Source organism: Streptomyces sp. NPDC127068 (assembly GCF_042724695.1).
Taxonomy (GTDB): Bacteria; Actinomycetota; Actinomycetes; order Streptomycetales; family Streptomycetaceae; genus Streptomyces.
Window position 1 is genome coordinate 1 of record NZ_JBHXEN010000045.1, and the last position, 49,824, is coordinate 49,824.

Here is a 49,824-nt window from a genome sequence, read left to right on the forward strand (position 1 = left end):
CAAACGGTGTCCGGTGCGGGCCGACGGCGTCGAAGCGGGGCCGGTGGCTCAGACCTGCCAGCTGTGCGGCGCGCGGAACCCGTACTGGCGCTCCAGCCGACGCCAGCCGGGCTTGGCCACGGGCGTGGCGGGGGCGGGCTCCGCGGTCCCGGCAGCGGCGCGCGCCAGCAGGATCGCGGTGAGGGCGGCCACCTCCTCGGGTTCGGCGTGGCCCTTCTCGACGCGCAGCAGACCGGGCTCGGTCGCGGAGGCGATGGTCGTCATGGGTGCTACTCCGTGTGGGTGAGGGTGTGGGGTAGGGGGGCGCGGCGGCGCCGCCCCCTACTGCGGAGGGTTGCCGTGCTTGCGCGAGGGCAGGTCCGCGTGCTTGGAGCTCAGCATCGCGAGCGAGCGGATCAGCACCTCACGGGTCTCGGCGGGGTCGATAACGTCGTCCACGAGCCCGCGCTCGGCGGCGTAGTACGGGTGCATCAACTCGGACTTGTACTCCTTGACCATGCGGGTGCGCATGGCGTCCGGGTCGGGGGCACCGGCGATCTGGCGGCGGAAGATGACGTTGGCGGCCCCGTCGGCGCCCATGACCGCGATCTCGTTGGTGGGCCAGGCGAAGGTGAGGTCCGCGCCGATGGACTGCGAGTCCATGACGATGTACGCACCTCCGTACGCCTTGCGCAGGATCAGCGAGATCCTCGGCACGGTGGCGTTGCAGTACGCGTACAGCAGTTTGGCGCCGTGCCGGATGATCCCGCCGTGTTCCTGGTCGACCCCCGGGAGGAATCCCGGAACGTCCAGCAGGGTCACGATCGGAATATTGAAAGCGTCACACATCTGGACGAAGCGCGCAGCTTTTTCGGACGCTTCGATGTCCAGGACCCCGGCGAGGGTCTGCGGCTGGTTGGCGACGATCCCGACGACCTGGCCGTCCAGTCGGGCCAGGGCGCAGATGATGTTGCGCGCCCAGCGCTCGTGGACCTCCAGGTAGTCGCCGTCGTCGACCAGCTCCTCGATGACCTTGGCCATGTCGTAGGGGCGGTTGCCGTCGGCGGGCACCAGGTCGAGCAGGACGTCGGAGCGGCGCTCGGCGGGGTCTTCGGCGACCGTCCGCGGCGGGTTCTCGCGGTTGTTCTGCGGGAGCAGCGACAGCAGGTAGCGGACCTCGGCGATGCAGGTCTCCTCGTCGTCGTACGCGAAGTGCGCGACGCCCGAGGTCTCGGCGTGGACGTCGGCGCCGCCGAGTCCGTTCTGGGTGATCTCCTCACCGGTGACGGCCTTGACGACGTCGGGGCCGGTGATGAACATCTGGGAGGTCTCGCGGACCATGAAGACGAAGTCGGTGAGGGCGGGGCTGTAGGCCGCGCCGCCGGCGCAGGGGCCGAGCATCACGCTGATCTGGGGGATGACTCCGGAGGCGCGGGTGTTGCGCTGGAAGATGCCGCCGTACCCGGCGAGGGCGGAGACGCCCTCCTGGATGCGGGCGCCCGCGCCGTCGTTCAGGGACACCAGGGGCGCGCCGGCCGCGATGGCCATGTCCATGATCTTGTGGATCTTGGTGGCGTGGGCCTCGCCCAGCGCACCGCCGAAGATCCGGAAGTCGTGGGCGTAGACGAAGACCGTGCGGCCCTCCACCGTCCCCCAGCCGGTGACCACGCCGTCCGTGTAGGGCCGCTTGGCCTCCAGGCCGAAGCCGGTGGCCCGGTGCCGACGGAGTTGCTCGACCTCCTGGAACGACCCGGCGTCGAGCAGCAGCTCGATGCGCTCGCGGGACGTCAGCTTGCCCTTGGCGTGCTGGGCCTCGGTCGCCTTCTCGCTGGGCCCCCGCAGCGCCAGCTCCCGGATCGCGTGGAGCTCGGCCACCCGGCCGCGCGCGTCGGTGGGCTCGTCCCCCGTGGGTCCCGAGGCGTCCGATGGGCCGGGGGAGCCAGTCTCGTCCAAAACGGTCATGTAGCGACCATACGAAGTCGACCGAGCAAAACGGCCCGTCGACTCCGTACAGTCTCCGGCCCGTTTTCCTGGTACCCCCGAACAGATCGGTGCGGACACCGTCGCGAACCTCCTGCCAGGGGGGTCGGGGGGTTGTGGGATCTCCACAAACCGCTCAGGGGAGGGTCACCTCACACCGATGGGTCGCGCAGACCGTGCCGGGGGTGATCCGCAACCGTAGTCGACGTCCGGTGGCCAGGACCTCGACGCCCGGGTCGTGGGCGACCGTGCGGCCCGCCGGACGGTCCCAGACGAGGTCCAGGGGGCACCCGGTGCGCGGTGGTTCGCTGACACACAGCGTGGCGGTGCGCGCACGCTGCCGCACCAGGACGCTGGCCGGCGCCGAGACCGTGAGGTCGCCCGCCGTGCCGGCCCGCCAGAAGTTCGCCGCGAGGACCCCGAGCGGGTGCACCGCGACGGCCTGGCGGTCGGCGTCGTTGGCGGGGACCGACAGCCAGCCGGGGTCGGCGGCCCGTGCGACGACGGCCGGGAGCGGGGCCCCGGGCAGCACGGCGTAGGCGTACCGGGCTGCGGTGGGGTCGGTGCCGTGGTCCAGCCACAGGGTCTGCCAGTGCCGGGTGCGGCGCTCGGGTGCCCCGCCGGTGTTGATGTCGGACCAGCTCCCGGTGCGTTCCTCGCGCAGGGTCCGCAGGGCCGGGCCACCGGCCAGCACCCAGCCGCCGTGCCCTTCCAGGTGGGCCCAGCGGGGGCGGGGCCCGGGCCCGGTGCGCAGGCGCGCGGTGCCCGTCGCGCCGAGGTTGCGCTGGTCGACGACCGTCTCCACCGGCACGCCGTCGGTGGCGGTGATCCCGGCGCCCAGGCACACCACGGTGTCGGCGAGGAAGAACCACGACTTCTTGGCCCGCAGGGTCGAGCCGAGGCCGTGCAGGTCCTGTCCGACGGCCGCGTAGGTCCCGTCCGTGGTGCCGCCCACCCAGCGGGCGGGCGGTCGGGGGGCGCCCCATTCGCCGCCGGCCCGGTCGGGGAGGCGGCGGGTGGAGACCGTGGTGCCGGGCAGTCGGTACCAGTCGACGGTGGGCCAGTACCAGTCGCCGTACTGGTCCGTGGGGCGGCCGGCGGGCCACCACTGGAGCAGGCCGGCGGCGGTGTGCCAGCCGCGCGGGTTCTCACCGGCCCCGCACTCGTAGTGGGAGGTGCGGCTCGACGCCATGGCGAGGGCCGCGGTGAACGCGGGTCGGCGGTGGACCGCGCGGTCCATCGCCGGGAACAGGGTGTGGCCGACGGGTTCGGGGGCCGGGCGCACCGGGCGGGCGGCGACGGAGTGCAGCCGGGCCAGGTCGGCCGGGTCGAACTGCGGGGAGGTGAGCAGCGGCAGGACGGTGTCGCGGGCGATCCAGCCCTTGATCCGGGCGTGCCAGTCGTCCCGTCGGGCGGGGGTGATCCCGTGGGCGGCCCCGCCCGGGGACTGCGCGAGCAGGGCGATCGCGGCGATGACGGCGTGCCCGTGGTAGTGGTCGCCGCGCGGGACGCCGTCGTCGGAGCGGAGCAGCCCGCGGCTGATGGCCCGGCCGTTGACGACGTCCATCATCAGTCCGTCGAGGAGCAGCGGGGCGAACGCCCGCTCCACGCTGTCGGCGACGTTGCGCCGGGCCGGGTCGGTCACCTCCCAGGGCGACCCGTCGAGCAGGGCGAGGAGTCGGGCGAGCCCGTCCAGCATCACCTGGCCGTAGGTGCCGGTGTACGGGACGGAGGCGTGTTGGAGGAACGAGCCGTCGGCGTGCATACCGTCGCCCTCGGTGACGTGCGGGAACACCGGGGAGAGCGCGTCGCGGGCGAGGGCCAGGCGGTCGCCGTCGCGACCGAGGACGCCGCGCAGGGCGACCGAGCGGCACAGGTCGACGCGGTTGGCCCCGGTGGAGGTGCCGGTGTACGCGCCGAGGGCGGTGTCGGGCACGAAGTGGTCCACTGCCGCGCAGGCCGCGGTGCGCTGCTGGGCGGTGAGGCGGTCGCCGAGGGCGAGGGCGGTGTCCATCAGCGGGCGGGGGCAGCCGATCTGCCACTCCCACCAGTTGCCGTGGGGTTCGGTGCCCGGGTGGTAGACGGTGGCGGCGAGGTGGTCGAGGCCGCGGAGCACGGCGGCCAGCAGGGTCGGGTCGTCGGTGCGGCCGGTGCCGGCTTGGACGTGCGCCCGGGTCATCGTCCACAGCCGGGTGTAGCTGCGGGTGATGCCGGCGGGGCGGGCGAAGGGCTGGTCGGGCCAGAGCGCGGTGCGGGTCGGGGCCATCGTCGCGCGCCAGTGCTCCGCCCGGTCGGCGAGCGCGCGCAGCCGGCCGGCGTAGGGCTCGGCCGCCGGGTCGTAGCCGGTGCCCAGCGCGAGGTCCAGCCAGCGGCGGCGCAGCGCGGTGAACGGTTCGCCGGCGGCTCGGGGGGCGGGGGTGCTCGGACGGTACGGGAGGGTGCTCGCGGCTCCGGCGAGCAGCACGGTCCTTCGGGTGGGGGTCATACCGCCCTGGTACCCGGGCCGGTCCGGGTCGGCTCGGAATCCACCCGTGGTGACGGGCGCACGGGCGGACCCCGCCGGGAGCGGTGGCTCCCGACGGGGTCCGGGGGGCGGCCGGCGCGGGGTGGGCGCCGGCCGGGGGTGCGCTGGTTCAGCCGGTGCAGCGGAAGCGGGCGTCGCCCCAGTCGGCGTGGTCGTTGCCGACCCCGTCGCCGCCGTCGCCGACCACCAGGTCGACGTACCGGGCGCCGGTCACGTCCGCGGTGAGGGACCAGGCCGGGTCGCTGGCCTTCACGACCGGCGACTTCACCTTCTCCACGCCGTCCGCGAGCACGCTGAACTGGACGCTGCCGCGGCTGGTCTGCACGTCGTCGACGCCGACCTCGGCCGTGAAGGCGGTGCACTTGCCGCCGAGGAAGTAGCGGACCTTGGACGCGGCGTGGGTGCCGAGCCCCTTGGCGTAGCCGACGCCGCCGATCTTCAGCGGGGAGCCGTCACCGGTGCCCGTCTCGCCGTTGGAGAGGTCCCGTTCCACCGGTCCCCACCCGTTGCTGCTGTCGGTCCAGTCCAGGTCGCTGGCCCAGGCGTCGGCGGTCGGGGGCGGCGGCAGGGTGCGCACCGTCGTCTCGGCGTCGAGGGTCCGCCGCTCGCCGTCGAGCACGTACGCGGCCTTGGCGGCGAGTCGGTACGCGCGGTAGGGGGCGTCGATCGGCGGGGTCACCCGCCAGGTGGTGGTGGCCTTGGTGCCGGGGGCGACCGGGGTGGTGGTGGTCGGCCCGACCGGCTCGGCGCGCCAGCCCTCGGGCAGTTCCAGGGCGACGCTCAGCTCACGGGCGTCGGTCCGCTCGAAGCTGGTGAAGGTGGCGGTGACCTCGTTCGCTGCGCCGGGTTCCAGGGTCGGAGACTCGCCCGCGAGCTTCAGTTGCGCGCAGGCGGGCCGCTCGGTGGTGGGGCCGAGGTCGGTGACGCGGAAGTCGTCCAGCACGAAGTCCGCGTGGTCGTCGGCGTCCTGACGCATCCGCAGCCCCACCCAGGTGTCACCGCAGCCGGCGACCACGTGCTCGGTGAAGCGGCCGGTGGTGCGCTGCTCGGGCACGGCGGTGCTGCGGGTCTCGACGCTCTGGGCGGCGCCGCCGGCGATCTGGTCGTAGCCGGTCACCCACGCGAAGGAGTCGGCGTGGCTCGACTGGTAGGCGAAGTCGACCCGGTAGGCCCGGCCGGGCTCCAGGGGAACGGTCGCCGGGGTGGTGCGGTAGACGATGCCGCCCTTGTTGCCCTCGTGGGTCTTCAGCGACTCCTCGCCGTCGAGGACGTCGTCGATCAGCTTGCCGTTCCAACCGGACTGGGTGTACGGGGCGTTCTTCTGGGCGAGGTGGGTGCGCGGGTCGGTGACCCCGCCCGCGGCGCCCTTGGCGAAGGGCCCCCAGCCCTGGTCGACGTTCTCGAAGTCCTCCTGGACGACCGTGCTGGCCGGGACCGCGGGGGCCTTGCCGGTGGCCGCGACCAGGCGCACGTCATCGACGCGGACCGTGGCGTCGGAGCCCGCCGCCGCCTCGACGCGCAGGGTGGCCCGGCCGGTGCGGGGCGCGGTGAAGGTGACCTTGGCGCGCTGCATGTGGGTGCTGTGCCAGTCGCTCGCGGCGACGGTGTTGCGCAGCGTGGAGCGGTCGACGGACACGGACGCGCCCCCGGCGCTCAGCGTGGTGCGGCGCTCCTGGCCCGGTGCGACCTCCAGCCAGGCGGAGGCGGTGTACCGCTGGCCCGGGGTGAGCCCGGTGAGCCGCTGTTCGACGGCGGCCCGGCCCTCACCGGTGAGGGCGGCGCTGTTGCGGCCGTTGGCGTCGGTGTCCCGGGCGACCTGGCCGGTGGTGCGCCAGTCGTCGAGTCGGGCGTCGTTGAAGCCGGGGTCCCGGACCGGGCCGCCCTCGCCCCAGCCGGGGTCGGCGGCCTTCGGGGCGCGCCCCTGCGCGTACAGCACGTAGGGCCGTCCGGCCTCCGCGGTCAGGGTGATCTTCCCGTTCCGGGCGCGGACGGTGCCGGTCTTGACCCGGCCGTTGTCGGTCAGTTCGTGGACGGTGTACGAGGAGCCGGGGACCTCCCAGGTCGTCGTGCCGCCCGCCTTGTTGAAGTGGTAGAGCTTGCGGCTTTCGCCCTTGGCCCCCTTGCCGGCCTTGCCGGCCCTGCCGGGTGCGGCGCCCTCCCACGGCAGCAGGTAGGTGTCGCCGGACAGCACCTTGCGGCCCTGGTCGTAGTAGGTGCGAGTGCCGTCCTCGACGGTGCCGCGGACCCCGCCCGTGAAGGTGATGTCATTGCCGTTCCAGCGTTGGATCTGCTCCTGCTGGAGGTACTTGGCGGGCAGGTCCCGCTCCCAGATCGCGGCGTAGAAGTCGTCCCAGTCGTTCTCGCCGGTCCAGCCCTCGAAGTCCTCCAGGATGGTCTGGCCGAGGACGGGGTCGTCGTTCCAGACGTCCTTCTCGCTGTTGCGGATGAAGCGGATGATCTTCGAGTTGAGGCCCTTGTTGGTGACGCCGCCGTAGTTGAGGTCATTGGCCCAGTGCGACCACAGGGATTGCCGTTCGAACTTGTCGGCCCACTCGGTGGACAGGTGCCAGCCCTGGTCGCGGATGGCCCGGGCGGTCTGCTCGGCGATCCAGCCGTGCGAGTAGTAGACGTCCACGTACAGCTGCGACAGGTTGGGGTGGGTCTCGTCGCGCAGCTCCTTGAACCGGCGGGCGAGGTCGCCGCTGTTCACATCGCGGCGCTGGTCGATGTAGTAGCTCTGGTTGAGCCAGTTCCAACCGGGCCGCTTCTTGTCGACCAGCGTCTCGTTGAAGTTCTTCGCCTCGGGGTACGCCTCGGTCGCGTTGACGTGGACGCCGAAGGTGGCGCCCCACCGCTCGCCCTTCGCCAGCAGCTCGTTGAGGTCGGTGAGGCCGCCGGCGCGCTTGTTGACGTCCCCGCCGTAGTCGGGGTGCGCGGAGTCGTGGCCCTCGGACGCGTAACCCTTCAGCATCGCGAGCTGGCCGAGGCCGTCGGTGGCCAGCGAGATCCGCTTGACGTCGTCCAGGGTGCGCAGGAAGGGGTGCGTGGCCTGGCTGGCGAAGTTGAAGGGGATGTGGGTGACGACCCGGTCGGGCGTCTGCTCGGCGCCGGGCGCCTTGACGCCGATGGACCGGAAGGCGACGGCGGCGTCCTGCCAGTCGACCGCGCGGTCCCCGTTGGCGTCGGGCGTGACGACGACCTTGGCCCAGGGCAGCTCGTCGCCCCGGGCGGCCTTCGGCGCGCCCTCGCCGCGGTGGGTCCACTGGCCGGACCAGACGCCGACCCGGGTGGAGCCGTCGGCGGCCTTGCGCGCCTGGTGCCAGAAGCGGGCGTCGTCCCCGGCGGTGGCACCGGAGGGCTTGTCGTACGTGGAGTTGGACTCGACGGCGGCGGCGAGGCGGCCCGTGTTGACGAGGGCGTAGGCGGCGCCGCGCGGGCTCGCGTCGGCCGGGGTGTCGGCGGTGACCTCGGCGAAGACGTCGGCGGTGCGGGTGGAGTCCGGGTCGAGGCGGGTGAAGGCGGTCCGGGCGCCGCCGTCGCCGCTGCCCACGGAGACCAGGTCGTGGCCGGGGATGTCGAGGGTGCCGACGCGGAACGCCTCGGTGTCGCGGACGGCGGTCACCTTGAAGGTGACGGTGCGACCGGTCACCGTGAGCGAGGCGTCGATCTCGACGCCCGGCGTCTGCGGGAAGGTGAGGGTGTACGCGGCCCTGCTGCGGCTGAGGTCCGGTGCGGACTTGAGCCGTACGGGCTGCGCCTTGCCGTTGAGGGTGACCTCGGTGATCTCGGCCGTGGAGCCGAGCAGTCGGGCTCCGGTGGCCCGGTCGGTGTACGCGAGGACCCGCGGGAAGTCCTCGGCCACGGTGACGGTGAGCTGCGCGGAGCGGAGGGTCGGACCGCTGACCGGGTCAGCGGCGGTGACGGCCGTCGCCGCCTCCGGCTGGGCGGCGGCGACGGGGCCGGCCAGGGCGAAGACGGCGGATGAGGCGGCGACCAGCGCACACGCCGTACGGATTCTTCGGGACATGGGGACTGGGTAGCGGGGGCGCCGGCACCGGGTCAACGGGCGGCGCCCACCGGGGCGGCGGCAGTCCAAGAACCGCCTTCCTTTAGTCCAAGTCGGCCCCGGTCGCGGTCGCTCGGGCGCGTCCGGGCCGTCCCGAGGACGGGGGCGGGCGGGGGTCGACGACCCCGGGCTCCGTCACTGAAGGTGAACGGACGAACCCGGAACGCATGCAGTTGAAATTTGAACGGAATACCTCTAGAGTCATTCTCGTTGAAGGTTCAACCAAAGGGCGACCGAGAGGCGGTCCCCTCCCCACCCCCCAGGAGCACACCATGGGTCTCTTCGGCCGCAAGAACGAGTCCGCCGCCCCCACCGCCGTCGCCACCGCGCCCCACCTGGCCCCGCTGACCGGCACCTACACCCTCGACCCCGCCCACACCACCATCGGCTTCGTGGCCCGCCACGCCATGGTCACCAACGTCAAGGGCGGCTTCCAGGACGTCAGCGGCACGCTGGACCTGGACGGCCACAACCCCGGCAACTCGTCCGCCGCCCTGGACATCCAGATGGCCAGCATCGACACCGGCAACGCCGACCGCGACGGCCACCTCAAGAGCGCCGACTTCTTCCGGATCGACGAGTTCCCCACGATGACCTTCCGGTCCACCAGCACCGAGCACCTCGGCGGCGAGGACTTCCGCATCACCGGTGACCTCTCGCTGCTGGGCACCACCCGGCCGATCACCATCGACCTGGAGTTCAACGGCGCCGCGACCGACCCGTTCGGCAACGAGCGCGTCGGCTTCGAGGGCCGCGCCGAGCTGCTGCGCTCCGAGTGGGGCCTCACCTGGAACGCCGCGCTGGAGACCGGTGGCGTCCTCGTCTCCGACAAGGTCAAGCTGAACTTCGACATCTCCGCCATCAAGAACGCCGGCTGAGCCCGCCGGAGCACCGCCTCCGGCCCCGGGCCCCGGTGCCCGCGGACCCTTCGGGTCCCTTCGAGCGCGCCCGCCTTCCGCTTCCCCCGAGCGAGAGGGCGGGCGCTCGTTCGTCCCCGGCGCGGGACGTGCGGGGTCAGAACCCGCCGCCGAAGTCCCCTCCCCCGCCGAAGTCGCCGCCACCGAAGCCGCCGCCGTCACCGCCGAAGTCCCCGGGGTCGAACTCCGCCCCGGACACGTCCCCGCCGTCGTACCCGGCACCGGCGCCGAAGTCCCCGTAGCCGGAACCGTAGTCCGCGGCGTACGCCGGGCTGGCCATCATGCTGCCGAGCATCGTGCCCACCAGCAGACCGGGCAGCAGACCGCCGCCGAAGTAGCCACCCGCCCAGGGCCCGTACGCGGGTCCCGCCTCGTAGTAGGGGCGGCGGCCACCCTCCGTGTCGACCTCGCGGACCAGCGGATCGACGCCGTCCCGCAGCCGGGCCTGGTCCGCCGCGCACACCGGCACCTCGCGCTCGGCGCCCGACGGGGGCGACCAGCGGGCGTCCGCCACGGACGGCCCGTGCCGGGGGTCGAAGAAGCAGGGGGCGCGCCGCTCGGGGAGCGGTTCACCGGCCCGGCGCGCGGCGAGCAGGGCCAGCGCGAAACGTCCGTCCGCGAGCGCCTCGGTGACCGGCCGCACCTCCTCGGGTCGGCGGGCCGCGACCATCAGCGACTTCGCCCGCTCGTAGGAGTCCAGTGCCTGCTCGTAGTCCCCGCGCATCGCGTCGTCGGCGCCCGCCTCGGCGGGGTGGAAGTCGAGCCGTTCGAGTTCCTCGCCGAAGGCGGTGATGTCCTCGTCCACCACGACCCGCAGCTTGTCGAGGGCGGCCCGCTGTGCCTCCTCGTGGTGGCGCTTCCTGCGACGGGACACCGCGTACGCGCCCGCCCCGCCGAGGGCCACGACCGTCCCCGCCACCACCAGCGCGGCCACCGGGAAGGACGTCCCGCGGCCGGTTCCGTCGGCGTTCCAGGAGGCGGGTGCGGAGCCCCGGGCGGTGGGGAGCGCCCGGTCCACGAAGTCGTTGAGCTGGGCCGCCGCCGCGCCGTCGCCCTCCACGCTGCGGACCAGGTTGCCCACCGCGGCCGGCGACATCACGGAGCTGTCGGCCCGGGCGTCGAACCGGTCACCGAGCCGGACCGCGTACACCCCGGTGATCCCGGTCGCGGTCCGCAGATCGGTGAACAGGTCCTTCGTCGGGTAGCCGGCGGGGAGCACCGCGACGAACAGCGGCTTGTCGGCATCCGTGATCTTCTTCGCGAGGGCGTCCGCGTCCGCGCCGGAGAGCAGTGCGGAGGCCGCCGGATCGACGTAGACGGGACCGTCCCGGAGGGCGGCGGCGACGGTGTCGGCGTCGGCGGATCGGGTGGTGCCGGAGTCGACGGCGGCGGCTACGGAAGGGGCCGGGGCGGCGGGCGGGGCCGCCCGTGCGACGGCCGGGGCCAGGACCGTGAGCAGCACGGCCACCACGGCGGTGATCAGGGCGAGGGTCGGACCCCGGAGCGCCGGGAGTCCTCGGGACGGTACGGCGTTCATGCCTTCGACGCTACCCGATCCGGCGCCGATGCCCCCGTCGGCGGCGGGCGCGACCGGTCGGCCGCGCCCCGCCCGACGACTACTCGGTCGGCTCCACGCCCATCCGCAGCAACCCGTACGTGTAGGCGTCCTCCAGTGCCTGCCAGGAGGCGGCGATCACGTTGTCGGCGACCCCGACCGTCGACCACTCGGTGGCGCCGTCGCTGGTGGAGATCAGGACCCGGGTCGTGGACTGGGTCCCGTGGCGGCCCTCCAGGATGCGGACCTTGTAGTCGACCAGCTCGAAGGTGGCGAGCTCGGGGTGCAGTCGCTCCAGCGCCACCCGCAACGCCCGGTCGAGGGCGTTGACCGGGCCGTTGCCCTCCGCCGTGGCGACGATCCGCTCGCCCTTGGCCCACAGCTTCACGGTGGCCTCGTTGGCGTGGCTGCCGTCCGGACGGTCCTCGGTGATCGCCCGCCAGGACTCGGTGCGGAAGTAGCGGGGGGCCCGGCCCTCGGCCTCCTCGCGCAGCAGCAGTTCGAAGGAGGCGTCGGCCGCCTCGTAGGTGTAGCCCCGCAGCTCGCGTTCCTTGACCCGCTCGACGACCCGGCCGATCAGCTCGCGGTCACCGCCGAGGTCGACGCCGAGCTCCTTGCCCTTCAGCTCGATCGAGGCGCGACCCGCCATGTCGGAGACCAGCATCCGGATGCGGTTGCCGACCTGCTCGGGGTCGATGTGCTGGTAGAGGTCGGGGTCCACCTTGATCGCCGAGGCGTGGAGTCCGGCCTTGTGCGCGAACGCGGAGACTCCCACGTACGGCTGATGCGTGGAGGGCGTGAGGTTGACGACCTCGGCGATGGCGTGCGAGACGCGCGTCATCTCGCGCAGCTTGCCCTCGGGCAGCACCCGGCGGTCGTACTTCAGTTCCAGGGCCGCCACCACGGGGAACAGGTTGGCGTTGCCGACGCGCTCGCCGTAACCGTTGGCGGTGCACTGGACGTGGGTGGCGCCCGCGTCCACGGCGGCCAGCGTGTTGGCGACCGCGCAGCCCGTGTCGTCCTGCGCGTGGATGCCCAATCGGGCCCCGGTGTCGGCGAGGACCGTGGCGGTCACCGCGTGGATCTGGGCGGGGAGCATGCCCCCGTTGGTGTCGCACAGGACGACCACGTCGGCCCCGGCCTCGCTCGCCGTGCGGACGACCGCCTTGGCGTAGTCGGGATTGGCCCGGTAGCCGTCGAAGAAGTGCTCACAGTCGACGAACACCCGGCGGCCCTGCGCGCACAGGTGGGAGACGGTGTCCCGGATCATCTCCAGGTTCTCGTCGAGGGTGGTGCGCAGGGCCAGTTCCACATGGCGGTCATGGGCCTTCGCGACCAGGGTGATCACCGGGGCGCCGGACTCCAGCAGGGCCCGGACCTGCGGGTCCTCGGAGGCCTTGCCGCCGGCGCGGCGGGTGGCGCCGAAGGCGACGAGTCGGGCGTTGCGGAAGTCGATCTCCTGCTGGGCCCGGGCGAAGAACTCGGTGTCCCGGGGGTTGGCGCCCGGCCAGCCCCCCTCGATGAAGCCCACGCCGAAGTCGTCCAGGTGCCGGGCGATGGTCAGCTTGTCCGCGACCGTGAGATTGATGCCCTCGCGCTGTGCGCCGTCGCGCAGCGTGGTGTCGAAGACGTGGAAACTGTCGTCTTTGGCCTGACTGCTCATGGTGGGATGACTCCTGTCGGGTGCGTGGCTCCGGAATTGCTGGCTCCACTTGCCCCCATCTTCGCGTGCTGTTCGTGTCCGGTCGGGTTGGGGTCCGGGAAACGAAAAGACCCCTCGCGGGTGCGAGAGGTCTGCGCGCGGGTCTGGGGCACGGGGCCGCTGATCACCTGGTGGTGGGGGGTCAGCGGTCCTGCGGACCGGCGCGCCTGTTGCCGATAATCATGGCCAACGAAAGCACGGGTGGCAGTGTGCCACAGTTCTCCGAACGGTGCGGTTCGGTCTCACCGGGTGGACGGTTCCCCTGCGGGTTGCTGGGGGTGCCCCTGTGGTCGGCGGTCCGTTGTGCGGTGCGGTGGTGATCGGTTGCCCGCGCCGTTCCCCGCGCCCCTGGCGGGGCCGGAGGCTGCGGCTCCGATGCTCGGTGCGGGTCTGCGGGGGCCGATGCTGCGGCCGTGGGGTTGCTCGCGCCCCTAGCGGGGCGCCTCCTTCGGTGTGGGGATGTCGAGGAGGGTGAGGAAGGCGGTTGCTGCGGGGGTGCGGCTGGCGCGGCCACAGATGACGTACTCGACGCGGGCCGGCGCGTCCGTGACCTCGATGGTGGCAACGCCGCTGAGCTGGGACGCGTACGCGGAGGGGAGCATCGCGATGCCCAGCCCCTGCCCGACCAGTCGAGCCAGGAAGTCCGCGTTGGTCACTTCGAAGGCGACGTCGCGGTTGAGACCGGCGCCCGAGAACGCCTGGTCGGACTGGACACGTCCGGCGGTGTTCGCCGGTAGGTCCACGAACGCCTCGGAAGAGAGTCTGCGAAGGTCGACGGTCGGTTCCTGGGCGAGGGGATGGTCCGGCGCGACCACGGCGACGAGCAGGTCACGGGCGAGTTCACGCGCTGCTACGCCCTCGGGTCGCGCGGTGGTCGGCAGCCCGAGGAAGGCGACGTCGAGGGCCCCGTCCTTGACCTGCTCGACGAGTTCCTCGCTCGCGCCCACGCGCAGGCTGATGCGCACGTCCGGGTACTGCCGGTGGAAGTCGCGCAGGGCGCTCGGGATGTCGACCGCGGCGACGCTGGGGATCAGGCCCACGGCGAGCCGTCCGCGTACCTCGCCGACGGCCGCGGCGACCTCGACGACCGCGCGCTCGGCGGCGTCCAGGCACTGACGGGCGGCGGGAAGGAACGCCGCACCGGCCGGTGTCAGCCGCACCCGGCGGCTGGTGCGCTCGAAGAGCCTCGCACCCAGTTCCTTCTCCAGGCGGGCGATCTGGTGGCTGAGGGCGGACTGGACGACCAGGCACCGCTCGGCGGCCCGGGTGAAGCTGTTCGTTTCGGCGACGGCGACGACGTAGCGCATCTGTTGGAGCTCCATCGATCCATCTTCCATCGCGATCGATGAGATGAAAAGCATGTGTTGGACTCATTGATCGCCACCGGATGAGACTGCGGGCATGACCAGTCCAGCAACACGGAGAGTGCCCGCCGGGGCCGTCAGCGGCGTTCCTGGTGGGCATCTTTCGCGTGCCGTCCTGACAGCGCTCACTCCGGTGGCGTGGGGCACGACCTATGTCGTCACCACGGAGCTCCTCCCCCCGGGGCACCCCCTGTTCGCGGGGCTGCTGCGGGCGCTGCCGGGTGGTCTGATGGCCCTGGCGCTCACCCGGACGCTGCCGCGCGGGAGGTGGTGGGGGCAGGCCGCGGCGCTCGGCGTGCTGAACATCGGCCTCCCGTTCCCGTTGCTGTTCCTCGCGGCCGAACGCCTGCCGGGAGGCGTGGCCGCCACCCTGGCAGCGGCCCAGCCGCTCCTCATCGCCCTCCTGGCGGTGGCAGTCCTGCGCGAGGCGCTGTCCGCCTGGCGCCTCGCCTGGGGACTGATCGGCATGGTCGGCGTCGGCCTGGTGGTGATCGGTCCGAGCGCGGCGTTCGACGACGTCGGAGTCCTGGCGGCCCTCGGCAGCGCGGCGTCCATGGCGCTCGGATTGACCCTCACCAAACGCTGGGGGCGCCCGCCCGAGGTCGGTCCCACCGCTTTCGCCGGCTGGCAGCTCACCGCGGGAGGGCTGTTCCTGTTGCCCCTCACGTTCCTGGCAGAGGGGGCGCCTCCCGCCATCGACCTGCCCGCCGCCCTCGGCTACCTCTGGATGGGCCTGGTCGGCGGCCTGATCGCCTATGTCCTGTGGTTCCGCGGCGTCACCACGCTGCCCGTCACCTCGGTCGCCGTTCTCGTCCTGCTCTCCCCGCTGGTCGCCGCGGTGCTGGGTGCCGTCGTGCTCGGCCAGACCTTCGGTCCGGTCCAACTCCTGGGCTTCGGGCTCGCGCTCGCCGCGATCGTCGCGGGACAGCTGCCCGCCCCCACCCGCGCACGCAGCTGATCTCCCACGGAAGGACCTCGTCATGTTCTACGACAAGACCGTTCTGGTCACGGGCGCGACCGGCGGTCAGGGCGGCGCCGTTGCCCGCCGACTGCTCGACGAGGGCTGGCGGGTGCGCGCCCTCGTCCGTGACCCGGACCGGCCGGAGGCCGAGCAACTCAAGGCGCTCGGTGCGGAACTGGCCACCGGCGACCTCGACGACGCGCGGTCGCTGCGCACGGCGGCGCAGGGCGTGCACGGCGTCTTCAGCGTGCAGCCGGACGACATGGCCGACCCGCACCCCGAGATCGAGGTGCGCCAGGGCAAGAACGTCGCCGACGCGGCCGCAGCCGCAGGTGTCGCGCACCTGGTCTACAGCTCCGTGGGCGCCGTCGCGCACGAGTCCGGCGTCGCACACTTCGCGAGCAAGGCGGAGATCGAGGCGTACATCGACGCCATCGGCGTGCCCACGACGGTGCTACGGCCGGTGTTCTTCATGGAGAACTGGCCCTCCATGGTGCCGGAGGCGAGGAACGGCGAGCGGGTCGGTTCCCTCGCGCTGGACGCGGACACCCCGCTCCAGATGATCGCGCTGGTCGACATCGGACGGATCGCCGCAGACGTGTTCGCCAAGCCGTCCGAGTCCATCGGCAAGAAGATCGAGATCGCCGGCGACGAGCTGACCCTGCGGCAGGTGGCCGAGGCGTTCAGCAGGGTCGACGGCGTTCCGACCCGCTTCGCGCGGCAGCCGATCGAAGAGCTGCGGGCCGAGGCCGAGGAGATGGCGAAGATGTTCGACTGGTTCGAGGAGAAGGGATACCAGGCCGACATCGCCGCGCTCCGCGAGCGGTACCCGGAGCTGCTGACCCTCGAAGGATGGCTGCGCACCCATCGGTAGCGGAACGGGAACCAGGGGGGACTCGGCCAACTTCGGGGGCGCGGGGAACTGCGCGAGCAAGGTCCGCCGCACCCGCAGCCGGGGAACAACAGGCACCGCCCCGGGCCCCGGCTCAGGGCACCGCATGCGCGGACGCGAGGAACACGGGAACCGCCACGAACGCCCGCCCGGCGCCCGCCCGGCCCCGCTGCCCGGCGACCCACGCAGCACCTTCCTCCGCGGCGACCGCCCCCGCCGCAACCACGCGGCGAACCGCACCGGTCACCACCGCGAGCGCAGCCTCACCCGTGAGCACGGTGGTGTGCACCTCCACCCGCACGTCCCGGAACCCCGCCGCCAGCAACAGCGCGCGGAAGCCCCGGGCGGCCCGGGGGCTGGCCACCAGGTCGGCGCGGGCGTGCACGATCCGCCGGGTCAGCCCGGCGTCATCGGAGTCGATCACGAACGCGTCCCAGTCGTGGCCGACCAGGGCGATCCGTCCGCCGGGCGCCAGGACCCGCCGCGCCTCGGTCACGGCGTCCGCGGGCTCGGTCAGTTCATGGAGCACCCGCTCCGCGCGATAGGCGTCCACGGAGGCGTCGGGGAACGGCAGGGCGCGGGCGTCGGCCACCAGGAAGCGGCCCCGCGGCCAGCGTGCGCGGGCCGCCCCGACGGCTCCCCGGTCGGGGTCGACCCCCGTGGACCGGGCACCCAGCCGCATCGTCTCGGCCACCGCGCGGCCCCCGCCGCAGCCCACGTCGAGGAGCCGGGTGCCGGCCCGTACGTCGAGCAGTTCGTAGGAGCGGGCCCGCAGGGCGAGGGCTTCCGGGGTGGTGTCGACCCGGTCCAGCAGGGCGAGGAGGGGGTTCTCGGCGACGGCGGGGGTCGCGGGCGGCTTGTCCATGCGGTCCAGGCTGCGACTTAATGCCGACATGAAGTCAAGCGCAGGACGTACGACGATGACGGTCGGGCAACTCGCGGGGCGCTTCGGTCTGGGGACGCACGTGTTGCGGCACTGGGAGAGCGTGGGGTTGCTCCGCCCCGAGCGGGACGGCGCGGGCCGGCGGCGCTACGACGAGGAGGACGCGGTACGGGTGGCGGCGGTGCTGCGCGCCAAGGCGGCCGGGCTGTCGCTCGGTGCGATCCGCCGCACGCTGGACTGCGGTTCGCCCGCCGAGCGACGGGACCGGCTGGAGCGGCACCGGGACCTGCTCCGGGACCGGATCGCCCGCCTCCAGGCGTCGCTGACCCTGACCGAACACGCCCTGGACTGCCCGGTCGCCCTCTCCCCCGGTCGCGTCCCGGGCTGAGCGTGCGCCCGCCGATGTCCGGCGGGCGCACCGCACGGGGCTCAGCCGAGGTCGTGCATCCACCCGTACGGGTCGTCCGCGGCGCCGGACTGGAGGGCGAGCAGCGCCCCGCGCAGGCGCATGGTGACCGCGCCGGGCTCCCCGCCGCCCTGGGTCCACTCCGCGCGCCGGGACTTGACGGTCCCGACCGGGGTGATCACGGCGGCGGTCCCGCAGGCGAACACCTCGGTCAGCGCACCGCTGGCGGCGTCCCGCTCCCAGTCCTCCGTGGAGATCCGTCCCTCCTCGGCGGTGTACCCGAGGTCCCGGGCGATGGTGAGGAGCGAGTCCCGGGTGATGCCGGGCAGCAGCGAACCGGTCAGTGCGGGCGTGACGACCCGGTCCCCGTAGACGAAGTACAGGTTCATCCCGCCCATCTCCTCGACCCAGCGGTGTTCCACGGCGTCGAGCCACACGACCTGGTCACAGCCCTCGGCGGCGGCCTCCTTCTGGGCCACCAGCGAGGCCGCGTAGTTGCCGCCGGTCTTGGCCGCCCCGGTGCCGCCCTTGACCGCGCGGACGTAGTCCTCGGACAGCCACACGGAGACGGGCTTGACGCCCCCGGGGAAGTAGGGGCCGGCGGGCGAGGCGATCACCACGAACAGGTACTCGTTGGCGGGCCGCACCCCGAGGCCGACCTCGGTCGCGAACATGAAGGGCCGCAGGTAGAGGGACTGCTCGCCGTGCGCGGGCACCCACGCCTTGTCCTGGGTGACGAGGGCGTCGCAGGCGGCGATGAACAGGTCGTCGGACACCTCGGGCATCGCGAGCCGCCGCGCCGAGGAGCGGAACCGGTCGGCGTTGGCCGCGGGCCGGAAGGTGGCGACGGAGCCGTCGGGGCGCCGGTACGCCTTGAGGCCCTCGAAGATGGTCTGCGCGTAGTGCAGGGTCATGTTCGCCGGATCGAGGGAGATCGGGGCGTACGGCACCAGCTCGGCGTCGTGCCAGCCGCGGCCCTCGGACCACTTGACGGTGACCATGTGGTCGGTGAAGTGACGGCCGAAGCCGGGGTTGCGCAGGATCGCCTCGCGCTGTTCCTCGGGCAACGGGTGCGAGGAGGGCTTCAGCTCGATCGTGGGCGTCGTCATGACTGGTTGTCCTTCACCGTAGGTGGTCAGGGGGCCGAGTCCCGTCTGTCCTCACGGCTCACGCCCGCGCGTGACGATACTAGGACGTCCGAGCTTCGTCGTGTACGGGTGGGTACGCGACGAATGCACGGCCCTGGCTTTCGAGTATCGCGCGCACGGCGGGGCCACGGGGAGGCCGCCGGGGGGCGGGCCGGGCGGGCGCGCGGCGCCGACCCGACAGGGGCCCGCTCCGGTTCTGATGGTGACACCGGCAGGCGGTACACGAGAAGCCGCCGGACGCTCCTGGGCGCCGGCGGCTTCTCGTTCCGGGGTGACCCCCGGGTGTCCGGGGGCCTGCCCCGGGACGTGTGGCGCGCCGGGTCAGCCGGCTACGCGTGCGGCGAGCGCGTCACCGATCTCGTCGGTGGTGCGCGGGGTGCCGTCGCGCTCGGCGAGGTCGGCGGAGACGGCCTCCTCGATCCGGGCGGCGGCGGCCTCGTGGCCGAGGTGGCGCAGCAGCAGGGCGACGGAGAGGATCGTCGCGGTCGGGTCGGCCTTGCCCTGGCCCGCGATGTCGGGCGCGGAGCCGTGCACCGGCTCGAACATCGACGGGAAGGCGCCGGTCGGGTTGATGTTGCCGGAGGCGGCCAGCCCGATGCCGCCGGTCACGGCGGCGGCCAGGTCGGTGAGGATGTCGCCGAAGAGGTTGTCGGTGACGATCACGTCGAAGCGCTCGGGCTGGGTGACGAAGAAGATGGTCGCGGCGTCGACGTGCAGGTAGTCCGTGGTGACGTCGGGGTACTCGGCGGCCACCTTGTCGAAGGTGTTCTTCCAGAGGTGACCGGCGTACACGAGGACGTTGTTCTTGTGTACGAGCGTCAGCTTCTTGCGGGGGCGGGCGTTGGCGCGCTCGAAGGCGTCCCGGACGACCCGCTCCACGCCGTAGGCGGTGTTGAGGCTGACCTCGGTGGCGACCTCGGCCGGCGTACCGGTGCGCAGGGAGCCGCCGTTGCCGGTGTAGGGGCCTTCGGTGCCCTCGCGGACGACGACGAAGTCGATCTCGGGGCGGCCGGCGAGCGGGGTCGCGGTGTTCGGGAACAGCTTCGACGGCCGCAGGTTGATGTAGTGGTCGAAGGCGAACCGCAGCTTGAGGAGCAGCCCGCGCTCCAGCACCCCGGAGGGCACGGACGGGTCGCCGATCGCGCCGAGGAGGATCGCGTCGTGGCCCTTGAGGGCCTCCAACTCCGCGTCGGGGAGCGTCTCCCCGGTGCGGTGCCAGCGCTGGGCGCCGAGGTCGTACTCCTTGGTCTCCAGCTTCACGTCCTCCGGGAGGACGGCACTGAGGACCTTGAGCCCCTGGGCTACGACCTCCTGGCCGATGCCGTCACCGGGAATCACTGCGAGATTGATGCTGGGAGACATGGCGGCACCCTACTCGCCGTCCCAGGGGATGACACCAATGGTCCACCATTCGGACATCCCAGGCGGGAGGGGCGGGTGGCCCCTCAGTGTCCGGTGGCGCCGCCGTTGTCACGGCGGTCGAGGGCGCGCTGGAGGGCGGCGGCGGCGTTCTTGCGCTCGGCGTCGTCGGTGCGGGGGTGGCGGACCCGTCGGGTGGTCGTCTCGGCCATGGTGATCTGCTCCTTGGCGTCCGGGAGTGCTCAGAGGGGATGCGTCGCGCCGGGGGCGTGCAGCCGTCGGGGGCGGGGAGCGCGGTCCGCAGGGGTCACCTGCGCGGGGACACGGCTCGCAACCGCGATCGCTCGGTCGAGCGGGACGTTCGGCTCCTACCAAGCTAAGGCAGCGGGACCCATCCGTCTCCACAAGTAGTCGGACTTCCTACTATCTGAGACGACGCCCGCGTTTCCCCAGGTCAGGGCCGGTACACCCGGCGTTCAAGCCGCGCGTGGGGGCTCAACGGTTGAGGAACTCCGCGCACCGGTGGGGTCCGATCGCGGCGCCCTCGGACGGCTTCAGCGTGACCTCGACCTCGGCGGCCCTGACCTTCGGATCGAGCACGGACTGGGCACGTGCCAGCGAACACACCAACTGCCCCGTGCCGTAGCCCGGGTAGATGCCCTCCATGTGCAGGGTGACGCGTGTGCCGGTACCCGTCGCCGAGTAGGGGCCCGGCATCACGACGAGCGTGGTGAGTCCGTCGCCCTGTCCGACGGGCGGCGGGCTCAGGAGCAGTTTCACCACCCAGTCGAGCGCTTCGATCTTCCGGTCGAGCATGGGCACCGCCCGCAGCCCGGTGTCGGACTCGTAGTACAGCCGCATGCCGCGCGACAGTCCGTCCGCGGGCTCCCCCGCGTCCACCACCCCGGTCGGCTGGACGCCGCAGCCCACGAGGGCGGCCCCCAGCACGACGCCCGCCAGCCCCTGCCGGACCTTCACTGCGTGTCCTCCCCGGTGAGTCGCCGGGGCAGCCGCAGGGTGAACACCGCACCGCTCCCCCGTCCGTCGGCGACCTCGATGGTGCCGCCGTGCAGTCGTGCGTTCTCCCACGCGATCGCCGTGCCGAGGCCGCTGCCCTGGCCGCCGGCGTCGTCGGCGTCGGCGGCCTTGCGGGTACGGGCCTCGTCCGCCTTGTAGAAGCGGTCGAAGACCCGCTCCCGCGCTCCGGGCGGCAGCCCCGGGCCGTGGTCGGCGACCTCCAGCGTCACCCAGTCCCGGCCCGCCACGGGCTCCACCCGGAGGGTCACCGTGACCGGCGGGGCACCGTGCCGCAGGGCGTTGCCCACCAGGTTCGCGACGATCACGTCGATGCGGCGCCGGTCGACCACCGCCCGCACGCCCGGCGGCAGGTGCGTGACCACCCGGTCCGTCCAGCCGCGCAGGGCGAGCGACGCCCGTACGGTGTCGGCGAGGTCCGTCTCGGCCGCGTTCAGCCGGGCCGCCTTGGCGTCGAAGCGGGAGATCTCCATCAGGTCCTCGACCAGCCGGGCCAGCCGGGCCGTCTCCGCCCCGACGGTCCGGGCGGCCCGCGCCGCGTCCGGCGGCAGCTGGTCGGCGTCCTCCTCCAGGACGGTCGCCACCATGGTCATCGCCGCGAGGGGCGTGCGCAGTTCGTGGGACACGTCGGCCACGAAGCGGCGCGCCTTCGCCTCCTGTTCCCGCAGTTCCGCGTCGGAGGCCTGGAGCGCGTCCGCGGTCTCGTTGAACGTCCTCGCCAGGTCGGCGAGTTCGTCGCGCCCCTTGACGGCGACCCGGCTACCGAGGTCGCCGGCCGCCAGCCCGCGGGTGGCCCGGCCCAGCTTCCGCACCGGACGCAGGACGGTGCCCGCGGCCAGCAGCGCCAGCACCGCCGCCAGCACCACCACCGGCGCGATGCCGTCCCGCACGGAGTCCAGCAGGGCTGCGGTGTCCTCGTGCTCGGCCCGTAGGTCGCTGATCGCGAAGACCTCCAGGCCCGAGGTGCGGCGGTCCCCGTCGGCGTACCGCACGGGCATGCCGACGACCAGGTAGGGCTCGCCCCGCCACCTCACCCGCTGGAACCGGGCCGCCTCCCCGGCGCGCACCGCGGCGCGCAGCTCGGGGGTGATCCGACCCAGGGTGTCGGCGAGTTCGTCGGAGACCCCGACGAGGTCCTGGTAGCGGGCGACCACCTTGCGGTCGCCCGTGCCGACGCCCTCCGAGACCTTGCCGGCGAACCGGGTCAGCGAGCGTTGGTCGGGCGGGAGGTCGAAGTCGGCGGCGACCTGGGCGGTCCGCTCGCGCAGGTCGTCCACCGCGGCGTTCTGGGTGCGTTGGAGGACGGCGGTGCGGGCGTCCCGGTAGGCGAGGGCCGTCGCGGTCACCGCGCTGATCAGGGCGACCGCGACGAAGGTGGCGACGAGCCGGATGCGCAGCCCGCCGAAGAACCCCGGGGCGCGCCGCGGCGGGCCGGCCCCGCGCCGGTCCCCGGCCGGGCGGCTCACAGCGGCCCGAAGCGGTAGCCGAAGCCCCGCACGGTCTGGACGTACCGCGGTTTCGCCGGGACGTCCTCCAGCTTGGCCCGCAGCCGTCCGACGGCCGCGTCCACCAGCCGGGAGTCGCCGAGGAAGGTGTGGTCCCAGACGGATGCGAGGAGTTGTTCACGGCTGAAGACCCGGCCCGGTGAGGCCGACAGCTCCAGCAGCAGCCGCAGTTCGGTGGGCGGCAGCGCGATGGTGGCCCCGTGTTTGGTGACGGTCAGCCCGGCCCGGTCGATCACCAGCCCGGCGAGGTCGGCGTCCGTCCGTATCTGGCCGGACGGTTCCGCACGTCGCAGCACGGCCCGGATGCGGGCCTCCAGGACGGGCGCGGTGACCGGCTTGGTCACGTAGTCGTCGGCGCCCGCCTCCAGACCGGTGACGATGTCCTGGTCGTCGCCGCGGGCGGTGAGCATGATGACGGGCAGGGTGGCGCTCCGGCCACGGATGCGGCGGCACACCTCGAAGCCGTCCATCCCCGGCAGCATCAGGTCCAGCACCACCAGGTCCACGTCCTTGCCGCCCGGGCCGTCCAGCAGGGCGAGCGCTTCCTCCCCGGTGGCCGCCGTGTCGATGGCGTACCCGTGCCGGCGCAGCACGAGCTCCATTCCGTCCCGTACGGACGCGTCGTCCTCGATGAGCAACACATGCGGCATGGGGTCGATTATGTGCACCCCGGCAGCCGGTCCGTCGCCCCCCGTCCCCGGTCGACGGGCAGGTCGGGGGCATTGTTACGTTCCCATCATGTGGTCATGGAGTGGCCATGAACTGGCGTGACGATGGTGGGCGCCATGATCCTCAAGACGACCTCCCGCAGTACGTCCCGACTGCGCCTGGCCGCGTGCGTCGCGGCCCCCGTCCTCGCCCTCTCGGTGGCGTGCGGCGGGGGTGACGACGGCGGCACGAAGAGCCACGGCATCGCCGACGCCCCGGACGCCCCGACCGCCGACCGGCCCGCCGAGCCTTCCCGGGCCGCGCAGCCCTCGAAGTCCGCCGGGAAGGAGACCCGGCCCGCGGGCAAGAGCGCCTTCTACGACGCCCAGGTCACGTTCGTCCAGTGCATGCGCGCCAAGGGCGACTACCCGGAGTACCCGGACCCCAAGCTCAGCGGCTACCTCGATTGGGACAAGATCAACGAGCTGGGCTCCCAACCCGGACGCAACCAGGGCATCAAGGCGGGCAAGAACAACGTCTGCGTCCCCGAACTCCAGGCGGTCATGGCGGTCGAGCCCGAGCGCGACCAGCAGAAGTCCTTCGAGTCGATGCTCGCGCACGCCAAGTGCATGCGGGACAACGGCGTCTCCCGGTTCACCAACCCGACCATGAGCGGCGGCAACGCGATCCCCGGCGGCGACCCGAACCCCGCGTCCCCGGTGCTCGACCACGAGTCGCCCGCGTACAAGAAGGCCGAACGGACCTGCAAGCCGAAGCTGATCGACAGCGTGGCGGGCATGCAGTGAAGCGCCGCTCCGCCTTCCTCGCGCTCGGCGCCGTGACCGTGGTCGCCGCCGTCACCGGGGGCCTCCTGCACCTCGGTGACGGCGACGGCGCGGACACCGCCGGGAAGGGCGGCGACCTGCCGCCCGCCACCGCGACCGTCGTGCGCACCGACCTGGTGCAGTCCAAGACGGTCGACGGCAAGCTCGACTTCGCGCAGCGCCGCACCGTCAAGTCCACGGTCGAGGGCACCGTCACGGTGGCCGCGGCCGAGGGCGAGACGCTCACCACGGGGCAGGCGCTGTACGAGCTGAACGACAAACCCGTCACCCTCCTGTACGGGCCGGTCCCGATGTTCCGCGAGATGAAGCGGGGCGACCGGGGCAGCGACGTCCTCCAACTGGAGCGCAACCTCCGTGACCTGGGGTACGGGGCGGGTCTTTACGTCGACGTCTGGTACGACGAGGACACCGAGGCCGCCGTCAAGCAGTGGCAGAAGACCCTGAACCGCGACACCACCGGGCGGGTCGGCAAGGGCGACGTCGTCTTCCAGCCCGGCCAGGTCAAGGTGGCGAAGGCCGAAGCGGCCCTCGCCGACCAGGTCGCCCCGGGCGAACCGGTCCTGACGGTCGCCTCCACCCAACCGGTCATCCGGGCCGAGCTGGAGCAGTCCGACGGCGCGCTCACCTCCAGCGGCACCAAGGTCGAGGTCGTCCTGCCGAGCGGCAAGACCGCCGCCGGCAAGGTCGCCGGGACGGTGCGTCCCGAGGCGACCGGCGAAGGGGGCGAGGGCGCCGAGGACGGCATCACCGTGGAGGTGGTCCTGGACGGCGGGGCGAGCGCCGTGGCCGGCGAGGACGCCAGGAAGTCGGCGAGCGTGCGGTTCGTCAGCGAGGCGCGCGAAGGGGTGCTCGCGGTGCCCGTCGAGGCGGTCGTCGCCCTGCGCGGCGAGAACGGCGGCTACGGCCTCCAGGTCGTGCGGGGCAGCACCTCGCAGGTGGTGCGGGTGGAGACCGGGATGACCGCCGACGGACGGATCGAGGTCAGCGGCCCGGACGTCCGCGAGGGCCTGCGGGTGGGAGTGGCGAAACCGTGACTCCGACACCGGCACCGACCACCGCCTCGACCCCCGTGGTGGAGCTCCGGGGCGCCACCAAGTCGTACCCGGGCGGGGTGCACGCCCTGCGCGGGGTGGACCTCACCGTCCACGAGGGCGAACTGCTCGCCGTGGTCGGCCCGTCCGGCTCCGGCAAGTCCACGATGCTCCAGGTGATGGGCACCCTCGACAAGCCCACCACGGGCGCCGTGCGGATCGCCGGCTACGACGTGTCCGCGCTCCCCGACTCCCGGCTCTCCGCGCTGCGCGCCCGGCACATCGGCTTCGTGTTCCAGCACTTCCACCTGGCGGCGGGGCGCGATGCGGTGGACAACGTCGCGGACGGCCTGCTCTACGCGGGGGTGTCGCTGCGCGAACGGCGGGCCCGGGCCCGCGAAGCACTGGCCCGGGTGCGCCTCGACCACCGCTTCGGGCACACCCCGAACGAACTGTCCGGCGGCGAGAAGCAGCGCGTGGCCATCGCCCGCGCCCTGGTGGGCGACCCCCGGCTGCTGTTGGCCGACGAGCCGACCGGGGCGCTGGACACCGCGTCCGGCGAGGTCGTCATGGAGTTGCTGCACGAGCTGAACGCGACCGGCACCACCGTCTGCGTGATCACCCACGACCACGGGATCGCGGACTCGCTGCCGCGCCGGGTGCGCTTCCGGGACGGCGAGATCGTCTCGGATTCGGGCCCCGGCCCGACCCGCACCGACCGTGCGGAAGGAGCCGGTTCATGAGGAACGACCTCAAGCCCGCCCGACTGTCCATCCGTGACGTGCTGCGCGTCGGCGCGGTCGGCCTGCGGGCCCGGCGCGCCCGCGTGGTGCTGTCGGCCCTGGGCATCGCCATCGGCATCGCGACCATGGTCACGGTGATCGGGCTGTCCGAGTCGAGCCGGTCCGACCTGATGGCCCAACTCGACCGCCTCGGCACCAACCTCCTCACCGCCGAAGCCGGCGAGGACTCCGAGGGGAACCCGCTCAAGCTGCCCAAGAGCGCGGTCGCGATGGTCGAGCGGATCGGCCCGGTGCAACACGCCACCGCCACCGCCGAGGTCGACGCCCGCATCCGGCGCAGCGACCTGGTCCCCGAGGAACGCACCGCCGGGGTCACCACCCAGGCGGCCCGTACCGATCTGCTGACCGCGCTCGGCGGCGAGGTCGACCGGGGCGTCTGGTTGGACGCGGCGAGTTCGCGGCTGCCCACGACGGTGCTGGGGTCCGAGGCGGCGAAACGGCTGGGGGTCACCGGCACCGGGGAGACGATCATGATGAACGACACCCGAGTGGTCGTCGTCGGCATCCTCGAACCGCTCGTGCTGGTCCCCACCCTGGACCGGGTGGCCCTGGTCGGATTCCCCGCCGCCGAACGCTACTTCGGCTTCGACGGGCATCCCACCACCGTCTTCGAGCGCTCCACGGACGCGTCGGTCGAGGAGGTGGCGGCGATCCTGGCCCGCACCATCAGCCCCGGCCATCCGGGGGGCATCAAGGTGTCCCGGCCCTCGGACGCGCTGGCCGCCAAGGCCGCCACCGACGAGGGCCTGACGCGGCTGATGCTCGGTCTGGGCGGGGTGGCCCTGCTGGTCGGCGGGGTGGGCGTGGCCAACACCATGGTCATCTCCGTGTTGGAGCGTCGTCAGGAGATCGGTCTGCGCCGCTCGTTGGGCGCCACCCGCCACGCGATCCGGCTCCAGTTCCTGACCGAGTCGCTGCTGTTGTCGGCGCTCGGCGGGGTGTCGGGTGCGCTGCTGGGCGCGGTGGCGACCTACGGCTTCGCCACGGTCCAGGGGTGGACGGCGGTGGTGCCGCCCTGGTCGCTGGCGGGCGGGCTGGCCGCGACCCTGCTGATCGGGGTGGTCGCGGGCCTCTACCCGGCGGTCCGGGCCGCCCGGCTGCACCCGACGGTGGCGCTGAACGCGGTGTGACGCGGTGGGCGCGGTGCGCCCCCCGGCGTCACAACACGTCGCCGTCGCGCCAGTCGAAGAGCAGCGGGTGCGCGGGGTCCGGGACCCGGTGGCCGGGGTCGGCGTCCGGCGCGGCCCACACGTAGGTGGTGCCCTCCTCCTCCGGCAGCCGCTCCTCGCCGTTCGGTCCGAGGACGCCCAGCGCACCGGGCCACACCTGCCAGCCGCGCTGCTCGTACAGGGCGGCGCCCGCGTCGCTCGCCGACAGGGCGCCGCACGCGTACGACCGGACCACGACCTCCTCCAGGGCGGCCATCACCCGCCCGCCGAGGCCGCGCCGGCGGACGTCCGCGCGGACGGCGACCCCTTCGACGTACCCGACGCGCAGGGAGCGCCCGGCGTGCAGCACCCGCCGCTGGATGACCGCACCGTGTGCGGCGATCCCGCGCGCGTCGGTCACCAGGGCGTGCATCCCGCCGACGGTGTGCTCCCAGTCCCCGTCGCTGAAGTCGCCGTCGAAGGCGTCGTGGAGCAACGCCCGCACGGCACGCAGTTCCTCGGCGGTGAGTTGGGCGGTGTGGGCGATCCGGACGTCGGGGACGGTGGGGTGCGCAGGGAACGGGGAGGTGGTCATCGCCCCAGTATCGGCAGCCGCCGCCGGGGGCGCACTCGCATTCGGGCGCCGGCAGGTACGCGGGTGACAGTGCCGGACTATCGCCCGGTGCTGTCTGCCCGCGCACCCGGGTCACCCGGCACACTCCCCGGTATGACGGATACCGCACGGCCCTGGAGTCCGATCCACGGCGAGCCCTACCGGCCCGAGCCCTACCGCCCGGTGCGCGTGCCCGCCGCCGCTTCGGTGGCCTGCGCGGCCGAGCTGCGGTGGCGCATGGAGGAACGGCGGACGGTACGGATGTTCTCGCCGGACCCGGTACCGGCCGAGGTGGTGCGGGACGCGGTGGCCTGTGCGCGCACCGCGCCGTCCGGGGCGCACCAGCAGCCCTGGACGTTCGTCCTGGTGCGGGACGAGGAGGTGCGGCAGCTGATCCGGCGGGCCGCCGAGCGCGAGGAGCGGACCTCCTACGACGGGCGGTTGGGCGAGGAGTGGTTGGCGGCGCTGCGTCCGCTCGGCACCGACGAGGTGAAGCCGCACCTCACGGATGCGCCCGCGCTGTTGGTGGTGTTCCAGCAGCGGTACTGGGTGGGGCCGGACGGCGCCCGGCGCAAGCACTACTACGTGGACGAGTCGGTGGGCATCGCGGTCGGCATGCTGTTGACCGCGCTGCACCTGGCGGGGCTCGCGGCGTTGGTGCACACGCCGAGCCCGATGGGTTTCCTGCGGGAGGTGCTGGGCCGCCCCGCGAACGAGAAGGCGTTCGCGGTGCTCCCGATCGGCTATCCGGCTGCCGACTGCGAGGTGCCGGCGCTGGTGCGGAAGTCGCTGGAGCAAGTGTTGGTGGAGATCTGACCGGCGCGGTGCGGTTCCCTGCTCGGGGTGCGTGGGGCCGTGCGGGCGCTGTCCTGCTCGGGTGCGCTGTGGCTTTGCGCAGTTCCCCGCGCCCCTATCGGGGCTTCTGGCTGGGGCTGTGCGGTGTGCTGGTGGGGCGGGCGACGACGGCGAGGAGCGCCCGGAGATCAGGGGCGCGGGGAACTGCGCAAAGCCACAGCGCACCGCACGGGGCAGCGCACCCGATGGAGACCGCCCCGGACCCTGACTTGGGGGTTCAGGGAACGGGGCGGTGTCTGGGGGGCCCGCGCGTGGGCCGGGGGGCGGTCCACGCGCGGGCGGGCGGTGGCTGGGCTGGGAAGGGAGCCACCGCCGGAGGGCGGCCGGGTGAGGACCGCCCTGGTCGAGGTCAGCCCATGTGCGGGTAGGTGTAGTCGGTCGGCGGGACCAGGGTCTCCTTGATGGCCCGGGTCAGCGTCCACCGCATGAGGTTCTGCGGGGCACCGGCCTTGTCGTTGGTTCCGGAGGCCCGACCGCCGCCGAAGGGCTGCTGGCCGACGACCGCACCGGTCGACTTGTCGTTGATGTAGAAGTTGCCGGCCGCGTAGCGGAGCTTGTTCATGGTGTGCGCGACGACGGCGCGGTCACCGGCGATGACGGACCCGGTGAGGGCGTAGTCGGACACCGACTCCATCTGGTCGAGCATGGCGTCGTAGCTGTCGTCCTCGTAGACGTGGACGGCGAGGAACGGGCCGAAGTACTCGGTGGTGAAGACCTCGTTGGCCGGGTCGGAGCACTCGACGACGGTCGGGCGCACGAAGTAGCCCACCGAGTCGTCGTAGGTGCCGCCGGCGACGATGGTGCAGCTGTCGTCGGCCCGGGCGCGGTCGATGGCGGCCTTGTTCTTGGCGAAGGACCGCTCGTCGATGACGGCGCCGATGAAGTTCGACAGGTCGGTGACGTCACCCATGGCGAGCCCGTCGACCTCGGCCGCGAACTCCTCCTTGAAGCCGGAGTTCCAGATCGAGGCGGGGACGTACGCGCGGGAGGTCGCGGAGCACTTCTGGCCCTGGTACTCGAAGGCACCGCGGGTCAGGGCGGTCTTCAGGACGGCGCGGTCGGCGCTGGGGTGCGCGACGACGAAGTCCTTGCCGCCGGTCTCGCCGACCAGCCGCGGGTAGGTGCGGTACTTGGCGATGTTCTCGCCGACCGTCTTCCACAGCAGCTGGAAGGTGGGGGTGGAGCCGGTGAAGTGGATGCCCGCGAGGTCGCGGTGGTGCAGGGCGACCTCGGAGACGGCGATGCCGTCGCCGGTGACGAGGTTGATGACGCCCTTGGGCAGCCCCGCCTCCTCAAGGAGGCGCATCAGCAGCACGGCGGCGTGCGTCTGCGTCGGGGACGGCTTCCACACGACGACGTTGCCCAGGAGCGCGGGGGCGGTGGGCAGGTTGCCCGCGATGGCCGTGAAGTTGAACGGCGTGATCGCGTAGACGAACCCTTCCAGCGGGCGGTGGTCGAGGCGGTTCCACACGCCCGGCGAGTTCGCCGGCGGCTGCTCGGCGAGCAGGTCACGGGCGTACTGGACGTTGAAGCGCCAGAAGTCGACCAGCTCGCAGGGCGTGTCGATCTCGGCCTGCTGGGCGGTCTTGGACTGGCCCAGCATGGTGGAGGCGGCCAGCGTCTCGCGCCAGGGGCCGGCGAGCAGGTCCGCGGCGCGCAGGATGATCGCGGCGCGGTCGTCGAAGGACATCGCACGCCAGGCGGGGGCGGCGGCCAGGGCCGCGTCGATGGCGTCCTGGGCGTCCTCGCGGGTGGCGTTGCGGTACGTGCCGAGCACGGCGCGGTGGTTGTGCGGCTGCACGACCTGGAAGGCGTCGCCGCCGCCGAGGCGCTTCTCGCCGCCGATCGTCATGGGGAGGTCGATCGGGTTCTCGGCCAGCTCCTTGAGCTTGGTCTCCAACCGGGCGCGCTCCGGGGAGCCGGGCGCGTAGCCGTGGACCGGCTCGTTGACCGGCGCGGGGACCTGGGTCACAGCGTCCATGGTTTCCGTGTCTCCTAAGTGGGTCGGGAGGGGGCGGGGAGCGCTCAGCCCTTGGTGAGGATGGAGCGGGCGAAGAAGAGCAGGTTCGCGGGCTTCTCCGCGAGGCGCCGCATGAAGTAGCCGTACCAGTCGGTTCCGTAAGCGGTGTACACGCGCATGCGGTGGCCCTCGGCGGCGAGCCTCAGGTGCTCCTCGCTGCGGATGCCGTACAGCATCTGGAACTCGTACTCGTCCAGCTTGCGCCCGGCGCGGTGGGCGAGGTCCTGGGCGATGGCGATCAGACGCGGGTCGTGGGACCCGATCATCGGGTACCCCTCGCCCTCCATGAGGATGCGCAGGATGCGGACGAACGCCTTGTCGATCTCGGCCTTGTCCTGGAACGCGACCGAGGCGGGCTCCTTGTAGGCGCCCTTCACGATGCGCACCCGGCAGCCCTCGGCGGCGAGCCGGCGGGCGTCCTCCTCGGTGCGGAACAGGTACGCCTGGATGACACATCCGGTCTGCGGGAAGTCCTTCCGCAGCTCGCTGTGGATGGCGAACATCGAGTCGAGGGTGGTGTGGTCCTCGGCGTCCAGGGTGACGGTGGTGCCGATCTCGGCGGCGGCCTCCACGACGGGCCGCACATTGGCGAGCGCCAGCTCGTGGCCGCCCTCCAGGGCCTGGCCGAACATGGACAGCTTCACCGACATCTCGGCGCGCTCGCCGAGACCCAGCTCCTGGAGGCGGCCGATCAGCTCCAGGTAGGCGTCCCGGGCGGCGAACGACTGCTCGCGGGTGGTGATGTCCTCACCGACGACGTCGAGGGTGACCTCCAGGCCGCGCTCGGCGGACTCGCGCACGATCGGGATCACCTGGTCGACGGTCTCACCGGCGATGAACCGGGCGACGACCTGCTTGGTGCCCGGCGCCGCCGACACGAACCGGCGCATCTTGTCGCTGCGCGACGCGGCGAGAATCACGGGACCCAGCACGGGCCACCTCCACGGAGAGAACGAACAGGCCGCTTGCCCGGGGGTCCGACGCAGAAGTGAACGGTCCGGGGACGGCAAGGGGAACCACCGTGAAAACTAGGGATCGCTCCGATCCTGGGCCATCGACAGCTGTCACGCATCCGCGGCCCCGATCTCAGACATCTGTATGAAGAACCGGCCGCCGCGGGGGAGAATGGCAACCGTGAAGGGCGACTACGGCGACTACCAGGAACTCGTGGACGAGGTCTCGGCGCTGCTCGGGGCGCCCGCGACCCTGGAGAACCGGGACTTCCGACTGATCGCGTTCGGCGCCCACGACAGCGACGACGACACGGCGATGGACCCGGTCAGGACCCGCTCGATCCTCACCCGCGGATCGCCGGCCGCGGTCCGTTCCTGGTTCGAGGGCTTCGGCATCACCCGGGCCACCGGTCCGGTGCGCATCCCGGCGGCCCCCGAGGCGGGCGTGAACCGGGGCAGGATCTGCCTTCCGGTGCGCCACCGGAACGTCGTCCTCGGTTACGTGTGGCTGCTGGACGACGACCCCGGCCCCAGCGATGCGCAGCTCGCCGCCGCGATGGAGGTCACCGAACGGATCGGGGTGCTGCTCGCCGACGAGGAGCAGGCGGGCGCGGACCTCACCCGTGAACTGCGGGCGGCGCTGACGGCCCAGCCCGGCTGGCAGGGCGACATGGCGGTGGCCGCGCTGCGCACCGCGCTGGGGCCCCGCGCGGACGGTCTGCACGGCGTCGTCTGCGTGGCGCCCTGGTCGGTGGCGGGCACTGCGGCGCCCCCGTTGCCGTCCGTCCGGGCGCTACCCGCGGCGAGCGCCCTGTGCGCCCTGCCCTGGGGCCTGGACGCCCAGGCGCTCGCCGTGCTGGTGCGGCTGCGGACGCCCGACGCGCTCGACCCGGCACTGACCGTGGCGGACCGGCTGCGCACGACGGCGGCCGAACGGCGGCGGTCCGGGGCGTCCCCCGGCGAGCAGGCGTCGCCGACGGCCGGGGTGGGCGCGCCCCGTCGTGATCTGGCCGATCTGGCGGGCGCCTGGCGGGAGGCCGCCGCGGCGGCCCGGGCGGCCCGGGCCGAGACCCGGTTCGCCCCGGTGGCCGAGTGGTCCGCCATCGGTCCGTACCGGCTGCTGACCGCCCTGGCCCCGCCGGGGGGCGAGACGGCGCACGATCCGGCGGCCCGGGAGCTGCTCGCGCCGGCGCACCGGGAGCTGGCCCGCACCGCCGAGGTGTACTTGGACCGTGCGGGTCAGGCCGGGCGGGCCGCCGCCGAGCTGGGCATCCACCGCCAGACCCTGTACTACCGGCTGTCCCGGGTGGAGCAGCTCACCGGCCTGGACCTGGACGACGGCGAGGACCGGCTGCTGCTGCACATGGCGCTCAAGGCGGCCCGGTTGTAGGGCCGCCCGGCTGACGACGTACGGCTTGCGGGGCCGGGGCGGGTCAGCCCGCGGTCGGGAAGTCCTTGAGGGGTGCATGGCCGAAGACCGGGGCGAGCACGTCGGCCAGCCGGTCCTGCACGGCGTCCGGGCAGGTGAGCGGGTGCAGCGGTCCGGACGGGACCAGCGGTGCTCCGCGGTCCGCCAGCAGGTACAGCATCCGCAGGGTGCGCATCGTGTTGGAGGCGTGGGCGGGCATCGGTCCGCGACCGAGCGCGGCGAAGTCCGCGTCGATCGGGTCCAGCCACGCGGTGGACGTCTCGGCGGTCAGCTCGGGGCGGGCGAGCACCCGGGCCAGCGCGCCGGCCAGCCGGTCGTCCTCCCGCTGGTCGAAGGCGTGGTCGGTGCGGGCCAGCAGCCGCTCGGCGGCCAGCGCCAGCATCGCGGTCGGATCGACCTCGGGACGCGTGCCGAAGGTTCCCAGCAGGTCCGCGCCGTGGGCGACCGCGTGCAGCCACCCCAACTCCGGGTCGAAGCCGCGTAGATCGGACTCGGTGGCGTACCAGCGGGTGAACGCGTCCAGCCAGGACGGCGTGAAGTCGCCGCGGCTGACGATCATGTCCAGCACCAGCGGGGCGAAGGTTCGGGCCTGGATCTCGTCATCGGCGAACCGGGCGGCCATCTCGTCGCCCAGTCGCAACCTGCGCTCACCGGCGATGACGTCGCGGGCGATCCAGGTGCGCAGCACCACGTACGGCGCCCCGTCGCGGACGTCCGGATCGGGATCGCGCAGACACCGCGCGAGTTCGGCGGTCAACGCGTCGAGGTCTCCACCTGCCGGTACGTGGCTTCCGGCCTCGAAGATCTCATTCCAGTGATCGGTCACAGCCAGTGACCGTAGCACCCGTGCTACGCGGCCGGTGCGGCCCCCGGTGGCCCCCTACGGCCGGGCCTGGCCCAGGATGCCCCGCTCGTACGCCTTCGCCACCGCCGCCGCGCGGTCGTTGGCGCCCAACTTGGCGTACAGATGGGCCAGGTGGGTCTTCACCGTGCTCTCGCTGATGAAGAGTTCATGGGCGATCTCCCGGTTGGACGTGCCCCGGGCGACCAGGACGAGGACCTCGCGTTCGCGGGCGGACAGCGGCTCGTTGCCGGGCGCGCGGACCGCCCGGACCAGCCGCGAGGCCACCGCCGGGGAGAGGACCGTACGGCCCTCGGCCGCCGCCCGGACCGCCGTGCAGAGTTCGTCGCGCGGGGCGTCCTTCAGCAGGTAGCCCGTCGCGCCCGCCTCGATCGCGGGGAGGGTGTCGGAGTCCGTGTCGTACGTGGTGAGCACCAGGACCTTCGCCCGGGCGCCGCGGCGGGTGAGTTCGGTGATGGCGTCGACCCCGCCGCCGCCCGGCATCCGCAGGTCCATCAGCACCACGTCCGGGTCGAGTGCGGTGGTCGCGGCGACCGCCTCCGTGCCGTTGGACGCCTCGCCCAGCACGGTGAAACCGGGTGCGGACGCGAACATGCCGCGCAGCCCGTCCCGTACGACGGGGTGGTCGTCGACGATCAGCAGCGAGATCACGGCGTCCGCGGCCAGGGGGGCATCGGTGGGGGCGTCATCGGTCATGGCGCACCAACGGTACGCGAGCCGACACCGCCGTGCCGTACCCCGGTTCGGCCTCCACGGTCAGCGAACCCGCCATGCGGGCGGCGCGGGCGCGCATCCCGTCGAGTCCGAAGCCGCCGGTGCCGGTGCGTTCGGGCACGGCCATCGGGTCGAAGCCCCGCCCGTCGTCGCGCACGTCGAGGGTGACCTCGTCGCCCATGAAGCTGAGGGTGGCGACGACGCGGGAGGCGTCCGCGTGTTTCGACACGTTCGCCAGGGCCTCCTGGGTGATGCGCAGCAGGGTGGCCGACACCTCCGCGTGCAGGTGTTCCGCGGCGCCCGTGAGGGTGAACTCGGCCCGCACGTCCGTCCGTTCGGCCCACTGGTCGAGGGTCTTGCGCAGCGCCCGGGGCAGGCCGTCGCGGGCCAGGGCCACGGGCGCCAGGTTCTGCACCGAGCGGCGGGCCTCGCCGAGGCTGTGCCGGGCGAGGTCCGAGGCGCGGTCCACATGGGTGCGGGCGACCGCCGGGTCGGGGGTGTTCGCGACGACCTGGAGTTGGGCGATGATCCCGGTCAGCCCCTGGGCCAGGGTGTCGTGGATCTCCGCGGCCAGCCTCCGGCGTTCGTCGGCGATGCCCGCCTCCCGCGCTTGGACGAGGAGTTGGGCGTGCAGGGCGGCGTTCTCGTCGAGTGCCTGGTGGAGGGCCGCATTGGCGCTTTCGAGTTCGGTGATGCTCTCCGCCCGGGCCCGGGACAGCGACTCCTCCAGTTCGTAGAAGTGGGCGACCAACGTCAGCAGGACGTTGTTGGCCACCAGGAGCCCGGCGAACAGGAGCCAGCCCGCCCCGCCGTGGAAGGGCAGCCCGCCGGCCTGTGCGCCCGCGACCGGCACGGAACAGGCGACCAGGCCGGTGCGCCGCCAGCGGCTGCCGGGTATCCGGTCGTTGACGTCGAAGTAGCCGGTGGAGACGTAGAACGCGAAGAACGGGTTGAGCCAGGTGAGTGCGGAGCCGATCGCCCAGCGCGCGGTGTAGTACGCCGCCGAGGTGGAGTCCGGACCCCGGTGGCTGCGGACGGCGCGGCCCCACCACAGCTGGAGCACGAGGGCCGCGACGACCAGCAACGCGACGGCGCCGCGTTCGACGGTACCGGGCGTCAGTTCGGCCGTGGCGACCGCGAGGACCGCTCCGACGCCGAGCAGCCCGTACGGCTGCCACCGGTGGAAGGCGTCCCAACGCCGCTCCATGTCCCTGTCCGCCGTGGTCATCGCCCCAGTCTGCACGGCCGCGCACCTCCCGTTCCCGCCCCTACTCCCAGCGGAACCAGCGGATGGCGACGGCGGAGGGGACGAGCGTCCACCCGACGAGGACACCGAGGTGGGACCAGGCGGGCCAGTCGCCGGCCGCCGCCGCGTCGAGGGCGCTGGCCGCGGCACCGAAGGGGGTGAGCTCGACGATCCGGGCGAGGACGTCCGGCATGGCCGCCACGGGCACCCAGACGCCCGCGGTGAACAGCATCGGGAAGGCCGTCGAGGAGCCGATCGCGGTCGCGACCTTCGCCGTGCGGGCGAACGCCGCCACGAGGGCGCCCAGGGCGAGGGCCGCGGTGGCGGCGAGCAGCAGGGCCAGCGCGTAGCCGAGGACCTGGCGCGGCAGCGGCACGTCGAAGGCGAGTCGGCCCACCGTCAGGGAGGTCAGCGCCGACAGCAGGGCCGCGGCACCGTTCAACCCCATCTGTGCGGTCAGCAGGGCGGACGGGCGCATCGGCGTGGTCGACATGCGGCGCAGGATGCCCCGCTCGCGGTAGCCGGTGAGGACGGGCGGCATCACCTGGAGGCCGGCCATGATCAGGGCGACCAGCACGGCCACCGGCACGTACACGTCGATGAGCCGGATGCCCCCGAGGTCAGCGCTGACCTCCCGGAACTTGGGGACGCAGCCCAGGACCACGAACAGCAGGGTCGGGAAGCCCAGGGCCCAGAAGAGGTTCCCGGGCTCACGGCGGAAGAGCCGGGCCTCGGCCCGCAGCACGGCGGTGCGGGGGGAGGCCGCGCGGAACGGGGTCGCAGGGGCGGTCATGGTGCGGCTCCAGGTCGGTTCTTCGGTGGGACGGGCGTGGGCGGGGCGGGTGCGGTGGGTGCTCATGCGTCCGTGAAGTCCTGGGTCAGGTCGAGGAAGGCGTCGTCCAACGTGGCGTCGGTGACGCGGAGTTGGTGGGCCGTGATGTGGTACCGGGCGAGGAGGGAGAGCACCGCGTTGACGGTCTCGTCGGTTCCCCCGAGCGTGATCCGACCGTCCTGGTGGGTGAGGGACGCCAGTCCGGGCAGTACGGCCAACTGCTCGTCACCGAGGGGTGCCGACGGGGTGAACGAGATGAGGGTGGCGCCGGCCGCCCGGTCGATCAGGCCGCGGGGCGTGTCCAGTGCGGTGACCCGCCCGTGGTCGATCAGGGCGATCCGGTCGCACAGCCGTTGCGCCTCCTCCATGAAGTGCGTGACCAGGAGGACGGTGACGCCGCGTTCGCGGACGTCCTCGACGATCTGCCAGGTGTCGCGCCGGGCCCGCGGGTCGAGTCCGGTCGTCAACTCGTCGAGCACCACGATCCTGGGGTTCCCGATCAGTGCGAGCGCGATGAACAGGCGCTGCTTCTGGCCGCCGCTGAGCACCGCGAAGCGGGCGGCGAGGTGCTCGGTGAGGCCCAGGCGTTCGGCGAGCGGACGCCAGTCGGCCGGGTTCGGGTACAGGGCCGCGTACAGCTCCAGCGCCTCGCGCACGGTGAGCTTGGCCTGGAGTTCGCTCTCCTGGAGCTGGGCGCCGAGGACGCGGGTCAGGGCCGCGTGGTCGGTGACCGGGTCGAGTCCCGCGACCCGGATCCGGCCGGCGTCGGGGACGCGTAGCCCCTCGATGCATTCCACGGTGGTGGTCTTGCCGGCGCCGTTCGGGCCGAGGATGCCGAAGATTTCGCCCTCTTCGACGGTGAAGGAGGCGCCGTCGATGACGGGGCGGCCGTCGTAGGACTTGCGGAGGTCGCTGACTTCGATGATCGGGGTGTTCGTCGTGGTCATGGAGGGAGCTTCGCTCCAGGGCTGCGGGGGGCGCATCGCCCATCGCGCTCGACGTGGCATCGGCCGATCGGTCGGCGGTTCCGCCCGTTCGGGGGACGGCCCCGTGGCCGTGCACTGTCCCGTGCGGGTGCGCGGTGCTTGCCCGCGCCGTTCCCCGCGCCCCTATCAGGGCGTTCCGGTGGGCCTCCGCTGTCCCCTGCGGGTGCGCGGTGGCTGCTCGCGCAGTTCCCCGCGCCCCTTTGGGGGCGTCCTGGTGGGTGCGGCGGGGTGGGCGGGTGCCCCGTCAGGGGCGCGGGGAACTGCGCAAAACCACCGCGCACCCGCACGGGACCAGCGCACGCCCACCAGGACGCACCGATAGGGGCGCGGGGAACTGCGCGAAACGACGGCGCACCCGCACGGGACAGCGCGGGCCCACCGGAACGCACCGATAGGGGCGCGGGGAACTGCGTGGGCAACCACCGCGTACCCGCACGAGACCAGCGCGCCCCACCAGGACACACCGATGAGCGCGCGGGGAACTGCCCAGAACCACCGCGCACCGCAGGTCAGCCAGCGACCTCGGGCCGCTTGAACACCTCAAGCAACGCGTAATAGTTGTCCTTGGCGTGCCCCAGCGCGATGCCCCGCTCCGCGATCGTCCGCAGCAGCCGCGGCTGATCAGCCCGGATGCCCTGCTCCTCACTGGTCTTGGTGATGTGGTCCAGCGCGTTCAGGTTCATCTCCAGGGTGCCGAGGTCACCCGGGTACGCGGCCTTGTCGAGGTCGACCGCACCGGCGAGGAACCCTTCGTTGCTCAGCACCGTGGGCACGAACCAGCCGAAGGCGAGCTCCGCGAACTCGGTCGGCTTGACCCCGGACGAGCCCACCAGGGCGGTGGCGTGCAACCAGCCGTTCATGGTGGTGTACATCATCTCCAGCAGGGCCGTGTTGTAGAGCACGGCGAGGCCGGGGTCGGTGCCCAGGAAGCGGGAGTCGCCCAGGGTGTCCAGCGCGGTCCGGTGCTGGTCGAACACGTCCCGGGGGCCGCTGTACAGCAGGACGGAACCGGGCTTGCCGATGAGCGTCGGCGGCACCATGATCGCGCCGTCGAGGTAGGCGATCCCGAGCCGCTCCGCCCACGCGGCGGCCTCGGCGGCCTCCTTGGGCGTACCGGAGTTGAGGTTCACCAGGGCCCGGCCCGCGAGGGCCTCCTCGGCACCGTCGAGGATCGCGTACGAGGTGGTGTAGTCGTTGAGACACAGGAGCGTGACGGGACTCGCGGCCACCGCCTCGGCAACGGTGTCGGCGCGGTGCGCGCCCTTGGCCACGAGGGCGTCGGCCTTGCCGGGGGTGCGGTTCCAGACGGTCACGGGGTGGCCGGCGTCGACCAGGGCGTGCCCGAGGACGATGCCCATGGGGCCCAGGCCGATGAGGGTAACGGGGGTGTCGGATGCGGTACTTGCTTGCTGGTTCGTCATGAACGGCACGCTAGGGTTTCACATAGATGTGAGAGTCAAGCGAATCTGAGTGGTGACGGTCACATGCGCATAGGTGCGTTCTCCCGCCGGACCGGGGTCAGCCAGCGGCTTCTGCGGTACTACGAGGAACAGGGCTTGCTGGCGCCCCGCAGACTGCCCAGCGGGTACCGCGAGTACGAGGAGGCGGACGTCCGTACGGTGCGGGGCATCCGCACCATGCTGGCCGCCGGGCTGAGCACCCGGACCATCGCGGAGTTGATGCCCTGCCACGTGGACGACGGCGTGGGCCTCGTTCCCGCCTGTTGGGGGGTGCTGCCCGAACTGTTGAAGGAGCGCGAGCGGCTGGACACCGCGATCACCGACCTGTTGAGCGCGCGCGCCGCGCTGGACGACATCATCGCCATCACCCCTCCGCCCGAGCCGGACGACGTCGGGGCCGACGCGGTCCCGGCGGGCGCCGTCTGCTGATCGGTACGGCCCGGTGCGGCCGGGCCGGGGTCAGGGGCGGTCGGCGGCGGCCATGACCTGCCGCAGCCCCTCGGCGAGTTCGGCGCCGGTCGGCGTGGTGCCCGGGTCGAAGAACCACTGCACCATCAGGCCCTGGAGCAGGGTGGAGTAGAAGCCGCCGGCCGTCACGGCCAGCGGGTCGGTCGGCGCGGGCTCGGGGCCGCCGAGGAACATCGCGACGAGCCCGCTGCGGGCCGCGCCGCTCGCCCGGGCGAGGTGTTCGCGCACCCCGGGGAGCCGGTCGGCGTGCACCATCACCTCCAGGCCGAGCCGCCAGGTCGACCGGTTCTCGGTGAAGGTGCGGATCACGTTCTCCCAGGAACGCTCGAAGCGGGCGAGGGAACCGTCCCCGGTGGGGTCGTCGCCGTCCGGGACCTCGTCGAACGCCAGGCTGACGTTTTCGATCAGATCGACGTACGCCTGTGCCAGGAGGGCGTCCTTGGAGCCGTAGTGGTAGCCGATGGACGCCAGGTTCGTCCCCGATTCCCGGACGATGTCGCGCGCCGTCGTCTCCAGGAAGCCCTTCTCCAGCAGGCAGCGCTTGGCGCCTTCGAGCAAATCCTCACGGTGTCCCATGCCGGGCAGCGTACCGGCGGTCGCGCACCCGCCCCGTACGGCTGCCCACAGCGATCTATACAACCGTACTAGACAAGTGTTTTATACGCTCGTATGGTTCCGCCATGACCAATCCCCTGGCGGGTGCCCCGCGGCACGCCGCCCTTCCACCGCCCCGCGCCGGGCGCCGCGAGTGGACCGCACTGGTGGTCCTGATGCTGCCGCTGCTCCTGGTCTCGATGGACGTGTCCGTGCTGTACTTCGCCGTCCCGGCGATCAGCGCGGACCTCGCCCCGAGCGGCACCCAACAGCTGTGGATCTTCGACATCTACGCCTTCGTCCTCGCCGGCCTGCTGATGACCATGGGCTCGGTGGGCGACCGCATCGGCCGCCGGAAGCTGCTGCTGATCGGCGCGGTCGCGTTCGGCGCCGCTTCCCTGAGCGCCGCCTACGCCAGCAGCGCCGAGATGCTGATCGCCGCCCGCGCGGTGCTCGGCATCGGCGGGGCGACCCTGATGCCGTCGACCATGGCCCTGGTGCGGAGCCTGTTCCAGGACCCGGCGCAGCGCGCCAAGGCCATCGGCGTCTGGTCGGCGGTGATGACGGGCGGCGTGGCGCTGGGCTCGGTCATGAGCGGAGTGCTCGTGGAGTACTTCTGGTGGGGCTCGGTCTTCCTGGTCAACCTGCCCGCCATGGCGCTGCTGCTGGTGCTCGCACCCCTGCTGATCCCGGAGTCGAAGGACCCGGCGCCCGGCCGCTTCGACCTGCTGAGCGTGCCGTTGTCGATGGCCGCCGTGCTCCCGCTGGTCTACGGGCTCAAGGAGATCCCCTCGGAGGGCTTCGCGCCGCCCTACGTGCTGTCCTTGCTGGCCGGCCTGCTCTTCACGGCCCTGTTCGTCCTGCGTCAGCGCACCGCGGCGTCCCCGCTGATCCCGCCCGCGCTGCTGAGCGGGCGCGGCTTCGGCCCGGCGGTCTTCCTCAACTCGCTCGCCATGTTCGCGATGATGGGCTCCGCCTACTTCACCACCCAGTACCTCCAGTCCGTGCTCGGCAAGAGCGCGATGGAGGCCGCCCTGTGGTCGCTGCTGCCGTCGGTGCTGATCGGTCTCGCGGCCCCGGTGACCACGGCACTCGTCCAACGGGGCGCCCACCGCGGGTACGTCGTCGCCGGCGGCTTCGGCACGGCGGCGGGGGGTTTCACGCTGTTGACCGCGGCCGGGACCGATTCGCTGTGGCTGGTGCTGGCCGGGTCGGGCGTACTGGCCTGCGGAGTCGTCACCGTGATGGCGCAGATGACGGACGTGGCGCTGGCGGCGGCCCCACCGGAACGGGCCGGATCGGCGTCCTCGCTGTTGGAGACGGGACAGGAGTTCGGCGGGGCACTGGGCATGGCGGTCCTCGGCTCCATCGGCACCGCCGTCTTCCGCCACCGGATGGAGGACGACGCCCCGCCGGGCCTACCGGAAGCCGCCGCGGAAACGCTGGGCGGGGCCCTCGCGGTCGCCGCCGAACTGCCCGGGGGCACCGGGGCGGCGCTGACGGCCCTGGCCCGCGGCGCGTTCACCGACGGCATGGCCGCGGCGGCCCTCGGCGGCACGGCGGTCCTGCTGCTCGCGGCCGTCCTCGCCCTGGTCCTGGTGCGTCGGGCGCCGGCCGGGACCCCCGCGGACCGGCCCGACCGCGTCTAGGACACCCCCGCACACACGGACGGGCCGGTCGATCCGGGGGGATCGACCGGCCCGTCCGTGCGGGGTTCACCGCCTCACGGCGCGCATGACCTCAGTGGGTCAGGTCCACCGAACGGGCGGACACCGCGCCGATCTCGTCGCCCAGCTCGGCCAGCACCGTCGCCGGCACGGTGTCGTCGACGGTGAGGACCGCGAGGGCCTCGCCACCGGCCACCGAGCGGGAGACCTGCATGCCCGCGATGTTGACGCCCGCCTCACCGAGGACCCGGCCGACCGTGCCGACGACCCCGGGACGGTCCGCGTACTTCAGGACGACCATGTGGTCGGCGAGGGCGAGGTCGATGTCGTGCTCACCGATCGCCACGATCTTCTGGTGGTGCTTGGGACCGGCCAGGGTGCCGGAGACGGACACCTCCTGGCCGTCGCCGAGGGTGCCGCGCACGGTGACCACGTTGCGGTGGTCGGGCGACTCGCTGGAGGTCGTCAGCCGGACCTCCACCCCGCGCTCCTGGGCGAACAGCGGGGCGTTGACGTAGGACACCGTCTCGTCCACGACGTCCTCGAAGACGCCCTTCAGCGCGCTCAGTTCGAGCACCTTCACGTCGTGCTGCGTGATCTCGCCGTACACCTCGACGTCGAGCCGGACCGCGACCTCACCGGCGAGCGCGGTGAAGATCCGGCCCAGCCGCTCGGCGAGCGGCAGCCCCGGCTTGACGTCCTGGGCGATGACGCCGCCCTGCACGTTCACCGCGTCCGGCACCAGTTCGCCCGCGAGCGCCAGCCGCACGGACCGCGCGACGGCGATGCCCGCCTTCTCCTGCGCCTCGTCGGTCGACGCGCCGAGGTGCGGGGTGCAGACGACCTGGTCGAACTGGAACAGCGGCGAGTCGGTGCAGGGCTCCTTCGCGTACACGTCGAGCCCGGCGCCCGCGACGCGACCCTCCTTCAGCGCCGAGTACAGCGCCTCCTCGTCGACGATCCCGCCGCGCGCGGCGTTCACGATCCGCACGGTCGGCTTGACCTTGTGCAGCGCCTCGTCGCCGATGAGGCCCAGGGTCTCGGGGGTCTTCGGCAGGTGCACGGTGATGAAGTCGGAGACTTCGAGGAGCTCGTCCAGCGACAGGACCTTCACGCCCATCTGCGCGGCGCGCGCGGGCTGCACGTAGGGGTCGTACGCGACGACCTTCATGCCGAAGGCGGACATCCGCTGGGCGACGAGCGCACCGATGCGGCCGAGGCCCACCACGCCCAGGGTCTTCTCGGCGAGTTCCACGCCGGTGTACTTCGACCGCTTCCACTCGCCGTTCTTCAGGGCGGAGTTGGCCTGCGGGATGTTGCGCGCGGTGGCCACCAGCAGACCGCAGGCCAGTTCGGCGGCGGTGACGATGTTGGAGGTCGGGGCGTTGACGACCATCACGCCGGCCTTGGTGGCGGCGGACACGTCCACGTTGTCCAGACCGACGCCCGCGCGGGCGACGACCTTCAGCTTCGGGGCGGCGGCGATGGCCTCGGCGTCGACCTTGGTGGCCGAGCGGACCAGGATGGCGTCGACGTCCGCGATGGCGGGCAGCAGCGCGGCGCGGTCCGCCCCGTTGCAGTGGCGGATCTCGAAGTCGGGCCCGAGTGCGTCGACAGTCGCGGGCGACAGCTCTTCAGCGATGAGTACGACCGGTTTGCCGTTGGCAGCAGTGCTCACGTGAGTCCTCACAAGTCCATTGCGGACGGCCGTCCCGACGGCCGCAGGCGGTGGAGGTTGGCTTGCCGCGTGGAAGACGCACGACGCTGTGGGCCTGACGCGTATGTGCTGTGCAGTGTAGTGGCGTAACGGGGGACGAATTCCGCCGCACCGGAAGGATCACCCATCCGTGGCTGGCCGGACTGGACAAACAACGCACCCGATCCGCGCGGACGGACGAGGACGAACAGGGGGAGACGTCAACGACCGGAGGGGCCGGATCGTGTGATCCGACCCCTCCCGGCCTGATGGGACGCGGCGCGCCCCCGACGGTTCCGTGCCGGGGCGCCCCGCGCGGGCGCGGTGCGGCGCACAGGCGCACGGCAGCGCACGGGAATCCGGTGCCCCGGCGTGGGGCGCACGGACAGGCGCGCGCCCCGGAGGCTTACGCCTCCTCGTCCACCCAGCTCATGAGCTTGCGCAGCTCCTTGCCGGTGGTCTCCAGGAGGTGCCCCTCGTCCGCCTTCTTGTACTCGTTGTACTTCGGCAGCCCGGCCTCGTACTCCTTCATCCAGTTGGTGGCGAAGGTGCCGTCCTGGATCTCGCCGAGGACCTTCTTCATCTCGACCTTGGTGGCGTCCGTGATGATCCGCGGGCCGGTGACGTAGTCGCCCCACTCGGCGGTCTCGGAGATCGACCAGCGCATCTTCTCCAGGCCGCCCTCGTACATGAGGTCGACGATGAGCTTCAGCTCGTGCAGGCACTCGAAGTAGGCGATCTCCGGCTGGTAGCCGGCCTCGACCAGGGTCTCGAACCCGGCCTTGACCAGTGCGGAGGCACCACCACAGAGGACGGCCTGCTCACCGAACAGGTCGGTCTCGGTCTCCTCGGTGAAGGTGGTCTTGATGACGCCGGCGCGGGTGCCGCCGATCGCCTTGGCGTAGGACAGGGCGAGCGCGAAGGCGTTGCCGGAGGCGTCCTGCTCGACGGCGGCGATGCAGGGCACGCCGCGCCCCTCCTCGTACTGGCGGCGCACGAGGTGGCCCGGGCCCTTGGGGGCGACCATGCACACGTCGACGCCGGCCGGGGGCTTGATGAAGCCGAAGCGGATGTTGAAGCCGTGTCCGAAGAACAGGGCGTCGCCGTCCTTCAGGTTGTCCTTGATGGACTCCTCGTAGACCTTGCCCTGGAGCGGGTCCGGCACGAGGATCATGATCACGTCGGCCTCGGCGGACGCCACGGCGGGGGTGACCACACGCAGGCCCTGCTCCTCGGCCTTGGCCTTGGACTTCGAGCCCTCGTGCAGACCGACCCGGACGTCGACGCCGGAGTCACGCAGCGACAGCGCGTGGGCGTGGCCCTGGCTGCCGTATCCGATGACGGCGACCTTGCGCCCCTGGATGATGGACAGGTCGGCGTCGGCGTCGTAGAACAGCTCGGCCACTGGGTTTCTCCTTGATTTCTGCCGGTGTCGCTGGTTGTGCGTCCCACCGTACGGCGGGCGGGGACGGGGGCGGTGCGGGGTCTCGCGATGCGGGCGCGCGCGTGGGGTGGTACGCGCGCGGGCCTCCACGTCGTGCGGGAGGGCGCCGGTGCGCTGGTCGTACCGCCCCACGCGCGCGGAGGGTCCCGCGCACACGAGGGCTTGGGCGGGGCGGCGGGGCCTGGTGAGGTCCCGCCGCCGCCGGGTCAGGCGGAGCGGTCCAGGGCCCGCAGGGAGCGGTCCGTGATGGAACGGGCGCCCCGGCCGATCGCGATGGTGCCCGACTGGACGAGTTCCTTGATGCCGAACGGCTCCAGCATCTTGAGCATCGCCGAGAGCTTGTCGCTGGAACCGGTGGCCTCGATGGTGACGGCCTCGGGCGAGACGTCGACGGTCTTGGCGCGGAACAGCTGGACGATCTCGACGATCTGGGAGCGGGTCTCGTTGTCGGCGCGGACCTTCACCAGGACGAGTTCGCGCTGGATCGCCGAACCGGGCTCCAGCTCCACGATCTTCAGGACGTTGACGAGCTTGTTGAGCTGCTTGGTGACCTGTTCGAGGGGGAGGTCCTCGACGTTCACCACGATGGTGATGCGGGAGATGTCGGGGTGCTCGGTGACGCCGACGGCGAGCGAGTCGATGTTGAAGCCGCGGCGGGAGAACAGTGCGGCGATCCTGGCCAGGATGCCGGGGGTGTTCTCGACCAGGACCGAGAGCGTGTGCTTGGACATGACGGTCATTTTCTTCCCTGCCTCGATCGTCTTCCGGTCCTCAGTCGTCCTCGTTGTCGCCGAAGTCGGGGCGGACGTCACGAGCGGCCAAGATGGTGTCGTTGGAGGTCCCGGCGGCGACCATCGGCCACACCATGGCGTCCTCGTGGACGATGAAGTCGACGACCACGGGGCGGTCGTTGATGGCGTTGGCCTCGGCGATGACCTTGTCGAGTTCGTCGGGGGACTCGCAGCGCAGGGCCACGCAGCCCATGGCCTCCGCCAGCTTCACGAAGTCCGGGACGCGGGTGCCGCCGGCGGGCTTGCCGGGGACGGGCTGACCGTCACCGGTCGCATCGCCGGGGCCGCTGTGCAGGACGGTGTTGGAGTAGCGCTGGTTGTAGAACAGGGTCTGCCACTGGCGGACCATCCCGAGGGCGCCGTTGTTGATGATGGCGACCTTGATGGGGATGTTGTTCAGGGCACAGGTGGTCAGTTCCTGGTTGGTCATCTGGAAGCAGCCGTCGCCGTCGACCGCCCAGACCGTGCGCTCCGGCTGACCGGCCTTGGCGCCCATCGCCGCGGGCACCGCGTAGCCCATGGTCCCGGCGCCGCCGGAGTTGAGCCAGGTGGCGGGCTGCTCGTAGCGGATGAAGTGGGCGGCCCACATCTGGTGCTGGCCGACGCCCGCGGTGAAGATCGTTCCTTCGGGGGCCAGTTGCCCGATCCGCTCGATCACCTGCTGCGGTGAGAGCGAGCCGTCGGCGGGCTGGTCGTAGCCGAGCGGGTAGGTGTCGCGCCAGCGGTTGAGGTCGGTCCACCAGTCGGTGTAGTCGCCGGCGTGGCCGTCGCTGTGCTCCTTCTGGACGGCCTGGACCAGATCGGCGATGACCTCGCGGGCGTCACCGACGATGGGCACGTCCGCGGCGCGGTTCTTGCCGATCTCGGCGGGGTCGATGTCCGCGTGGACGATCTTGGCGTAGGGGGCGAAGCTGTCCAGCTTGCCGGTGACGCGGTCGTCGAAGCGGGCGCCGAGGGCGACGATCAGATCGGCCTTCTGGAGCGCGGTGACGGCGGCGACCGAGCCGTGCATGCCGGGCATGCCGAGGTGCTGCGGGTGGCTGTCGGGGAAGGAACCGAGCGCCATCAGCGTGGTGGTGACCGGCGCGCCGGTCAGTTCGGCGAGGACCTTCAGCTCGGCGGTGGCGCCGGCCTTGATGACCCCGCCGCCGACGTACAGCACGGGTCGCTTGGCCTGGGTGATCAGCTTGGCGGCCTCGCGGATCTGCTTGGCGTGCGGCTTGGTGACCGGACGGTAGCCGGGCAGGTCCTGGGCGGGGGGCCAGCTGAAGGTGGTGCGGGCCTGGAGGGCGTCCTTGGCGATGTCGACCAGGACCGGGCCCGGGCGGCCGGTGGCGGCGATGTGGAACGCCTCGGCGATCGTCCGCGGGATGTCCTCGGCCTTGGTGACCAGGAAGTTGTGCTTGGTGATCGGCATGGTGATGCCGACGATGTCCGCCTCCTGGAAGGCGTCCGTGCCGATGGCGGCGGAGGCGACCTGGCCGGTGATCGCGACGAGCGGGACGGAGTCCATGTGCGCATCGGCGATGGGGGTGACCAGGTTGGTGGCGCCCGGCCCCGAGGTGGCCATGCAGACCCCGACCTTGCCGGTGGCCTGGGCGTACCCGGTGGCCGCGTGACCGGCTCCCTGCTCGTGCCGGACCAGGACGTGCCGCACTCGGGTGGAGTCCATCATCGGGTCGTAGGCCGGCAGGATCGCGCCGCCCGGAATGCCGAACACCGTCTCGGCCCCGACCTCCTCAAGGGAGCGGATGAGGGACTGCGCGCCCGTGACGTGCTCGACGGTGACGGACTGTCCTCCGGAACGGGGCCGCGGCTGCGGATGGGCCCCGGTGGCCTGCTCGGTCATCGGCATTCTCTTCTCGATGCTGAGGGGGATTTGCGAGAGTTGTACGGAGTGCTGCGGTCTGATCTGGCGACCGGCGCGGCGCCGGTGCAACAAAAAACCCCTCGTGCCGTGAGGCAAGCGAGGGGAGCGCGCCGGTGCGTTCGCTGGGTGCCGTGAAGGACCCTGCTTCAGCCGACGCGCTGTCCAAGTACGAGAATTCGGGTGCGCATGGCTCAGACCCTCTCCCCCGCACTCAACCCCTGTCAAGTGGGTGGGACGTGGGTCTCATTATGTGAGCGGGTGGAGAGTCCACGGCGGTGCGCGGGTGGCGGCAGCGGCGGGTACGCACCTGGGCTGAGCTGGCCGTATCCGCCTCCCGACGGCCGGGGGTCACGGGCCGCGGCGGAGCCGGTGCCGCTGGGCTCGCGGGCGGGCCGAGCGGGGGCACCGCCGCCCGCGAGGACGGACGCGGCAACGGCGCCGCGATCGTCCCAGTCCTCTCCCCCGGGGTTCCGGGCACCCTCGTGGGGGGCACCGGCGGACGTCTCCTGGGGCACCGGGTAGCGGCCGGTGCTCAGGGCGCGCCGCAGCCGGTACTCGTCCAGGGCGGCCGAGAAGGCCGCGCCCTGACCGTAGGTGCAGCCCATCGCCCGCAGCGCGGTGACCTGCTCCGGTAGGTCCACCCCGTCCGCGACGGACTCCAGGCCGAGGTCGGTGGCGATGCGCAGCAGACCGCTGGTGATCTTGTGGAGCCGTCCGGACTCGACGACGCCCTCCACCAGGCTCCGGTCCAGTCGGAGGATGTCCAGCGGGAGCCGTCGCAGGGCCGTGAGGGCTCCGTGCCCGTTGCCGAAGCCGTCGAGGCCGATCCGCACCCCGAGCCTGCGCAGGGCCGTGAGGCGGCGTTCCAGTTCGTCGAAGGGCACCGTCGGGTCGCTGTCGGCCAGCTCGATCACCAGGCTCCCGGCGGCGAGCCCGTGCCGGGCCAGCAGGGCCTCGACGGAGGACAGCGGCCGGGACCGCTCGACCAGGTGACGGGCGCCGACCCGGACGACGACGGTCGTGGGGTGGCCCGCGGCGGCCCGGTCGGCGGCCCGGACGAGGGCTTCCTCCAGCGTCCAGCGCCCGAGCTCGGCCGCGCGGTCGGTGTCGTCGGGCGCCCACGGGAACTCGGCGGGGGTGAACAGGCCGTCCTGGGCGGATCTCCAGCGGGCCTGGGCGCCGACGGCGCCGATCACCCCGGTGGTCAGGTGCACCACGGGCTGGTGCAACAGGGCGAACTCGCCCTCGTCCAGGGCCGCCCTGAGCCGTCCGGCGAGCTCGGCGCGGCGCACCACGTCGGCCTGCATCTGTGGGGCGTAGAGCTCGACACGGCCCTTGCCGGCGGCCTTGGCCCGGTACATCGCGAGGTCGGCGTTGCGCAGCAGTTCGCTCTCGCCGACGCCCGGTTCCGCGAAGGCCACGCCGATGGACGCGGCGACCCGGACGTCGTTGCCGTCGATCGGGTAGGGCTCGGACAGTCGGGCCCGCAGCCGGTCGGCGAGGTCGAGGATGTGGCGTTCGCGGGCGGCCCGGTCGGTGGTGCCGTCGCCGAGGACGAGGGCGGCGAACTCGTCGCCCCCGAGGCGGGCGGCGGTGTCGCTCTGGCGTACCGCCTCCTGGAGTCTGCGGGCGGCCTGGACGAGGAGTTGGTCGCCCGCCTGGTGCCCGATGGTGTCGTTGACCGCCTTGAAGCCGTCGAGGTCGATGAAGAGCACGGCGGTGCCCGGATCGCGGTCGGCGGAGCGGCGTCCGCCGAGGCCGCGGGCGACCCGGCGGGTGAACAGGGCCCGGTTGGGCAGGCCGGTGAGCGGGTCGTGCTCGGCGCTGTGCTGCAACTGGGCCTGGAGCCGGACGCGTTCGGTGACGTCGCGGCTGTTGAAGAGCAGCCCCCCGTGGTGGCGGTTGACGGTGGACTCCACGTGGAGCCACTGGCCGCTGCCGGAGCGGAAGCGGCACTCGATGCGGGTCGTCGGCTCGTCGTCCGCGCTGGCGGCGAGGAACCTGCGCACCTCGTGGACGACCGCCCCGAGGTCGTCCGGGTGGATCAGCGAGGCGAGTTCGCTGCCCATCAGGTCCTCCGCGTCACGGCCGTAGACCCCGGCGGCGGCGGGGCTGACGTACCGCAGCACCCCGCTGGGCGCGGCGATCATGATGACGTCGCTGGAGCCCTGCACCAGGGAGCGGAAGTGGTTCTCCTTCTGGGCGAGTTCCTGGGTGAGGGTGGTGTTGTCCATCAGCATGATGCCCTGCCGGACGACCAGGGCGAGGACGACCGTGCAGGCGGTGACCAGGACCACGCGGTCGATGCTGCGGTCGTTGAGCACGTTGTAGAGGATGCCCAGGGTGCAGACCGTGGCCGCCAGGTAGGGCGCGAGCGCGGCGAGCGAGCCGGCGATCGGCCGCGGGGCGGTGCGGGATGCGCCGCCGTGCGGGCACTGTGACCAGGACTGCTCCGCCGGGTGCCGGGCGGGCCCGTAGGCACCGGGGTCGGGTGGGGGGGGCCGCCGGCCCCCGGGGGGGGGCGGGCCCCCCCCCGGCGGGGGGCCCCCCCCCGGGCGGGGGGGGGCCCGGGG

Annotated in this window: 41 protein-coding genes; 12 read left to right on the forward strand and 29 right to left on the reverse strand. The window is 72.6% G+C overall.

From position 1 onward, the window contains the following. Positions 1–48: 48 nt before the first annotated feature. The 4 genes from ACFWIA_RS25475 to ACFWIA_RS25490 all read right to left on the reverse strand — a co-directional run bounded on the left by ACFWIA_RS25475 (position 49) and on the right by ACFWIA_RS25490 (position 8,510). Positions 49–264, reverse strand: a complete 216-nt coding sequence (locus tag ACFWIA_RS25475; protein WP_387008878.1) for an acyl-CoA carboxylase subunit epsilon — start codon at positions 262–264, stop codon at positions 49–51. Between the two features lie 57 nt (positions 265–321). Continuing rightward, positions 322–1,941, reverse strand: coding sequence for an acyl-CoA carboxylase subunit beta (locus ACFWIA_RS25480; protein ID WP_387008880.1), 1,620 nt, complete (start codon positions 1,939–1,941; stop codon positions 322–324). Positions 1,942–2,095: 154 nt separating this feature from the next. After that, complete coding sequence (locus tag ACFWIA_RS25485; RefSeq protein WP_387008882.1) at positions 2,096–4,444, reverse strand: polysaccharide lyase 8 family protein; 2,349 nt, start codon at positions 4,442–4,444, stop codon at positions 2,096–2,098. A 148-nt stretch (positions 4,445–4,592) separates the two neighbouring features. Next, on the reverse strand, positions 4,593–8,510 hold the full coding sequence (locus tag ACFWIA_RS25490) for an endo-alpha-N-acetylgalactosaminidase family protein (RefSeq protein ID WP_387008884.1): 3,918 nt from the start codon (positions 8,508–8,510) through the stop codon (positions 4,593–4,595). 311 nt (positions 8,511–8,821) lie between these two features. On the opposite strand from ACFWIA_RS25490, the gene ACFWIA_RS25495 reads away from it, so the two are divergent. Further along, the gene (locus ACFWIA_RS25495; protein WP_387008886.1) at positions 8,822–9,427 is read left to right on the forward strand and encodes a YceI family protein; all 606 of its coding nucleotides are present in this window, start codon (positions 8,822–8,824) and stop codon (positions 9,425–9,427) included. A gap of 136 nt (positions 9,428–9,563) precedes the next feature. On the opposite strand, the gene ACFWIA_RS25500 is transcribed toward ACFWIA_RS25495, so the two are convergent. The 3 genes from ACFWIA_RS25500 to ACFWIA_RS25510 form a co-directional block, all read right to left on the reverse strand. Next, positions 9,564–11,003, reverse strand: a complete 1,440-nt coding sequence (locus ACFWIA_RS25500; RefSeq protein WP_387008888.1) for a hypothetical protein — start codon at positions 11,001–11,003, stop codon at positions 9,564–9,566. A 79-nt stretch (positions 11,004–11,082) separates the two neighbouring features. Next, positions 11,083–12,684 carry a citramalate synthase gene (gene cimA / locus ACFWIA_RS25505; RefSeq protein WP_387008890.1) on the reverse strand — a complete coding sequence of 534 codons (1,602 nt, stop codon included), beginning with the start codon at positions 12,682–12,684 and terminating at the stop codon, positions 11,083–11,085. A gap of 470 nt (positions 12,685–13,154) precedes the next feature. Next, positions 13,155–14,045, reverse strand: a complete 891-nt coding sequence (locus tag ACFWIA_RS25510) for a LysR family transcriptional regulator (protein WP_387008985.1) — start codon at positions 14,043–14,045, stop codon at positions 13,155–13,157. Positions 14,046–14,124: 79 nt separating this feature from the next. Between ACFWIA_RS25510 and ACFWIA_RS25515 the strand changes: the two genes are divergently transcribed. Then, positions 14,125–15,045, forward strand: coding sequence for an EamA family transporter (locus tag ACFWIA_RS25515; protein WP_387008892.1), 921 nt, complete (start codon positions 14,125–14,127; stop codon positions 15,043–15,045). A gap of 22 nt (positions 15,046–15,067) precedes the next feature. Continuing rightward, a complete protein-coding gene (locus tag ACFWIA_RS25520) occupies positions 15,068–15,922 on the forward strand; it encodes an NmrA/HSCARG family protein (protein WP_387008894.1) in 855 nt (284 codons plus the stop codon). Positions 15,923–16,034: 112 nt separating this feature from the next. Here the strand turns inward: ACFWIA_RS25520 and ACFWIA_RS25525 are convergent, their stop codons facing one another. Further along, entirely contained in the window at positions 16,035–16,835 is an 801-nt protein-coding gene (locus ACFWIA_RS25525; protein ID WP_387008896.1) for a methyltransferase domain-containing protein, read from the reverse strand. On the opposite strand from ACFWIA_RS25525, the gene ACFWIA_RS25530 reads away from it, so the two are divergent. Next, positions 16,834–17,211 (forward strand): MerR family transcriptional regulator, encoded by a 378-nt coding sequence (locus ACFWIA_RS25530; protein WP_387008898.1) that lies wholly within the window; start codon positions 16,834–16,836, stop codon positions 17,209–17,211. The genes ACFWIA_RS25525 and ACFWIA_RS25530 overlap by 2 nt on opposite strands. Before the next feature lie 41 nt (positions 17,212–17,252). Here the strand turns inward: ACFWIA_RS25530 and ACFWIA_RS25535 are convergent, their stop codons facing one another. From ACFWIA_RS25535 to ACFWIA_RS25560, 6 genes are all read right to left on the reverse strand, one after another. After that, the gene (locus ACFWIA_RS25535) at positions 17,253–18,338 is read right to left on the reverse strand and encodes a branched-chain amino acid aminotransferase (protein ID WP_387008900.1); all 1,086 of its coding nucleotides are present in this window, start codon (positions 18,336–18,338) and stop codon (positions 17,253–17,255) included. 360 nt (positions 18,339–18,698) lie between these two features. Beyond that, entirely contained in the window at positions 18,699–19,739 is a 1,041-nt protein-coding gene (locus tag ACFWIA_RS25540; RefSeq protein ID WP_387008902.1) for a 3-isopropylmalate dehydrogenase, read from the reverse strand. Between the two features lie 83 nt (positions 19,740–19,822). Further along, positions 19,823–19,948, reverse strand: coding sequence for a hypothetical protein (locus ACFWIA_RS25545; RefSeq protein ID WP_387008904.1), 126 nt, complete (start codon positions 19,946–19,948; stop codon positions 19,823–19,825). 283 nt (positions 19,949–20,231) lie between these two features. Next, a complete protein-coding gene (locus tag ACFWIA_RS25550) occupies positions 20,232–20,714 on the reverse strand; it encodes a hypothetical protein (RefSeq protein WP_387008905.1) in 483 nt (160 codons plus the stop codon). Next, complete coding sequence (locus ACFWIA_RS25555) at positions 20,711–22,237, reverse strand: ATP-binding protein (protein ID WP_387008907.1); 1,527 nt, start codon at positions 22,235–22,237, stop codon at positions 20,711–20,713. The genes ACFWIA_RS25550 and ACFWIA_RS25555 overlap by 4 nt, the downstream gene beginning before the upstream one ends. Further along, a complete protein-coding gene (locus ACFWIA_RS25560) occupies positions 22,234–22,926 on the reverse strand; it encodes a response regulator transcription factor (RefSeq protein WP_387008909.1) in 693 nt (230 codons plus the stop codon). Before ACFWIA_RS25560 ends, ACFWIA_RS25555 begins: the two co-directional genes overlap by 4 nt. Before the next feature lie 135 nt (positions 22,927–23,061). Between ACFWIA_RS25560 and ACFWIA_RS25565 the strand changes: the two genes are divergently transcribed. From ACFWIA_RS25565 to ACFWIA_RS25580, 4 genes are read left to right on the forward strand one after another with little or no spacing between them, the layout of a single operon-like run. After that, the gene (locus tag ACFWIA_RS25565) at positions 23,062–23,730 is read left to right on the forward strand and encodes a hypothetical protein (RefSeq protein WP_387008911.1); all 669 of its coding nucleotides are present in this window, start codon (positions 23,062–23,064) and stop codon (positions 23,728–23,730) included. Beyond that, positions 23,727–24,803 (forward strand): peptidoglycan-binding protein, encoded by a 1,077-nt coding sequence (locus ACFWIA_RS25570; protein WP_387008912.1) that lies wholly within the window; start codon positions 23,727–23,729, stop codon positions 24,801–24,803. Before ACFWIA_RS25565 ends, ACFWIA_RS25570 begins: the two co-directional genes overlap by 4 nt. After that, complete coding sequence (locus tag ACFWIA_RS25575) at positions 24,800–25,543, forward strand: ABC transporter ATP-binding protein (RefSeq protein ID WP_387008913.1); 744 nt, start codon at positions 24,800–24,802, stop codon at positions 25,541–25,543. The genes ACFWIA_RS25570 and ACFWIA_RS25575 overlap by 4 nt, the downstream gene beginning before the upstream one ends. Beyond that, positions 25,540–26,733, forward strand: a complete 1,194-nt coding sequence (locus ACFWIA_RS25580; protein WP_387008915.1) for an ABC transporter permease — start codon at positions 25,540–25,542, stop codon at positions 26,731–26,733. Before ACFWIA_RS25575 ends, ACFWIA_RS25580 begins: the two co-directional genes overlap by 4 nt. A gap of 28 nt (positions 26,734–26,761) precedes the next feature. Here ACFWIA_RS25580 and ACFWIA_RS25585 read toward each other — a convergent pair whose 3' ends face one another. Beyond that, a complete protein-coding gene (locus ACFWIA_RS25585) occupies positions 26,762–27,346 on the reverse strand; it encodes a GNAT family N-acetyltransferase (RefSeq protein ID WP_387008917.1) in 585 nt (194 codons plus the stop codon). A 132-nt stretch (positions 27,347–27,478) separates the two neighbouring features. Between ACFWIA_RS25585 and ACFWIA_RS25590 the strand changes: the two genes are divergently transcribed. Next, positions 27,479–28,180: a nitroreductase family protein gene (locus ACFWIA_RS25590; RefSeq protein WP_387008919.1), complete on the forward strand. Its 702-nt coding sequence runs from the start codon at positions 27,479–27,481 to the stop codon at positions 28,178–28,180. A 388-nt stretch (positions 28,181–28,568) separates the two neighbouring features. On the opposite strand, the gene pruA is transcribed toward ACFWIA_RS25590, so the two are convergent. Both pruA and ACFWIA_RS25600 read right to left on the reverse strand, forming a co-directional pair. Next, on the reverse strand, positions 28,569–30,200 hold the full coding sequence (gene pruA, locus ACFWIA_RS25595) for an L-glutamate gamma-semialdehyde dehydrogenase (RefSeq protein ID WP_387008920.1): 1,632 nt from the start codon (positions 30,198–30,200) through the stop codon (positions 28,569–28,571). A gap of 44 nt (positions 30,201–30,244) precedes the next feature. Next, the gene (locus tag ACFWIA_RS25600) at positions 30,245–31,171 is read right to left on the reverse strand and encodes a proline dehydrogenase family protein (protein WP_387008922.1); all 927 of its coding nucleotides are present in this window, start codon (positions 31,169–31,171) and stop codon (positions 30,245–30,247) included. Positions 31,172–31,364: 193 nt separating this feature from the next. On the opposite strand from ACFWIA_RS25600, the gene ACFWIA_RS25605 reads away from it, so the two are divergent. Further along, a complete protein-coding gene (locus ACFWIA_RS25605) occupies positions 31,365–32,582 on the forward strand; it encodes a PucR family transcriptional regulator (RefSeq protein ID WP_387008924.1) in 1,218 nt (405 codons plus the stop codon). Positions 32,583–32,625: 43 nt separating this feature from the next. Here the strand turns inward: ACFWIA_RS25605 and ACFWIA_RS25610 are convergent, their stop codons facing one another. The 6 genes from ACFWIA_RS25610 to ACFWIA_RS25635 form a co-directional block, all read right to left on the reverse strand. Then, the gene (locus ACFWIA_RS25610; protein ID WP_387008926.1) at positions 32,626–33,447 is read right to left on the reverse strand and encodes a DUF2785 domain-containing protein; all 822 of its coding nucleotides are present in this window, start codon (positions 33,445–33,447) and stop codon (positions 32,626–32,628) included. 54 nt (positions 33,448–33,501) lie between these two features. Next, the gene (locus ACFWIA_RS25615; RefSeq protein WP_387008927.1) at positions 33,502–34,179 is read right to left on the reverse strand and encodes a response regulator; all 678 of its coding nucleotides are present in this window, start codon (positions 34,177–34,179) and stop codon (positions 33,502–33,504) included. Next, a complete protein-coding gene (locus ACFWIA_RS25620; RefSeq protein WP_387008929.1) occupies positions 34,169–35,425 on the reverse strand; it encodes a sensor histidine kinase in 1,257 nt (418 codons plus the stop codon). Before ACFWIA_RS25620 ends, ACFWIA_RS25615 begins: the two co-directional genes overlap by 11 nt. A gap of 40 nt (positions 35,426–35,465) precedes the next feature. Next, entirely contained in the window at positions 35,466–36,236 is a 771-nt protein-coding gene (locus ACFWIA_RS25625) for an ABC transporter permease (protein ID WP_387008986.1), read from the reverse strand. A 62-nt stretch (positions 36,237–36,298) separates the two neighbouring features. Next, the gene (locus ACFWIA_RS25630; RefSeq protein WP_387008931.1) at positions 36,299–37,222 is read right to left on the reverse strand and encodes an ABC transporter ATP-binding protein; all 924 of its coding nucleotides are present in this window, start codon (positions 37,220–37,222) and stop codon (positions 36,299–36,301) included. 548 nt (positions 37,223–37,770) lie between these two features. After that, positions 37,771–38,682 carry an NAD(P)-dependent oxidoreductase gene (locus ACFWIA_RS25635; protein WP_387008933.1) on the reverse strand — a complete coding sequence of 304 codons (912 nt, stop codon included), beginning with the start codon at positions 38,680–38,682 and terminating at the stop codon, positions 37,771–37,773. Between the two features lie 63 nt (positions 38,683–38,745). Between ACFWIA_RS25635 and ACFWIA_RS25640 the strand changes: the two genes are divergently transcribed. After that, a complete protein-coding gene (locus tag ACFWIA_RS25640; RefSeq protein ID WP_387008935.1) occupies positions 38,746–39,150 on the forward strand; it encodes a MerR family transcriptional regulator in 405 nt (134 codons plus the stop codon). Between the two features lie 30 nt (positions 39,151–39,180). On the opposite strand, the gene ACFWIA_RS25645 is transcribed toward ACFWIA_RS25640, so the two are convergent. After that, positions 39,181–39,765, reverse strand: a complete 585-nt coding sequence (locus ACFWIA_RS25645) for a TetR/AcrR family transcriptional regulator (protein ID WP_387008937.1) — start codon at positions 39,763–39,765, stop codon at positions 39,181–39,183. 104 nt (positions 39,766–39,869) lie between these two features. Between ACFWIA_RS25645 and ACFWIA_RS25650 the strand changes: the two genes are divergently transcribed. Further along, complete coding sequence (locus tag ACFWIA_RS25650; protein ID WP_387008939.1) at positions 39,870–41,432, forward strand: MFS transporter; 1,563 nt, start codon at positions 39,870–39,872, stop codon at positions 41,430–41,432. 91 nt (positions 41,433–41,523) lie between these two features. On the opposite strand, the gene serA is transcribed toward ACFWIA_RS25650, so the two are convergent. From serA to ACFWIA_RS25675, 5 genes are all read right to left on the reverse strand, one after another. After that, positions 41,524–43,128 carry a phosphoglycerate dehydrogenase gene (gene serA / locus ACFWIA_RS25655; protein WP_387008941.1) on the reverse strand — a complete coding sequence of 535 codons (1,605 nt, stop codon included), beginning with the start codon at positions 43,126–43,128 and terminating at the stop codon, positions 41,524–41,526. Positions 43,129–43,552: 424 nt separating this feature from the next. Beyond that, positions 43,553–44,551, reverse strand: coding sequence for a ketol-acid reductoisomerase (gene ilvC, locus ACFWIA_RS25660; protein WP_387008943.1), 999 nt, complete (start codon positions 44,549–44,551; stop codon positions 43,553–43,555). Between the two features lie 245 nt (positions 44,552–44,796). Continuing rightward, on the reverse strand, positions 44,797–45,321 hold the full coding sequence (gene ilvN, locus ACFWIA_RS25665) for an acetolactate synthase small subunit (protein WP_385491307.1): 525 nt from the start codon (positions 45,319–45,321) through the stop codon (positions 44,797–44,799). A 40-nt stretch (positions 45,322–45,361) separates the two neighbouring features. Next, a complete protein-coding gene (locus ACFWIA_RS25670; protein WP_387008945.1) occupies positions 45,362–47,230 on the reverse strand; it encodes an acetolactate synthase large subunit in 1,869 nt (622 codons plus the stop codon). 242 nt (positions 47,231–47,472) lie between these two features. Next, the coding region (locus tag ACFWIA_RS25675) for a putative bifunctional diguanylate cyclase/phosphodiesterase (RefSeq protein WP_387008946.1) at positions 47,473–49,824 on the reverse strand (2,352 nt) is incomplete at its 5' end.

Coding starts and splice junctions, on each gene's coding strand:
- ACFWIA_RS25500 (WP_387008888.1), bottom strand. CDS start 11,003: ATGAACGCCGTACCGTCCCGAGGACTCCCGGCGCTCCGGGGTCCGACC.
- ACFWIA_RS25645 (WP_387008937.1), bottom strand. CDS start 39,765: ATGGGACACCGTGAGGATTTGCTCGAAGGCGCCAAGCGCTGCCTGCTG.
- ACFWIA_RS25485 (WP_387008882.1), bottom strand. CDS start 4,444: ATGACCCCCACCCGAAGGACCGTGCTGCTCGCCGGAGCCGCGAGCACC.
- ACFWIA_RS25520 (WP_387008894.1), top strand. CDS start 15,068: ATGTTCTACGACAAGACCGTTCTGGTCACGGGCGCGACCGGCGGTCAG.
- ACFWIA_RS25630 (WP_387008931.1), bottom strand. CDS start 37,222: ATGACCACGACGAACACCCCGATCATCGAAGTCAGCGACCTCCGCAAG.
- pruA (WP_387008920.1), bottom strand. CDS start 30,200: ATGGACGCTGTGACCCAGGTCCCCGCGCCGGTCAACGAGCCGGTCCAC.
- ACFWIA_RS25480 (WP_387008880.1), bottom strand. CDS start 1,941: ATGACCGTTTTGGACGAGACTGGCTCCCCCGGCCCATCGGACGCCTCG.
- ACFWIA_RS25615 (WP_387008927.1), bottom strand. CDS start 34,179: ATGACCGATGACGCCCCCACCGATGCCCCCCTGGCCGCGGACGCCGTG.
- ACFWIA_RS25590 (WP_387008919.1), top strand. CDS start 27,479: ATGACGGATACCGCACGGCCCTGGAGTCCGATCCACGGCGAGCCCTAC.
- ACFWIA_RS25540 (WP_387008902.1), bottom strand. CDS start 19,739: ATGTCTCCCAGCATCAATCTCGCAGTGATTCCCGGTGACGGCATCGGC.
- ACFWIA_RS25565 (WP_387008911.1), top strand. CDS start 23,062: ATGATCCTCAAGACGACCTCCCGCAGTACGTCCCGACTGCGCCTGGCC.
- ACFWIA_RS25560 (WP_387008909.1), bottom strand. CDS start 22,926: ATGCCGCATGTGTTGCTCATCGAGGACGACGCGTCCGTACGGGACGGA.
- cimA (WP_387008890.1), bottom strand. CDS start 12,684: ATGAGCAGTCAGGCCAAAGACGACAGTTTCCACGTCTTCGACACCACG.
- ACFWIA_RS25515 (WP_387008892.1), top strand. CDS start 14,125: ATGACCAGTCCAGCAACACGGAGAGTGCCCGCCGGGGCCGTCAGCGGC.
- ACFWIA_RS25475 (WP_387008878.1), bottom strand. CDS start 264: ATGACGACCATCGCCTCCGCGACCGAGCCCGGTCTGCTGCGCGTCGAG.
- ACFWIA_RS25625 (WP_387008986.1), bottom strand. CDS start 36,236: ATGACCGCCCCTGCGACCCCGTTCCGCGCGGCCTCCCCCCGCACCGCC.
- ACFWIA_RS25490 (WP_387008884.1), bottom strand. CDS start 8,510: ATGTCCCGAAGAATCCGTACGGCGTGTGCGCTGGTCGCCGCCTCATCC.
- ACFWIA_RS25585 (WP_387008917.1), bottom strand. CDS start 27,346: ATGACCACCTCCCCGTTCCCTGCGCACCCCACCGTCCCCGACGTCCGG.
- ACFWIA_RS25620 (WP_387008929.1), bottom strand. CDS start 35,425: ATGACCACGGCGGACAGGGACATGGAGCGGCGTTGGGACGCCTTCCAC.
- ACFWIA_RS25670 (WP_387008945.1), bottom strand. CDS start 47,230: ATGACCGAGCAGGCCACCGGGGCCCATCCGCAGCCGCGGCCCCGTTCC.
- ACFWIA_RS25650 (WP_387008939.1), top strand. CDS start 39,870: ATGACCAATCCCCTGGCGGGTGCCCCGCGGCACGCCGCCCTTCCACCG.
- ACFWIA_RS25535 (WP_387008900.1), bottom strand. CDS start 18,338: ATGACGACGCCCACGATCGAGCTGAAGCCCTCCTCGCACCCGTTGCCC.
- ACFWIA_RS25530 (WP_387008898.1), top strand. CDS start 16,834: ATGAAGTCAAGCGCAGGACGTACGACGATGACGGTCGGGCAACTCGCG.
- ilvN (WP_385491307.1), bottom strand. CDS start 45,321: ATGTCCAAGCACACGCTCTCGGTCCTGGTCGAGAACACCCCCGGCATC.
- ACFWIA_RS25495 (WP_387008886.1), top strand. CDS start 8,822: ATGGGTCTCTTCGGCCGCAAGAACGAGTCCGCCGCCCCCACCGCCGTC.
- ACFWIA_RS25580 (WP_387008915.1), top strand. CDS start 25,540: ATGAGGAACGACCTCAAGCCCGCCCGACTGTCCATCCGTGACGTGCTG.
- ACFWIA_RS25545 (WP_387008904.1), bottom strand. CDS start 19,948: ATGGCCGAGACGACCACCCGACGGGTCCGCCACCCCCGCACCGACGAC.
- ACFWIA_RS25635 (WP_387008933.1), bottom strand. CDS start 38,682: ATGACGAACCAGCAAGCAAGTACCGCATCCGACACCCCCGTTACCCTC.
- ACFWIA_RS25640 (WP_387008935.1), top strand. CDS start 38,746: ATGCGCATAGGTGCGTTCTCCCGCCGGACCGGGGTCAGCCAGCGGCTT.
- ACFWIA_RS25605 (WP_387008924.1), top strand. CDS start 31,365: ATGGCAACCGTGAAGGGCGACTACGGCGACTACCAGGAACTCGTGGAC.
- ACFWIA_RS25525 (WP_387008896.1), bottom strand. CDS start 16,835: ATGTCGGCATTAAGTCGCAGCCTGGACCGCATGGACAAGCCGCCCGCG.
- ACFWIA_RS25510 (WP_387008985.1), bottom strand. CDS start 14,045: ATGGAGCTCCAACAGATGCGCTACGTCGTCGCCGTCGCCGAAACGAAC.